At 63.9% G+C, this 56,342-nt stretch carries 49 protein-coding genes and 9 pseudogenes (2 of these 58 cut by a window edge); 39 read left to right on the forward strand and 19 right to left on the reverse strand.

The features are described 5' to 3' along the window. A pseudogene (locus ACF0H6_RS19705) lies at positions 1 to 693 on the forward strand (phosphatidate cytidylyltransferase) (it extends 232 nt beyond the left edge of the window). A gap of 21 nt (positions 694 to 714) precedes the next feature. Beyond that, positions 715 to 1,299, forward strand: a complete 585-nt coding sequence (locus tag ACF0H6_RS19710; protein WP_395251130.1) for a DivIVA domain-containing protein — start codon at positions 715 to 717, stop codon at positions 1,297 to 1,299. Positions 1,300 to 1,375: 76 nt separating this feature from the next. Here the strand turns inward: ACF0H6_RS19710 and ACF0H6_RS19715 are convergent, their stop codons facing one another. The 4 genes and pseudogenes from ACF0H6_RS19715 to ACF0H6_RS19730 all read right to left on the reverse strand — a co-directional run bounded on the left by ACF0H6_RS19715 (position 1,376) and on the right by ACF0H6_RS19730 (position 5,109). Then, positions 1,376 to 2,851, reverse strand: coding sequence for a cation acetate symporter (locus ACF0H6_RS19715; RefSeq protein WP_395251131.1), 1,476 nt, complete (start codon positions 2,849 to 2,851; stop codon positions 1,376 to 1,378). Beyond that, on the reverse strand, positions 2,848 to 3,210 hold the full coding sequence (locus ACF0H6_RS19720) for a hypothetical protein (RefSeq protein WP_395251132.1): 363 nt from the start codon (positions 3,208 to 3,210) through the stop codon (positions 2,848 to 2,850). Before ACF0H6_RS19720 ends, ACF0H6_RS19715 begins: the two co-directional genes overlap by 4 nt. Further along, complete coding sequence (locus ACF0H6_RS19725; RefSeq protein ID WP_395251133.1) at positions 3,207 to 3,926, reverse strand: LytR/AlgR family response regulator transcription factor; 720 nt, start codon at positions 3,924 to 3,926, stop codon at positions 3,207 to 3,209. The genes ACF0H6_RS19720 and ACF0H6_RS19725 overlap by 4 nt, the downstream gene beginning before the upstream one ends. Positions 3,927 to 3,941: 15 nt before the next feature. Then, positions 3,942 to 5,109: pseudogene (locus tag ACF0H6_RS19730) on the reverse strand (sensor histidine kinase). A 176-nt stretch (positions 5,110 to 5,285) separates the two neighbouring features. On the opposite strand from ACF0H6_RS19730, the gene ACF0H6_RS19735 reads away from it, so the two are divergent. Both ACF0H6_RS19735 and ACF0H6_RS19740 read left to right on the forward strand, forming a co-directional pair. After that, positions 5,286 to 5,663, forward strand: coding sequence for a DUF485 domain-containing protein (locus ACF0H6_RS19735; protein ID WP_395251134.1), 378 nt, complete (start codon positions 5,286 to 5,288; stop codon positions 5,661 to 5,663). Continuing rightward, a pseudogene (locus ACF0H6_RS19740) lies at positions 5,660 to 7,277 on the forward strand (cation acetate symporter). Before ACF0H6_RS19735 ends, ACF0H6_RS19740 begins: the two are co-directional and overlap by 4 nt. A gap of 119 nt (positions 7,278 to 7,396) precedes the next feature. On the opposite strand, the gene ACF0H6_RS19745 reads toward ACF0H6_RS19740, so the two are convergent. From ACF0H6_RS19745 to ACF0H6_RS19760, 4 genes are all read right to left on the reverse strand, one after another. Next, positions 7,397 to 7,960 carry a hypothetical protein gene (locus ACF0H6_RS19745; RefSeq protein ID WP_395251135.1) on the reverse strand — a complete coding sequence of 188 codons (564 nt, stop codon included), beginning with the start codon at positions 7,958 to 7,960 and terminating at the stop codon, positions 7,397 to 7,399. A 29-nt stretch (positions 7,961 to 7,989) separates the two neighbouring features. Beyond that, positions 7,990 to 8,403 (reverse strand): DUF4383 domain-containing protein, encoded by a 414-nt coding sequence (locus ACF0H6_RS19750; protein ID WP_395251136.1) that lies wholly within the window; start codon positions 8,401 to 8,403, stop codon positions 7,990 to 7,992. A gap of 129 nt (positions 8,404 to 8,532) precedes the next feature. After that, positions 8,533 to 8,979 carry a hypothetical protein gene (locus ACF0H6_RS19755; protein WP_395251137.1) on the reverse strand — a complete coding sequence of 149 codons (447 nt, stop codon included), beginning with the start codon at positions 8,977 to 8,979 and terminating at the stop codon, positions 8,533 to 8,535. Positions 8,980 to 9,318: 339 nt separating this feature from the next. Further along, positions 9,319 to 9,804 carry an Lrp/AsnC family transcriptional regulator gene (locus ACF0H6_RS19760; RefSeq protein WP_395251138.1) on the reverse strand — a complete coding sequence of 162 codons (486 nt, stop codon included), beginning with the start codon at positions 9,802 to 9,804 and terminating at the stop codon, positions 9,319 to 9,321. A gap of 195 nt (positions 9,805 to 9,999) precedes the next feature. Between ACF0H6_RS19760 and pdhA the strand changes: the two genes are divergently transcribed. Genes pdhA through ACF0H6_RS19775 form a run of 3 tightly spaced genes read left to right on the forward strand, consistent with a single transcriptional unit; the run spans position 10,000 to position 13,543 of the window. Further along, complete coding sequence (gene pdhA / locus ACF0H6_RS19765; RefSeq protein ID WP_395251139.1) at positions 10,000 to 11,166, forward strand: pyruvate dehydrogenase (acetyl-transferring) E1 component subunit alpha; 1,167 nt, start codon at positions 10,000 to 10,002, stop codon at positions 11,164 to 11,166. Beyond that, positions 11,166 to 12,176 carry an alpha-ketoacid dehydrogenase subunit beta gene (locus ACF0H6_RS19770; protein ID WP_395251140.1) on the forward strand — a complete coding sequence of 337 codons (1,011 nt, stop codon included), beginning with the start codon at positions 11,166 to 11,168 and terminating at the stop codon, positions 12,174 to 12,176. The genes pdhA and ACF0H6_RS19770 overlap by 1 nt, the downstream gene beginning before the upstream one ends. Next, complete coding sequence (locus ACF0H6_RS19775) at positions 12,173 to 13,543, forward strand: dihydrolipoamide acetyltransferase family protein (protein WP_395251141.1); 1,371 nt, start codon at positions 12,173 to 12,175, stop codon at positions 13,541 to 13,543. Before ACF0H6_RS19770 ends, ACF0H6_RS19775 begins: the two co-directional genes overlap by 4 nt. Positions 13,544 to 13,611: 68 nt before the next feature. Here the strand turns inward: ACF0H6_RS19775 and ACF0H6_RS19780 are convergent, their stop codons facing one another. Beyond that, positions 13,612 to 14,226, reverse strand: coding sequence for a TetR/AcrR family transcriptional regulator (locus tag ACF0H6_RS19780; protein WP_395251369.1), 615 nt, complete (start codon positions 14,224 to 14,226; stop codon positions 13,612 to 13,614). A 190-nt stretch (positions 14,227 to 14,416) separates the two neighbouring features. On the opposite strand from ACF0H6_RS19780, the gene ACF0H6_RS19785 reads away from it, so the two are divergent. The 7 genes from ACF0H6_RS19785 to ACF0H6_RS19815 are packed head-to-tail and all read left to right on the forward strand — an operon-like array spanning position 14,417 to position 22,277. Next, positions 14,417 to 16,033: a carboxyl transferase domain-containing protein gene (locus ACF0H6_RS19785; RefSeq protein ID WP_395251142.1), complete on the forward strand. Its 1,617-nt coding sequence runs from the start codon at positions 14,417 to 14,419 to the stop codon at positions 16,031 to 16,033. Between the two features lie 4 nt (positions 16,034 to 16,037). Continuing rightward, positions 16,038 to 18,191, forward strand: coding sequence for an acetyl/propionyl/methylcrotonyl-CoA carboxylase subunit alpha (locus ACF0H6_RS19790; protein WP_395251143.1), 2,154 nt, complete (start codon positions 16,038 to 16,040; stop codon positions 18,189 to 18,191). Positions 18,192 to 18,193: 2 nt separating this feature from the next. Next, positions 18,194 to 19,357, forward strand: coding sequence for an acyl-CoA dehydrogenase family protein (locus tag ACF0H6_RS19795; RefSeq protein ID WP_395251144.1), 1,164 nt, complete (start codon positions 18,194 to 18,196; stop codon positions 19,355 to 19,357). A 19-nt stretch (positions 19,358 to 19,376) separates the two neighbouring features. Further along, positions 19,377 to 20,144, forward strand: a complete 768-nt coding sequence (locus tag ACF0H6_RS19800) for a CoA transferase subunit A (RefSeq protein ID WP_395251145.1) — start codon at positions 19,377 to 19,379, stop codon at positions 20,142 to 20,144. A 2-nt stretch (positions 20,145 to 20,146) separates the two neighbouring features. Then, positions 20,147 to 20,899, forward strand: a complete 753-nt coding sequence (locus ACF0H6_RS19805; RefSeq protein WP_395251146.1) for a CoA transferase subunit B — start codon at positions 20,147 to 20,149, stop codon at positions 20,897 to 20,899. After that, positions 20,896 to 21,444, forward strand: a complete 549-nt coding sequence (locus ACF0H6_RS19810) for a MaoC family dehydratase (protein ID WP_395251147.1) — start codon at positions 20,896 to 20,898, stop codon at positions 21,442 to 21,444. Before ACF0H6_RS19805 ends, ACF0H6_RS19810 begins: the two co-directional genes overlap by 4 nt. After that, on the forward strand, positions 21,441 to 22,277 hold the full coding sequence (locus tag ACF0H6_RS19815) for an HpcH/HpaI aldolase/citrate lyase family protein (RefSeq protein ID WP_395251148.1): 837 nt from the start codon (positions 21,441 to 21,443) through the stop codon (positions 22,275 to 22,277). The genes ACF0H6_RS19810 and ACF0H6_RS19815 overlap by 4 nt, the downstream gene beginning before the upstream one ends. Before the next feature lie 95 nt (positions 22,278 to 22,372). Here ACF0H6_RS19815 and ACF0H6_RS19820 read toward each other — a convergent pair whose 3' ends face one another. Continuing rightward, positions 22,373 to 22,837, reverse strand: coding sequence for a hypothetical protein (locus tag ACF0H6_RS19820; RefSeq protein WP_395251149.1), 465 nt, complete (start codon positions 22,835 to 22,837; stop codon positions 22,373 to 22,375). Positions 22,838 to 22,952: 115 nt separating this feature from the next. Next, positions 22,953 to 24,426, reverse strand: a pseudogene (locus tag ACF0H6_RS19825) (lipase maturation factor family protein). A gap of 38 nt (positions 24,427 to 24,464) precedes the next feature. Here ACF0H6_RS19825 and dxr point away from each other — a divergent pair. The 5 genes from dxr to ACF0H6_RS19850 all read left to right on the forward strand — a co-directional run bounded on the left by dxr (position 24,465) and on the right by ACF0H6_RS19850 (position 29,439). Next, positions 24,465 to 25,649, forward strand: coding sequence for a 1-deoxy-D-xylulose-5-phosphate reductoisomerase (dxr, locus tag ACF0H6_RS19830; RefSeq protein ID WP_395251150.1), 1,185 nt, complete (start codon positions 24,465 to 24,467; stop codon positions 25,647 to 25,649). 17 nt (positions 25,650 to 25,666) lie between these two features. Continuing rightward, positions 25,667 to 26,998 carry a M50 family metallopeptidase gene (locus ACF0H6_RS19835; protein ID WP_395251151.1) on the forward strand — a complete coding sequence of 444 codons (1,332 nt, stop codon included), beginning with the start codon at positions 25,667 to 25,669 and terminating at the stop codon, positions 26,996 to 26,998. A gap of 59 nt (positions 26,999 to 27,057) precedes the next feature. Further along, a complete protein-coding gene (locus tag ACF0H6_RS19840) occupies positions 27,058 to 27,351 on the forward strand; it encodes a YciI family protein (protein ID WP_395251152.1) in 294 nt (97 codons plus the stop codon). A gap of 65 nt (positions 27,352 to 27,416) precedes the next feature. Further along, positions 27,417 to 28,583: a flavodoxin-dependent (E)-4-hydroxy-3-methylbut-2-enyl-diphosphate synthase gene (gene ispG, locus ACF0H6_RS19845; protein WP_395251153.1), complete on the forward strand. Its 1,167-nt coding sequence runs from the start codon at positions 27,417 to 27,419 to the stop codon at positions 28,581 to 28,583. Then, positions 28,546 to 29,439, forward strand: coding sequence for a GNAT family N-acetyltransferase (locus ACF0H6_RS19850; protein WP_395251370.1), 894 nt, complete (start codon positions 28,546 to 28,548; stop codon positions 29,437 to 29,439). The genes ispG and ACF0H6_RS19850 overlap by 38 nt, the downstream gene beginning before the upstream one ends. 6 nt (positions 29,440 to 29,445) lie before the next feature. Here ACF0H6_RS19850 and ACF0H6_RS19855 read toward each other — a convergent pair whose 3' ends face one another. After that, complete coding sequence (locus tag ACF0H6_RS19855) at positions 29,446 to 29,598, reverse strand: hypothetical protein (RefSeq protein ID WP_395251154.1); 153 nt, start codon at positions 29,596 to 29,598, stop codon at positions 29,446 to 29,448. Between the two features lie 56 nt (positions 29,599 to 29,654). Between ACF0H6_RS19855 and ACF0H6_RS19860 the strand changes: the two genes are divergently transcribed. Further along, positions 29,655 to 29,888 carry a hypothetical protein gene (locus ACF0H6_RS19860; RefSeq protein WP_395251155.1) on the forward strand — a complete coding sequence of 78 codons (234 nt, stop codon included), beginning with the start codon at positions 29,655 to 29,657 and terminating at the stop codon, positions 29,886 to 29,888. 26 nt (positions 29,889 to 29,914) lie between these two features. Here the strand turns inward: ACF0H6_RS19860 and ACF0H6_RS19865 are convergent. The 3 genes and pseudogenes from ACF0H6_RS19865 to ACF0H6_RS19875 form a co-directional block, all read right to left on the reverse strand. Beyond that, positions 29,915 to 30,055: pseudogene (locus ACF0H6_RS19865) on the reverse strand (helix-turn-helix domain-containing protein); the annotation flags it as partial. Continuing rightward, positions 30,052 to 30,795 carry an ABC transporter permease gene (locus tag ACF0H6_RS19870; RefSeq protein WP_395251371.1) on the reverse strand — a complete coding sequence of 248 codons (744 nt, stop codon included), beginning with the start codon at positions 30,793 to 30,795 and terminating at the stop codon, positions 30,052 to 30,054. The pseudogene ACF0H6_RS19865 and the gene ACF0H6_RS19870, both read right to left, overlap by 4 nt. Before the next feature lie 8 nt (positions 30,796 to 30,803). Beyond that, entirely contained in the window at positions 30,804 to 31,595 is a 792-nt protein-coding gene (locus tag ACF0H6_RS19875) for an ABC transporter ATP-binding protein (RefSeq protein WP_395251156.1), read from the reverse strand. Between the two features lie 476 nt (positions 31,596 to 32,071). On the opposite strand from ACF0H6_RS19875, the pseudogene ACF0H6_RS19880 reads away from it, so the two are divergent. The 3 genes and pseudogenes from ACF0H6_RS19880 to ACF0H6_RS19890 all read left to right on the forward strand — a co-directional run bounded on the left by ACF0H6_RS19880 (position 32,072) and on the right by ACF0H6_RS19890 (position 36,125). Continuing rightward, positions 32,072 to 33,882, forward strand: a pseudogene (locus ACF0H6_RS19880) (proline--tRNA ligase). After that, positions 33,879 to 34,676, forward strand: coding sequence for a sulfite exporter TauE/SafE family protein (locus ACF0H6_RS19885; RefSeq protein ID WP_395251157.1), 798 nt, complete (start codon positions 33,879 to 33,881; stop codon positions 34,674 to 34,676). Before ACF0H6_RS19880 ends, ACF0H6_RS19885 begins: the two are co-directional and overlap by 4 nt. Positions 34,677 to 34,733: 57 nt before the next feature. Next, the gene (locus tag ACF0H6_RS19890) at positions 34,734 to 36,125 is read left to right on the forward strand and encodes a pyridoxal phosphate-dependent decarboxylase family protein (RefSeq protein ID WP_395251158.1); all 1,392 of its coding nucleotides are present in this window, start codon (positions 34,734 to 34,736) and stop codon (positions 36,123 to 36,125) included. 48 nt (positions 36,126 to 36,173) lie between these two features. Here ACF0H6_RS19890 and ACF0H6_RS19895 read toward each other — a convergent pair. From ACF0H6_RS19895 to ACF0H6_RS19905, 3 genes and pseudogenes are all read right to left on the reverse strand, one after another. Beyond that, positions 36,174 to 37,197 (reverse strand): annotated as a pseudogene (locus ACF0H6_RS19895) (aminoglycoside phosphotransferase family protein). A gap of 35 nt (positions 37,198 to 37,232) precedes the next feature. Continuing rightward, on the reverse strand, positions 37,233 to 37,961 hold the full coding sequence (locus ACF0H6_RS19900) for a VIT family protein (protein ID WP_395251159.1): 729 nt from the start codon (positions 37,959 to 37,961) through the stop codon (positions 37,233 to 37,235). Between the two features lie 51 nt (positions 37,962 to 38,012). Beyond that, a complete protein-coding gene (locus ACF0H6_RS19905; protein WP_395251160.1) occupies positions 38,013 to 39,239 on the reverse strand; it encodes a DUF4439 domain-containing protein in 1,227 nt (408 codons plus the stop codon). Positions 39,240 to 39,363: 124 nt separating this feature from the next. Here ACF0H6_RS19905 and rimP point away from each other — a divergent pair, with 124 nt between their 5' ends. The 6 genes from rimP (at position 39,364) to ACF0H6_RS19935 (ending at position 45,667) form a co-directional block, all read left to right on the forward strand. Next, positions 39,364 to 39,987: a ribosome maturation factor RimP gene (gene rimP / locus ACF0H6_RS19910; RefSeq protein ID WP_395251161.1), complete on the forward strand. Its 624-nt coding sequence runs from the start codon at positions 39,364 to 39,366 to the stop codon at positions 39,985 to 39,987. Further along, positions 39,987 to 40,967: a transcription termination factor NusA gene (nusA, locus tag ACF0H6_RS19915; RefSeq protein ID WP_395251162.1), complete on the forward strand. Its 981-nt coding sequence runs from the start codon at positions 39,987 to 39,989 to the stop codon at positions 40,965 to 40,967. Before rimP ends, nusA begins: the two co-directional genes overlap by 1 nt. 272 nt (positions 40,968 to 41,239) lie before the next feature. Next, positions 41,240 to 41,458: a YlxR family protein gene (locus tag ACF0H6_RS19920; RefSeq protein WP_395251163.1), complete on the forward strand. Its 219-nt coding sequence runs from the start codon at positions 41,240 to 41,242 to the stop codon at positions 41,456 to 41,458. A 196-nt stretch (positions 41,459 to 41,654) separates the two neighbouring features. After that, positions 41,655 to 44,510: a translation initiation factor IF-2 gene (infB, locus tag ACF0H6_RS19925; protein ID WP_395251164.1), complete on the forward strand. Its 2,856-nt coding sequence runs from the start codon at positions 41,655 to 41,657 to the stop codon at positions 44,508 to 44,510. Positions 44,511 to 44,588: 78 nt separating this feature from the next. Then, positions 44,589 to 45,098 carry a 30S ribosome-binding factor RbfA gene (rbfA, locus tag ACF0H6_RS19930; protein ID WP_395251165.1) on the forward strand — a complete coding sequence of 170 codons (510 nt, stop codon included), beginning with the start codon at positions 44,589 to 44,591 and terminating at the stop codon, positions 45,096 to 45,098. Positions 45,099 to 45,184: 86 nt separating this feature from the next. Continuing rightward, positions 45,185 to 45,667, forward strand: a complete 483-nt coding sequence (locus ACF0H6_RS19935; protein ID WP_395251166.1) for a nucleoside deaminase — start codon at positions 45,185 to 45,187, stop codon at positions 45,665 to 45,667. A gap of 34 nt (positions 45,668 to 45,701) precedes the next feature. Here the strand turns inward: ACF0H6_RS19935 and ACF0H6_RS19940 are convergent, their stop codons facing one another. Continuing rightward, on the reverse strand, positions 45,702 to 46,856 hold the full coding sequence (locus tag ACF0H6_RS19940; protein ID WP_395251372.1) for a pyridoxal phosphate-dependent aminotransferase: 1,155 nt from the start codon (positions 46,854 to 46,856) through the stop codon (positions 45,702 to 45,704). A gap of 175 nt (positions 46,857 to 47,031) precedes the next feature. Between ACF0H6_RS19940 and ACF0H6_RS19945 the strand changes: the two genes are divergently transcribed. The 10 genes and pseudogenes from ACF0H6_RS19945 to ACF0H6_RS19990 form a co-directional block, all read left to right on the forward strand. Beyond that, complete coding sequence (locus ACF0H6_RS19945) at positions 47,032 to 47,184, forward strand: hypothetical protein (RefSeq protein WP_395251167.1); 153 nt, start codon at positions 47,032 to 47,034, stop codon at positions 47,182 to 47,184. A 78-nt stretch (positions 47,185 to 47,262) separates the two neighbouring features. Beyond that, positions 47,263 to 48,483 (forward strand): MFS transporter, encoded by a 1,221-nt coding sequence (locus ACF0H6_RS19950; protein ID WP_395251168.1) that lies wholly within the window; start codon positions 47,263 to 47,265, stop codon positions 48,481 to 48,483. A 253-nt stretch (positions 48,484 to 48,736) separates the two neighbouring features. Continuing rightward, positions 48,737 to 49,672: a tRNA pseudouridine(55) synthase TruB gene (gene truB, locus ACF0H6_RS19955; RefSeq protein ID WP_395251169.1), complete on the forward strand. Its 936-nt coding sequence runs from the start codon at positions 48,737 to 48,739 to the stop codon at positions 49,670 to 49,672. Positions 49,673 to 49,674: 2 nt separating this feature from the next. Then, a pseudogene (locus ACF0H6_RS19960) lies at positions 49,675 to 50,028 on the forward strand (hypothetical protein). Positions 50,029 to 50,030: 2 nt separating this feature from the next. Further along, the gene (locus ACF0H6_RS19965) at positions 50,031 to 50,480 is read left to right on the forward strand and encodes a hypothetical protein (RefSeq protein WP_395251170.1); all 450 of its coding nucleotides are present in this window, start codon (positions 50,031 to 50,033) and stop codon (positions 50,478 to 50,480) included. An 83-nt stretch (positions 50,481 to 50,563) separates the two neighbouring features. Then, positions 50,564 to 51,547 (forward strand): bifunctional riboflavin kinase/FAD synthetase, encoded by a 984-nt coding sequence (locus tag ACF0H6_RS19970; RefSeq protein WP_395251171.1) that lies wholly within the window; start codon positions 50,564 to 50,566, stop codon positions 51,545 to 51,547. 15 nt (positions 51,548 to 51,562) lie between these two features. Beyond that, positions 51,563 to 52,417, forward strand: coding sequence for a tryptophan 2,3-dioxygenase (kynA, locus tag ACF0H6_RS19975; RefSeq protein WP_395251172.1), 855 nt, complete (start codon positions 51,563 to 51,565; stop codon positions 52,415 to 52,417). A 186-nt stretch (positions 52,418 to 52,603) separates the two neighbouring features. Continuing rightward, complete coding sequence (gene rpsO, locus ACF0H6_RS19980) at positions 52,604 to 52,873, forward strand: 30S ribosomal protein S15 (RefSeq protein ID WP_269994582.1); 270 nt, start codon at positions 52,604 to 52,606, stop codon at positions 52,871 to 52,873. A 244-nt stretch (positions 52,874 to 53,117) separates the two neighbouring features. Next, positions 53,118 to 55,370 carry a polyribonucleotide nucleotidyltransferase gene (locus ACF0H6_RS19985; RefSeq protein WP_395251173.1) on the forward strand — a complete coding sequence of 751 codons (2,253 nt, stop codon included), beginning with the start codon at positions 53,118 to 53,120 and terminating at the stop codon, positions 55,368 to 55,370. A gap of 163 nt (positions 55,371 to 55,533) precedes the next feature. Continuing rightward, positions 55,534 to 56,342, forward strand: a pseudogene (locus ACF0H6_RS19990) (M16 family metallopeptidase) (it continues 536 nt past the right edge of the window).

Genomic DNA, 56,342 nt, shown 5'->3' on the forward strand with positions numbered 1-56,342 from the left:
GGGGAACCCGGATGCCGATTATTCCGGTACTGACAGGCACCGTGGCGATGCCGCTGGGAGCCTACTTCGGGGGGCTGGAAAGCCTGCTCTTCGCGCTGGTGCTGAGCAGCACCGCCGTTCTTCTCTGGCGCTCCCTCGAAAGCGCTGCCGGAGCTCCGCGCAGCGTCTTTGCCGGAATTTTCACCCTTGCGTGGGTGCCCTTCCTGATCAGCTTCGCCATCTTGCCCCTCCATGCCGTAGGGGGAGCGACGACGGCGGGTCCCTGGCCTGCCGGACAGGTGCCGGCGGGCGCGTGGCAGATTGCCGTCATGCTGTTGCTGGTGGTATCCAACGACACCTTTGGCTACCTCGTCGGGGCGCTGTTCGGCAAACATCCCATGGCTCCGAAAATCAGCCCCAAGAAGGCCGTGGGAAGGCTTCGGGGGTTCGGTTGCCGGTGCCATGGTCATCGGAATCCTGGCCAGCCTTTTTGTCCTTGACAAGCCATGGTGGGTCGGAGTCGTGCTTGCCGTCGGCATGGTGGCAGCGGCGACAGCGGGCGATCTTGCCGAATCCATGGTCAAGCGGGAGCTCGGGGTCAAGGACATGAGCAGTATTCTGCCAGGGCACGGAGGGATCATGGATCGTCTTGACTCGATCGTTTTCGCGGCCCCGGTGGCATTTATTCTTTTTGCGCTGTTGAGCGGCGCCTGACAACCACATAGAAGGAAAGCAGTGGCAGTGGACATTCGTCGCCAGATCCCCGCAGCATTTGAGCGGGTGGAGCGTAGCAAGTACGGCTACAACGCCAAGCAAGTTGACCAGTTCTTCCAGCGTGCCCGGGTGTCGTTTGAAAACAAGGCCGAGACATCGGAAAAGGTAGGCAGCAGCGATGTCCGCGCCGTTTCTTTCGATCCCGTCAAGGGCGGCTACGACGCCACCACTGTGGATGCCGCCCTGGACCGCCTCGAGGATGCTTTCGCGCGCCGGGAACGTGATCAGCTGATAGCGGCCGAAGGCGAGGACGCCTGGCTGCTGAAGATTGGCAAACTTTCAGGACTGTTGCGCGGCCGTTTGCACCGGCCCGACGGCGAACGCTTCCGTCGGCCCGAAAAGAAGCATGCCCGCAGTTATAACATCGCCGAGGTCGACGCCTTGTGCGTTTCCCTGATCGGTTACCTCGAGAACGACAAGCCGTTGAGCGTCGACGATGTCCGCCGCGCGGCTTTTTCCGAGGCCAAGGGGCACGACGGTTACGAAGAGACCCAGGTTGATGCGTTCCTGGACCGCGTTGTCGAACTCATGGCCGCCATCGACTAGAGACCTCGGCCAGTGCCGCCGACAGGCGGACAGTCCGGGGACCAGGCAAGGACCAGGCGGCCTGCAGGGACCCGCTTCAGCGGAGCTGCCGTTCCGCAGCCACTGGTCGTTCCGGGACATGCAGGCGAGTCATGAGCCTCGTCACGGTCCCAGGCACCCGGTGTTTTGTTGCTCGGGAGACGAGCACCATCACGCCAAACGCGGCCGGGACCGTCCACGCCGCAGGCTGGGCGAGCCATCCGGGCGCGGTGGAAGAACCCATGATGGTGCTAACGCCCAGCGCACCCCCACAGAGGACTGCTCCAGTCAGCAGCCCGGCAATCGCGCCGGCGTCGCTCAGCCCGCGCCACCAAATACCCAGCAGCAGGACGGGACAGATGGTGGAGGCTGTGAAAGCGAACACCAATCCGACGCTTCCGGCCAGTGCCGTCGAGTCGGTCGTAAAGGCAAACGCCAAGGGGACGACGGCGGCCAGCAGGGCGGCGACCCGGAATCCCCGGACGCTCCTGCCGAGGAGGTCTTGACTGATGACGCCGGCGAGCGAAACCACTAACCCGGACGTCGTTGAGAGGAACGCCGCAAACGCCCCGGCTACAACCAATGCCGACAGAAGATCGCCCGGGACCCCGCCCAGTAGCCTTCCGGGCAGCAGCAGGACCAAGGCGTCGGGCTGCCCGTTGCGCGCAAGCTCCGGTGCGAAGACCCGCCCCAGCAGGCCGGACGCCGTCGGGAACAAATAGAAAACGGACAGCAGGCCCAGCACGATGAGGGTTGTCCGCCGAGCCGATTGGCCATCAGGGTTCGTGTAGAAGCGGACCAGGACGTGGGGTAGTCCGAGCGTGCCGAAAAGTAGTGCCACTAGAAGCGAGATGGTCTGATAAAGGCTTGCCGCAGGAAGACCCGTGGGATTGCTGGATGCTTCCGCGGCCGCAAGTGCCTCGCCGCCCGTTTGGTGTAGCAAGAGAAACACCACCGGGACAGCCAACGCGGTCAACTTGAGCCAATACTGGAAAGCCTGGACGAAGGTGATGGAACGCATGCCGCCGGCCACAACGGTCACGCAGACCACCACCACCACCGCGAGCGAGCCCACCCACGAGGGCAATCCCGTGCTGATCCGGATGGTCAGCCCGGCACCGCGAAGCTGCGGAACAATGTAGAGCCAACCTACGGCGATCACCACCAGGCTTGTCACCCGCCGGACGGCTGTTGACTCAAGCCTTGCCTCCGTGAAATCCGGGATCGTATATGCGCCTGATCGGCGTAGGGGAGCTGCCACGAACAGCAACAGCATGAGGTAGCCGGCGGTGTAGCCTACGGGGAACCAGAGGGCATCCGTTCCAGTCAGCAGGATCAGTCCGGCAACGCCCAGGAAACTCGCCGCGGACAAGTATTCCCCACCGATTGCCGAAGCATTCCACCACGGCCTGACGGTTCGCGATGCGACGTAGAAGTCACTGGTGGTGCGGGAAAAGCGCAGCCCATAGAAGCCGATTGCCGCCGTCACTAGGGCCACCCCGACAAGGGCGGCGAGGCCGACGGCGGGATTCACCTTTCCTCCACAAGATCGCGATACCGCGCTTCATTCCTTGCGGCCAAGCGGTTGTACAGCCATGCGCTCAGCCCGATCACCGGATAGAGCGCCGCTCCAAGGATGATCCAATTCACCGGAATGTCGAGGATCCGCATTTGCGAGAGTTCCGGAACGAGCGCCACCATGAAGCCGTAGGCAGCGAGAACAAGCACGAAGCCGGAAGCCACCACAAGCGCCAGCCGCAATTGGGACCGGATGAGTGACCGGACGAAGACCTGCCCAATGTCCGAGTCCTCGGCGGCCTCCCGCGAATGGTACGGCCGCTTGGGCGCGATTTTGGCTGCCGGTTGCGGGGCGGTGACCCTGACCCTGGTCATACCTGCGGCCGGATCCGCGTGGCTTCGAGTTTGTCCCGCACGGACGGGAGATGCCTGCGGCTGATCGGCAACTCGGCGCCTGCCACTGTGACACTGGGGCGTGCCGCTGCCAGTTTCATGTGCCCGACGTGGTGGAGGGACATGAGGTAGGAACGGTGAATGCGGATGAACCCGGCTTCTGCCCATTGCTGTTCGAGGTCGTTGAGCGGAACTCGGATCAGGTAGCTCGCCTCGGCGGTGTGCAACCGGGCGTAGTCTCCTTGGGCCTGGACGTAGCTGACGTCTTCCCGCCGGATCATTCGTGTGGTTCCGCCTTGGTCCACCGTGATCATCTCCGGGACCTTGCTGCTGTCCTTCATGCGCTCGCTGATGCGGCTGATGGAGCGGGCCAGACGCTCCGCACGCACAGGCTTGAGCAGGTAGTCGACGGCGGCCAGTTCGAACGCCTCGAGCGCGCAGTCCTCGTCGGCGGTGACGAAGACGACGGCGGGCGGCCGCGAGCTGTGCGAGATGGCGCGGGCGATGTCCAAGCCGGAAACTGCGGGCATATGGATGTCGAGGAAGACGGCGTCGATGGATTCGGTTTCGAGCGCGCGGAGGGCGTCGGCGCCGGATGCCGCGCGGTGGACGGTACCGATACGCTCGTCCCCGCGCAGCAGGAAGGCGAGCTCTTCAACGGCCGGAAGCTCGTCGTCGGCGACGAGTACGTTGATCATGGTCCTACATTAGCCTCAGGCATCGTGGCGCGGCTGGGACTTTGGCACGCGCATGGTGATCAACGTGCCTTCGCCCGGCGCGGTTTCGATGACCAGACCGTGTTCGTCACCATCAGACCTGGCGCAGACGGACATCGACGTTTCGCAGTCCAACATGCTCGCCGTCGGCCTGACCAGCCAAGACCGAGCGAAGGTGTTCCGGATCGATGCCAACTCCGTCGTCCTCTACAGTGACCTCCGCGAAGGCGCCCGAGTCATTGGCGCAGATAGTGATGTGCCCTGGTCCTTCCTTCGCTTCCAGCCCGTGTCGCACGGCGTTTTCCACGAGCGGCTGCAGGCTCAGGAAGGGAATCACGGTGCTCAGGACTTCCGGCGCGATCCTGAGGCTCACCTGCACGCGATCCCCGAAGCGTGCCTTCTCCAACAACAGGTACCGGTCGATACTCCGAAGTTCCTCGGCCAAGGTGGTGAAGTCGCCGTGGCGGCGGAAAGAGTAACGGGTGAAGTCAGCGAATTCGATCACCAACTCCCGGGCCCTTGCAGGATCAGTGTTGATGAACGAGGCTATGGCGTTGAGCGAGTTGTAGATGAAGTGGGGGCTGATCTGTGCGCGCAGGGCGCGGACTTCAGCCTCCATCAGCATCGTGCGGGAGGAGTCGAGCTCGGCCAGTTCAACCTGGACGGCCACCCAGTCCGCCAGTTCGCTTGTCGCCCGGATCAACCCTGCGCCGGCTTGCGGCGCGAAGGCTGCAACAGCACCCACCACGCGGTTCCCGGCCCGGATGGGGGCAATCACGGCGCTAAGCTCACGGGATGCGGACACCACTGCAGCCCGCCCATCGGTAAGCACTCCCGAAGCGAGCTCCATCAACGCAGTTCTCAGCTCTTCCGCCACACCGTCCCAGGCGAGGACGGACTCAGCGTCCATGATGGCAAGGGCGTCGCAGCCCAGCAGGGAACGTAATTGCTTGCTCGCTTTGGCCGCACCCGCCGCGTGGAGCCCCGTCCGGAGGTGCTGGCCTGCGCGCGACGCGGCGTGCAGGGTTTGGTAGGTGGCCCGCTCGGCGTCGGTTCCGAGCTCCCGGAAGGAGCGGATGACCTTGAGGCCGACCCCGACGACGACCGCCACAGCGAGCACAATGACGGCAATCGCAGCAGCGGTCACGAGCGGAGAATCCGGCATGGAGCAACAGTATCGAATCCACCCAAGGGGGCTGCCGTTCGGCGCACCAACCTGTCCGCTGGGCGACGCCCGGGCCCGTGGATCTGGAAGTGATTGTTCAGCCCGGGGATAGTGATCTCAGTCACATCAGTCAGGAGCTTGAGGCTGATGCGCACACTCACAACCAGGAGGAAGCCATGGGTAACGAAGCCCAGATACCGGACGCTGCGGCGTCCGTGGATTTCCAGGAAGTCCAGCAATCGGCGCAGTTCCAGGAGCTCCGCAAGCGCCACCGCAGTTTTGTCTTTCCAATGGCCATCGCGTTCCTGCTTTGGTACTTCGCATATGTCCTGCTGGCTGACTACGCGGTGGGTTTCATGTCCACCAAGCTGTGGGGCAACATCAACGTCGGCCTTGTCATGGGCCTGCTGCAATTCGTTTCAACTTTCGGGATTACCGCCTGGTACGTCAGCTATTCCAACCGGAAGCTGGATCCCATTGCCACGGAAATGCGAAATGAGATTGAAGGCCATGAATTCGACAAGGGCAGCGCAATAAAGGGGACGGCGAAATGAGCGGCATGGTCCCGATGGTCAATGTTGCGGCGCTGAAGGACACCACTCTGCTGAACATGGGCATCTTCGCTTTGTTTGTCCTCGTCACCATGGTGATCGTCTTCAGAGCCAGCCGGAACAATAAAACAGCTGCGGACTACTACGCGGCAGGGCGCTCGTTCACCGGTTCACAGAACGGCACGGCGATTGCCGGCGACTACCTCTCGGCGGCTTCGTTCCTGGGGATCACCGGAGCCATTGCCATCAACGGTTACGACGGCTTCCTGTACTCAATCGGGTTCCTCGTGGCATGGCTTGTCGCGTTGCTGCTTGTCGCCGAACTGCTGCGCAACACCGGCAAGTTCACCATGGCGGATGTGCTTTCCTTCCGGCTGCGCCAGCGTCCGGTACGGATCGCCGCGGCCCTCTCCACTTTGGCCGTGTGCTTCTTCTACCTGCTGGCACAAATGGCTGGCGCGGGAAGCCTCATCTCCTTGCTCCTGGGCATCAGCGACTGGGGCGGGCAAGCCCTGGTGATCGTCGTCGTCGGCGCCCTCATGATCATGTACGTGCTGATCGGCGGAATGAAGGGCACCACCTGGGTCCAGATCATCAAGGCCGTGCTGCTCATCTGCGGCGCGGCAGTCATGACGCTCTGGGTGCTGTCCATCTACGGCTTCAACCTGTCGAACCTGTTGGGTGCTGCAGCGGATACCGCAAAGAATCCCAACCTGCTGAATCCCGGCCTGCAATACGGCAAGACCGAGACTTCCAAGCTCGACTTCCTGTCGCTCGGGATGGCCCTGGTCCATGGGCACAGCCGCCCTGCCGCACGTGCTGATGCGCTTCTATACCGTGCCCACCGCCAAGGAAGCCCGCAAATCGGTGGTCTGGTCCATCTGGCTGATTGGCCTGTTTTATCTGTTCACCCTGGTCCTCGGCTACGGCGCTGCGGCACTCGTTGGCGCCGACACCATCAAGTCGGCTCCGGGTGGCGTGAACTCGGCCGCACCGCTCCTCGCCTTCCACTTGGGCGGGCCGTTGCTGCTTGGCTTCATCTCCGCCGTCGCGTTCGCCACTATCCTCGCCGTGGTGGCCGGATTGACCATCACCGCGGCGGCCTCGTTCGCCCACGATATCTACGCCAACGTCATTTCCAAGGGCAAGGCCGATCCTGGCGCCGAGGTCAAAGTGGCCCGGCGGACCGTGGTGGTCATCGGGATCCTGGCCATTCTCGGCGGTATTTTTGCCAATGGCCAGAATGTCGCCTTCCTCGTGGCGCTCGCCTTCGCGGTTGCGGCCTCGGCGAACCTGCCGACAATTGTCTACTCGCTGTTCTGGAAGAAGTTCACTACCCAGGGAGCAACGTGGAGCATGTACGGCGGCCTCACCGCAGCAGTCGTCCTGATCGCGTTGTCTCCTGTGGTCTCGGGTGCGAAGACCTCGATGATCCCGGGTGCCAACTTCGCCGTCTTCCCGTTGAGCAACCCGGGGATCGTGTCCATTCCGCTCGCATTCCTGCTTGGCTGGCTCGGAACCGTGCTGGACAAGCGGCGTGAAGATGCAGCCAAGCAAGCCGAGATGGAGGTCCGCTCGCTGACCGGCGTTGGTGCAGAAAAAGCCGTGGACCACTAGGAGATTCCTACCCGGTTACCAACGGGAATCCCTCCGACACTGGTGTGGGAGGGATTCCTGGTGCCGCTTCGTTCAAAAGGGTCAGTGTTGTCCGAAAGGCTCAGTGTTGTCCGAAAGGATCAGTGGTTGTGGCCACCCGGCAGGGAATGCTGTCCGTGAGGTACAGCGTGCTGTCCGGCCACTGAGGCGGCGAGCCCCGGCGTCGTAACGGATGCGACGATGACGGCGGCGGCAAAGGCGGCCCCCAGAAGCGCACCGGTCCTCGGGGGAGCCGTTGCTGCTCTGCCGTCATCGTCGCGGTACCTGCGGGCGAGCCAGGCAGAAGATCCCAATGCCATGAGGATCAGGAAAAGCGCTGCCAGATTCCCGCCGTCGAGCACTCTTTGGGACATGCCCGCCACCAAAACCCCTACGTGGACCACCGTCGCCGCAATGAGAGCGATGGTGGTCGGCTTACGGAACCGGAGCCGTCCGCGCTGCAGGCTGGCGATCGAGCCAGCGAGCAGGGCCAATCCCCAGACAGCGGCGATACCGCCGGCCCACATGAGAGGTCCCCGGCTTGAGATGTTGCTTGAAGCGATGGAAAGCTCCACAAGGCCGGCCCCCATTCCCGCGAAGCACGAGAACAGGGTGACGGATGCCCCAGCGGTGGGTCCTACGGATGTCGCTGCTTGAGCTGACACGGACGGCTCCTTCCAGGTTTCGTGATGTTTTAGACGTGGGCCCTGGCGCTAGTGGCGGGAACCTTGTCCTGGGAGAGTCCGACGCCGAGCAGCACCACAGCGCTGGCGAGGTGCAGGACGTTGTCTGCGCCGTTAAGGGCAATGATATTCAGCGCTGAGCCCACGAGGAACAGGCCGAGGATGCCAACCAGCAGGTAGACCGCGCCGACAGTGGAGTTCACGGTCTTGGACAGTACGGTGCTGTTCATGCCCGAGTAGAGCAGTGCTGCGCCGATGGCGAGGTGAATGATGTTGTGCAGGGGGTTTACCGCAAAGATGATCAGGTTCGCACCCTCGGTAGCAAAGAATCCAATCCCCGAGGTGACGAAGAATCCAACGACACCCACGAGCAGGTAGACGGCTCCAAAGATGGTGGCGATCAGGCGGTTGGGCGAAGTGCGCATTGGTCCAAACCTTCCGGTATGGCCGGGTTGAGATCCGGCCGGCTTTCGAACCCCGGATGGGGCTCTCAACCAGAGATTCGGACCATGCGGTGTGATGGATGGGTGCCGGATGGGAATTTTTTTTCGACGCTATCCCTGAGGCTGGAGACGAATCGAGTTCATCTTGAAGTCATTGCCTTCGAAGCTGTACCGGAGCACAAAGCTTCTGCCTTGGCATTGCAGGGTTCCAACCACATTGGCCGTGCTGTTTCCGTTGACCGAATTCACATTCACGGAGTCGTAATGAGGCTTGCAACTGCTGTCCAATGCAAGGCCTGCGACGCCGGCAACGAAGTCCGCTTTCGTCAAGCCTTGGGTGAGGGAAGGGTGCATGTACTGGTCGTAGGCCCTGTCACTTTGGCCATTCACGATGAGGCTGGTGAAATCGTCGGAAATCGCCCGGGCCCGGTTCGGGGCACTGCCCACCACATTGACCAGCACCACCACCGCCACGATGATGAGCACGAGCGCTGCGCCTACCGCGCCGAGAATGATCCACAGGAGCTTCCGGTTTTTGGCGGGAGGCTTGACCGGCATCCCGTAGTGGGCCGGATTTTGGCCAGGGGCGGCGTATTGGTCAGGAATGGGGTACTGGCCGACAGCCGGGTACTGGCCCTGCGGGCCGTACTGTGCTGGTCCGGAAAGGGGCTGGGGAGGTGCGCCGTACTGGCCTGGCGGGACAGCCTGGGGATTCCTGGTCCGGTGGAGTGGGTCCTTGCGGGATGCTCATGGTGTTCCCTTTCCCAGCGGCCAGGCCTGCGCCGCGTACCGGACGGGAGCCGCCACCGGCCCCCGAGGCGTCCATCTGCATCAAAGCGCACATAGCTCTTCAGGGCAAGGGCATTCGAAAGTGACCTTGATGCCCGGGAAACCAGCTCAGCTTGGCCGGAGCGCCCTTTGGGTAGTCCGGTTTAACAACGGCTGCACGCGGAAGGGAATCAATTCACCCATGGACATGGCTGTATCCGTCCGTTCCACACCGTCGCAAGCGAGGATCTTGCCGTTGATCCGGAACAAGTCCTCGGCGTCGAGCGCTACCACTCGCAGGAGCAGGTCAGCCGATCCTGCCACGCCGTATCCCTCCAGGATTTCGGGGATTTCCGCAAGGTCCAGCGCCAACTGACCAAGCTTTTGCTGCTGCACGTGAACGGAGATGAACGCCATGAGTGGGTAGCCGAGGGCTGCGGGGTTGATGCGGCGTTCAAAGGAGAGGAAAGCATGCTTCTTCTCGAGTTGGGCCATCCGGGCCTGGACCGTGTTACGCGAAAGTCCCAGCTTCTGTGCCAGCGCCACTACTGTTCCGCGGGGGTCCTTGGCCATGGCCGAAAGCAGGCGGGTGTCTGTGCCATCCAAAGCTTGCATAATGCGCAACGTTAGCACGGTGGGCTCGGGCCACACAGTGCATAATGCGCAGTTTAATCAACGGTGGTTGTACCCAATGAGCATTGTGAGTAGGGTCACAATTAATTCGGGCGACGGCGCCCGGACGCTGGCCCGTGGCTGGATCACAAGTCCCGCCCGAGGCCTGCGAGCACAAGCTGAAAGGTGCGATCAACTGTGTTGACGGACGAAACCGGCCAGGACGCCTACAAGGCGTCGAATCCCGGAATCAGTGCAGTAAGCCCGCGTCGGACAGGCGGGGACCTGGTCCAACTGATTTCCCCCGCGGGGGAACGTATCAGCCACCCTGAGTTCGATCTCTGGGTCAGCGATGTCACGGACGAGCAGTTGTGCTCGCTGTATGAGGACATGGCAGTCATCCGCCGGATCGACGCCGAGGCCACCGCCTTGCAGCGTCAGGGCGAGTTGGCCCTGTGGCCGCCCCTGCTGGGCCAAGAAGCATCGCAGATCGGCTCGGGCCGCGCCCTCCGCGACGACGACTTCGTCTTCCCCAGCTACCGGGACAACGGCGTTGCGTACTGCCGCGGCGTGGAAGCAACGGACATGGTCCGCGCCTGGCGTGGCAATGCCTCGGCCGGCTGGGACCCATACCGCTACAACATTGCCACCCAGCAGATCATCATCGGCTCGCAATCGCTGCACGCCACCGGCTACGCCATGGGCATTCAGTACGACGGCGCCGACTCGGTGGCAGTCGGGTACTTCGGCGACGGCGCCACGAGCGAGGGCGATGTCAACGAGGCAATGGTCTTTGCGGCGAGCTTCCAAGTACCGGTGGTCTTTATTTGCCAGAACAACCACTGGGCCATTTCCGAGCCCGTCCGGCTTCAGTCCCACATCCAGATCGCCGACCGTGCCTCCGGCTTTGGAATCCCGAGCATCCGAGTCGATGGGAACGACGTCCTTGCCGTCCTGGCTGTCACGCGCATTGCGCTGGACCGCGCCCGCAAGGGTGGAGGACCTACCTTCATCGAAGCGGTCACCTATCGCATGGGCCCGCATACGACGGCGGATGACCCCACCCGCTACCGTGACGCCAATGAGCTCGAAGACTGGGCAGCCAAGGATCCGATCGCACGCCTCAAGGCACTCCTGCACACGAAGGGCCTCCTGACCGAAGAGGTCGAAGCCAGGGTCCAGGCCAAAGCGGACGAGGTCGCCAGGGATTTGCGGGCAGGGTGCATCAACATGCCCGACCCCGCGCCAATGGATCTTTTCAACCACGTTTACAGCACCCCCAACTCCGGAATTGAACGCCAGAAGGACCACTACAGCCGCTACCTGGAAAGCTTCAGCGGATCCACCCAGGAAGGTGCACTCTGATGAGCAAGCTGACATTCGCCCGCGCCATCAACGCCGGCCTGCGCAAGTCCCTCGAAAACGATCCGAAGGTAGTCCTCATGGGTGAGGACATCGGTGCGCTCGGCGGTGTTTTCCGGGTGACCGACGGCCTCCAGAAAGACTTCGGCAAACACCGCGTGGTCGACACCCCGTTGGCAGAATCCGCCATTATCGGCACCGCCGTCGGCCTGGCCTACCGCGGCTACCGTCCGGTCTGTGAGATCCAGTTTGATGGGTTCATCTACCCGGCGTTTGACCAGATCGTCAGCCAGGTTGCCAAGATGCACTATCGAACGCAGGGCCAGGTCAAGATGCCCATCACCATCCGCGTTCCGTTCGGAGGCGGGATCGGATCCCCTGAGCACCACTCGGAATCGCCCGAGGCCTATTTCACGCACACCTCGGGCCTGCGCGTCATCAGCGTCTCCAACCCGCAGGATGCCTACACCATGATCCAGCAGGCTATCGCCTCTGACGATCCGGTGCTGTACTTCGAGCCGAAGCGCCGCTACCACGACAAGGGCGAAGTGGATGAGACCGCGGATCTTTCCACGGCACTGTCCATGGAAAAGGCCAGGGTGGTCACTTCCGGCAGCGACGTCACGTTGGTGACGTACGGCCCGCTCGTGAAGACCGCCACCGACGCGGCCATGGCCGCCTCCGACGAGGGAGTCTCCGTGGAAGTCATCGACCTGCGCTCGCTGGCGCCGATCGACTTCCCTGCGGTGGAGGCCTCCGTCCGCAAGACCGGCAGGCTGGTGGTCACGCATGAGGCCGCACAGTCCGGCGGTCTGGGCGCGGAAATCGCCGCCAGCATCACCGAACGCTGCTTCAACTACCTTGAATCGGCACCGGTCCGGATCACGGGATTCGACATTCCGTACCCGTACTCAAAGCTTGAAATGCACCACCTCCCGGATCTGGACAGGATTCTCGACGGCGTGGACCGGGCACTCGGCCGCGGCAACTCCCTGAGCGGACTGGAAGGATGAGCGCCACCATGATCAAGGAATTCAGGCTTCCGGACCTCGGTGAAGGACTCACCGAGTCGGAAATCCTCAGTTGGAAAGTGGCCGTGGGGGACACCGTGACCCTCAACCAGGTCATCGCGGAGGTCGAGACGGCCAAGGCCGTGGTTGAGCTTCCTTCGCCCTTCGCCGGAATTGTGGCCGCCTTGCACGAACAGGCCGGCACGGTGGTGGAGGTCGGCAAGCCGATCGTCTCCTTCGAAGTCGACGACGCCGGAGCGTCGCCGTCGAGCGCGGCCCGTTCCGGTGCGGCGGTCTCCGAGGAGGCCACGGCGAAACGTGAGCCGAACCTGGTGGGCTACGGCGCCGTCGTCGAAAAGTCCGGACGTCCGGCCAGGCGCCAGCGGAGCTTCGCGGAGGAGTCCATTCCCGCCGTCGAACCCGTTCCCGCCGTCGAGCCGATCGTTCCGCACGATGTTCCAAGCGAGCCGACGGCGGAACAGGACCGTCCGCGGTCCACCCCGCCGGTCCGCAAGCTGGCAAGGGATCTTGGTGTCGACCTTCAGCTGGTCAAGGGAACCGGACCGTCGGGACTCATCACCCGGTCGGATGTCCAGGGCTTCGTGGCTGCGTCCGAGCCGCAAGGATCGGCGCAAACGGCGGCGCCAGCCGTCGTCGTCGGCGCCGCCGGACGCGAGACCCGCACGCCGATCAAGGGCGTGCGCAAGTTCACCGCCGCCGCCATGGTGCAGAGTGCCTTCACGGCGCCGCATGTGACGGAGTTCCTGACTATTGACGTCACTCCCACCATGGAGCTTTTGACGAGGCTCAAGGCCAGCCGTACCTTCGCGGGGTACAAGCTGACTCCGCTGACCATTGCAGCAAAAGCGGTGCTGATTGCTTTGCGCAGGAATCCGAGCCTGAACTCCCGCTGGGACGAGGCAGCGCAGGAGATCGTGCAGTTCAACTACGTGAACCTGGGTATCGCCGCAGCGACGCCCCGGGGTCTGACGGTGCCGAACATCAAGGACGCGGAGCAGATGACCCTGCTGGAATTGTCCACGGCGTTGTCCGAGCTGACGGACACGGCCCGTTCCGGTAAGACATCGCCGGCTGATCTGTCCGGGGGGACAATTTCGATCACTAACATCGGTGTGTTCGGAATCGACGCCGGAACGCCCATCCTGAATCCGGGTGAAGCGGCGATCGTGGCATTGGGGTCAGTGCGCAAGGCTCCGTGGGTTCATAACGACGAACTCGCAGTGCGCCAGGTCATGTCGCTGAGCCTGTCCTTCGACCACCGGCTGGTGGACGGGGAGCAGGGTTCAAAGTTCCTGGCCGATCTGGGCGCGATCCTGTCCGACCCGGCAACAGTCATGACCATGATCTAGTAGCCCTCAGCCCGCCTTGGGGGTGCCCGGCTGACTCGCAGTTGCACTGCGGGTCAGCCGGGTTGAGTTCAGTGGGCGTTCAGCGCAGCGAGCGCCATTTGTTCCAAGATGGGGCGTGCGGTCTTCACGGCCATGCGGCGGCCGTGGTGTCGCACCGAATGGGGTGTCGAGTTGATCAAGCCGAACGCCGCGTGCGCCCGGACCCTCAACTCGGCCGGGTCCGTGTCGGTGTGCAGCTCACCGAGGACGCCCACCCATAGCTCCACGTAATTGCGCTGCAGGGTACGCACTTCGGTTTGGTCGGCGTCGCTGAGATTGCTGAAGTCGCGGTCTTGAACCCGGATGACGTCGGGATTGCTGAGGGCGAAGTCAACCTGGAACTCCACCAGCCCGCGCAGTGCGGCCGCGGAGTCGGCGGCCTCGGAGACCACGGCGCGGCCGCCCCCCAGCAAATTGCGGCTCACGCTCAGCAGCAGCTCGCCCAGAACGGCCTGTTTCCCGGGGAAATGCCGGTACACGGCCGGCCCGCTGACTCCTGCCGCGGCTCCCAGGTCTTCCAGCGACACCCGGTTGAAGCCGTCCGCGGCGAATAGCCCGGCAGCGGCAGCCAGAAGCGCTTTGCGCCGGGTTTCCTTGGCTTGGCTTCTCTGGGTCTGGCTTTCTTGCTTGGGGTTCCGCGGGATTGGGCCGTCCGGCTTGGTGCTCCGCTGGAAGGTGACCACAATTCCTCCTTGTTGCAAGCGTCCAATTCGACGTCGATACCGAGCCGGCCCGGTGCCCACGTGATGGACAACACAGTTAAGAGAGACTAACCTAAATTCCAGTTATGCGGTACTAACTGAGATGGCCATTGGCCGGGATGGGACGCAGTCGATGGAGACACTCGCCAGCCAGCTGGACACCAGCAGCGATCAGTTCGCGGCCAACGCGGAAGCGCAACTGTCGCTGGTTCAGGAGCTGAAGAAGCGCCTTGCCGTGGCTGCCCTTGGCGGCCCGGAGAAGTCGCGCGAGCGGCATGTATCCCGGGGCAAGCTGTTGCCGCGGGAACGCATCAATCAACTGCTCGACGACGGCAGCCCGTTCCTGGAGATCGCTCCGTTGGCGGCCAACGGGATGTACAACGACGATTCGCCCGGCGCCGGGGTCATTGCGGGACTTGGCCTGGTGCACGGCCGGCAGGTGATGGTGGTTTCCAATGACGCCACGGTCAAGGGCGGGACTTATTACCCGATGACGGTGAAGAAACACCTCCGGGCCCAGGAAATCGCGCTCGAAAACAAACTGCCCTGCGTCTACCTGGTGGATTCCGGGGGAGCGTTCCTACCCAAGCAGGATGAGGTGTTCCCGGACAAGGAGCACTTTGGCCGGATTTTCTTCAACCAGGCGAAAATGTCGGCGGCGAAGATCCCGCAGATCGCCTCGGTCATGGGGTCCTGCACGGCGGGCGGCGCCTACGTTCCGGCCATGAGCGACGAGACGGTCATTGTCCGCAACCAAGGGACCATCTTCCTGGGCGGTCCCCCGCTCGTGAAAGCAGCCATCGGGGAGATCGTCACGGCTGAGGAACTCGGTGGCGGGGACGTGCACTCAAGGATCTCCGGCGTCACTGACCACCTGGCCGAGAACGATGAGCATGCGCTGCAGATCGTGCGGGACATCGTCGCCACCCTCCCCAGGCCAGCCGCCCCGACGTGGGACATCGATGAGCCAGACGCCGTCGTCGAACCCGTGGTGGACCCGGCCGAAATCTATGGTGCCGTTCCCACGGACGTGAATGCCCAGTACGACGTCCGCGAAGTGATCGCCCGGCTGGTGGATGGCTCCAGGTTCCATGAGTTCAAGAAGAACTACGGCACCACCCTGGTCACCGGGTTCGCGAAGCTGCACGGCCACCCCGTGGGCATCGTGGCGAACAACGGGGTCTTGTTCAGTGAGTCTGCGCTCAAGGGCGCGCACTTCATCGAACTGTGCGACCAGCGCGGCATCCCGCTGCTTTTCCTGCAGAACCTCTCGGGGTTCATGGTCGGCAAGGATTACGAACACGGCGGCATCGCCAAGAACGGCGCCAAGATGGTCACGGCTGTCGCCACCGCCCGCGTGCCCAAGCTGACTGTAGTGATCGGTGGTTCGTTCGGCGCCGGAAATTACTCGATGTGCGGCCGGGCCTACTCACCGCGCTTCCTGTGGATGTGGCCGGCATCCAGGATTTCGGTCATGGGCGGAAACCAGGCCTCCAGCGTGCTGGCCACCGTCAAACGGGACCAATACGAGGCCCGCGGCGAGGAATGGTCGGCAGAGGACGAGGAAGCCTTCAAAGCCCCGATCAAGCAGCAGTACGAGGACCAAGGCAGCCCTTATTACTCCACCGCCCGGCTCTGGGATGACGGCATTATCGACCCCGCAGATACCCGGCGAGTCCTGGGCATGGCCCTCGACACCGTCTCCCGCCAACCCCTGCCGGAAACCTCCTTCGGCCTCTTCCGGATGTGACCCCATGACAATCAATTCTTTCGACACCGTCCTCGTCGCCAACCGCGGCGAGATCGCCTGCCGCGTGATCCGCACCCTGAAGGCCATGGGCATCCGCTCGGTGGCGGTCTATTCAGACGCCGACGCCGGAGCCCGCCACGTGCGCGAAGCCGATAGTGCCGTCCGTATCGGCACAGCCGCGGCCGCGGACAGCTACTTGCGGATAGACGCCATCATCGAGGCTTGCCTGCAAAGCGGCGCCCAGGCCGTCCACCCTGGCTATGGATTCCTCGCCGAAAACGTGGAGTTCGCCAAGGCCCTGGACGCGGCCGGTATCGCGTTCATCGGCCCCGGCATTGAAGCCATTGAGATCATGGGCGACAAGATCCGTTCCAAGAACCACGTCATGTCCTACGGCGTGCCCTGCGTACCGGGCATCGCTGAGCCGGGTTTGAGCGACGAGGCACTGATCGAGGCCGCCCCCGGCGTCGGCTTCCCCTTGCTCATCAAGCCATCCGCCGGCGGTGGCGGCAAAGGGATGCACGTTGTGGAGCGGCTCGAGGATATGGCAGCCACGCTGGCCACTGCCCGGCGCGTGGCTGCGAGTGCGTTCGGTGACGACACCCTGTTCCTGGAGCGGCTCATCCAGACGCCGCGGCACATCGAGGTCCAGGTTCTCGCGGATAACCATGGCAACGTGATCCACCTCGGCGAGCGCGAATGTTCGCTGCAGCGCCGCCACCAGAAAGTGATCGAAGAAGCACCCTCGCCTTTGCTGGAGTCCCTGGCGAACGGGTCCGAGATCCGCGCCCGCATCGGCGAGGCTGCCTGCCAGGCTGCCCGAAGCGTCAACTACAGCGGCGCTGGCACGGTCGAGTTCCTCGTCTCGGACCAGGACCCGGAGCACTTCTTCTTCATGGAGATGAACACCCGCCTCCAAGTGGAGCACCCCGTCACGGAAATGGTCACGGGAATCGACCTCGTCGAATGGCAGCTCCGCATCGCCGCCGGCGAGAAACTCACCGTGAGCCAGTCCGACGTCGTGCTTGACGGCCACGCCGTGGAGGCGCGCGTCTACGCGGAAGTACCCGAACGCGGTTTCATGCCGTCCATCGGGGAGATCCTGGCGCTCCGGGAGCGGGCAAGCAATGATCCGCACCTGCGGGTCGACTCCGCCATGCTGCCCGGTCTCTCCATCACCGGCGACTACGATCCCATGCTCGCAAAGGTCATAGCGTGGGGCCCGGACCGCAAAGCCGCGCTCGACACTCTCGATCACGCGCTGGGGGAGTACACGCTGCTTGGCGTGCACACTAACGTCGAGTACCTGCGGCTCCTGATCAACGACGACGACGTCCGCGCCGGCCGCCTCGATACCGGGCTGATCGCGCGGAAGCTCGAGGGGATGGAGTTCCGTCAGGTGACGGACGTTGAGTTGATCGCAGCGGCAGCGGTGCTCAACCTGTCGGCCCCGGTCGAGGTGAAATCTCCTTGGCACGCCGCGGATGGCTGGCGCGTCGGCGCCTCCGCGCCGCGGAAGACCACTATCGGACGTCCCGACGGCGGCCTGGCTACGGTTGGCCTTACCGACAACGGAGCAAGCTTCACCGCTCGTGTGGACAACGGTGCCGAACACACTGCGGCCCTGCGGCCCGGCGCCGGGCATCCGGGAGATGGGGTACTGGTGCTCGACGGCGTCGAGCACCATTTCGCGCATGGCTCACCCTCTCCGGGGCGTGAGGCAAGCGGGCTGTGGCTCGGCAGCGATGGCTGGTCCTGCCGCCTGGAGATCCTGGACCGCGAGACCCGGCTCCAGCGCATCCTCGCGGGTATTCAACGCGAAGAAGGCGCCGCCGACCCGGAAGTGCGCTCGCCGATGCCGGGTACCGTCGTCTCGGTCTCGGTGCACAACGGCGAGCAGGTGGAAGCAGGCCAGGTCCTCCTTTCCGTGGAGGCAATGAAGATGGAACACGCGCTGGTGGCCTCGGTCTCCGGCACTGTGCACCTCAGCAGCAAAACCGGTGACCTTGTGAAGGCCGACCAAGTCCTCGCCACGATCCACGTGGCCGCGGATCCCAAGCCGGATCCCACGCCGGATCCCACGCCGGATCCCACGCCGGAGCCCACCCCCGAAACCACAGCGGAACCGACAGAAAACCAGAAAGACGAGGAAGTCTAGCCATGGCAAGTTTTGAACTCAGCGAGGAATACCAGGACCTGAGCGATTCCGTCCGGGAATTCGCCGACGAGGTAGTGGCTCCGGTGTCCACCAAGCACGACGAGGAACACAGCTTCCCGTACGAGGTGGTCAAGCAGATGGGCGAGATGGGCCTCTTCGGCTTGCCCTTCCCCGAGGAATTCGGCGGCATGGGCGGCGACTACTTCGCCCTCGCCCTCGCGCTGGAGCAGCTGGGCCGCGTGGATCAGTCGGTCGCCATCACGCTCGAAGCCGGGGTGTCCCTCGGCGCCATGCCGCTCTACCGCTTCGGCACGCAGGAACAAAAGGAACACTGGCTGCCGCCGCTGACCTCGGCTGAAGCGCTCGCGGGCTTCGGCCTGACCGAGCCGGAAGCCGGCTCGGACGCCGGCGGCACCAAGACGAACGCACACCTCGAGGACGGCCGCTGGGTCATCAACGGCAACAAGGAGTTCATCACCAACTCCGGGACCGACATCACCCGGCTGGTCACCGTCACTGCCGTCACCGGGCAGCACGAACGCACGGACGGGAGCATCAAGAAGGAAATTTCCACCATCCTTGTTCCCACCGACACGCCCGGTTTCACCGCGGAAAAGGCCTACAACAAGGTGGGCTGGAACGCGTCCGATACCCACCCGCTCACACTGAACAACGTCCGGGTGCCCGAAGAAAACCTGCTCGGCGTGCGGGGCCGTGGCTACGCGAACTTCCTGTCCATCCTTGACGAGGGCCGCATCGCCATCGCCGCCCTGGCCACCGGAGCCGCCCAGGGTTGCGTCGATTTGTCCGTGAAATACGCCAAGGAACGCATGGCTTTCGGGCAGAACATCGGCAAGTACCAGGCCATCCAGTTCAAGATTGCGCGCATGCAGGCCCGGGCCCATACTGCCCGTCTGGCCTACTACGACGCCGCGGCAAGGATGCTGGCCGGGAAGCCGTTCAAGACCGAAGCGGCCATCGCTAAGATGGTCGCAGGCGAGGCAGCCATGGACAATTCACGGGACGCCACCCAGGTGTTCGGCGGCTATGGCTTCATCAACGAATTCACGGTGGCACGGCACTACCGCGACTCCAAGATCCTGGAAGTCGGGGAAGGCACCACCGAAGTCCAGTTGATGCTCATCGCCCGCGAGCTGGGCCTTTAACCGTCAGGGAAGGTAAACGATGATCGACAAAGTTGTTGCCAGCGCCGCGGAAGCGGTGAAGGACATCCACGACGGAGCTTCCCTCGCCGTCGGCGGCTTCGGCTTGTGCGGTATCCCGGTGGCGCTGATCGATGCGCTGCACGATCAAGGCACCAAGGACCTTGAAACCGTCAGCAACAACTGCGGCGTGGACGACTGGGGGCTGGGCATCCTGCTCCGCGACGGGCGCATCCGCCGGACCATCAGCTCCTATGTCGGTGAGAACAAGGAGTTTGCCCGGCAGTTCCTGGCCGGTGAACTCGAGGTTGTTCTCACTCCGCAGGGCACCCTCGCGGAGAAGCTGCGCGCTGGCGGCGCGGGCATCCCGGCGTTCTACACCAAGGCCGGCGTCGGGACCCAGGCCTCGGAAGGCGGGCTACCGCAAAAGTACGACGCCGACGGCTCGGTTGCGATTGCATCCTCGCCCAAGGAGGTGCGCACTTTCAACGGGGAGGACTACGTGATGGAGGAATCACTGACGCCCGACTTCGGATTGGTCCATGCGTGGAAGGGCGACCGGCACGGCAACCTGGTCTTCCATGCGACGGCCATGAACTTCAACCCGCTGTGCGCCATGGCGGCCAAGATCACTATTGCCGAGGTGGAAGAACTGGTGGAGCCCGGCGAGCTGGATCCGCAAGGCATCCACACGCCGGGCATCTTCGTCCAACGGATCGTGGTTGCGCCGGACACCGAGAAGCGCATCGAAAAGCGGACCGTCGCATTAACCCAACAGGCAGGGGCCTAGCAATGGATTCCACCAGCACCCAGGACGTGCCACCGCGTCCCGAGGCAGTCAGGCACGAGTACCGCCGTACGGGGATCGATCATCATGAGGGCAAGGGCTGGACGCGGAACGAACTGGCAGCCCGCGTCGCCCGCGAGCTCAGCAACGGGCAATATGTCAATCTGGGAATCGGCATGCCCACCCTCATTCCCAACTACATTCCTGCCGGCGTCGAGGTGATCCTGCACTCCGAGAACGGCATCCTGGGCGTCGGTCCCTACCCGGCCGAGGACGCCGTCGATCCGGACCTGATCAATGCGGGCAAGGAAACCGTCACAGTCAACAAAGGCGCCGCGTTCTTCGACTCTGCAACCTCGTTCGGCATGATCCGCGGCGGTCACGTGGACGTTGCGGTGCTGGGCGCCATGGAGGTCGCGGCCAACGGGGACCTGGCCAACTGGATGATTCCGGGCAAGATGGTCAAAGGAATGGGCGGCGCCATGGACCTCGTTTTCGGGGCCAAACGGGTGATCGTGATGATGGAGCACGTGGACCGCAACGGTAAGCCCAAGATCGTCAAGGAATGCTCTTTGCCCGTCACAGGGAAGGGCTGCGTGGACAGGATCATTACTGACCTCGCCGTGATCGACGTCGTCTCCGACGGCGGGAAATCGAGGCTGGTCCTGCGGGAGCTGGCCCCCAATGTCTCAGCCGAAGACGTAGCGGCTGCCACCGGCGTCGAACTTTTCGAAGAGGACCAGGAACTGACTGTATGACTGAAAACGCCCAACCCCGCGTTACAGAACCCCGCGTTATAGAACCCCGCGTTATCGAACAGCGTGGACTCTACTTCGACGAGCTCGAGGAAGATGTTACGTACGCTCACCGGCCGGGCCGAACCGTGACGGAGACGGACAACGTCCTGTTCACCACGCTGACCATGAACACCCAGGCCCTGCACCTCGACGCGGCGTGGAGCGCCACCCAGCCCTTCGGCCAGCGGCTGATGAACTCCATGTTCACCCTGTCCACGATGGTGGGGCAGTCAGTGACACAGCTGACCCAGGGCACCATCATCGCCCAGCTGGGCCTCACGGATGTCTCGTTCCCGCACCCGCTGTACCACGGCGACACCCTGTACACGGAGACTGTCGTCACCTCGAAGCGGCCCTCGTCGTCGCGCCCTGGTCAGGGTGTCGTGACCATGCAGCACACCGGCCGGAACCAGGACGGCACGGTGGTGGCCCTGGCCACGCGGGCCTGCCTCATGTGGACGCGGACCGCGCATCTGGAGGCGCAACGGGGGACAATCAGTACATGACTTTCACCATGGGCCCCGCCCTGCTTTTCTGCCCCGCCGACCGCCCGGAACGGTACCAAAAGGCCGCCGAGCGCTCGGACGCGGTGATCCTGGATCTTGAAGACGCGGTCGCGCCTGCGGACAAGAAACGGGCCCGGGGCGCCATCATGGCTCAAATCGGCTCCGGGGGCGAGACCGCCGAGCTTGATCCCAGCCGCACCATTGTGCGCGTCAACCCGGTGGGCACCGACGACTTTGAGAAGGACCTTCACTGCCTGGCGCACACGCCGTACCGCACCGTCATGCTGGCCAAGGCCGAGACCGCAGAGCAGTTGAAAGCACTCGACGGTTACCACGTCATTGCCTTGTGTGAGACTGCCAAAGGAATCATCAACGCGAGCCAGATCGCCCAGGCCCCCAACGTCGTCGGGCTCATGTGGGGCGCGGAAGACCTGATCGCCTCCATGGGCGGCACCTCCAGCCGCGACAACGACGGCGGCTACCGCGCCGTCGCCACGCACTCCCGTTCCACTGTGCTGCTGGCCGCCAAGGCCGCGGGCAAGGAAGCCATCGACTCCGTCTACGTGGACATTCCCGATCTCGCCGGACTGGCCGTGGAATCCGCCGACGCCGTAGCCAGCGGATTCGGCGCCAAAGCCTGCATCCACCCGAACCAGGTGGCCGTAGTCCGCGAAGCGTACGCGCCGTCGTCGGACGCCGTTGCGCAGGCCCAGGAACTCCTTGACGCTGCCGCGGCGGCTGGTACCGGGGTGTTCCAATACAAGGGCAAGATGGTGGACGGCCCCATCCTGAAACACGCCGAATCCACGCTCCGCAGGGCCAGGGTTTCCTGAGTTGTCTGGCTACTAGAGTTCGCCAGGGGCCGCGTACCGGTAGAAGAAAGGTCCGTGCTCTCCGGCGAGTGCGCGTGTCAGCGGCGAGCTGTCTTCTAGGAGCCTGGCCCAGGGTCGAGGTCGCCGACGAAGACGGGGCCGTACCCGGCATCCCTGATGAGCCGTTCTGCGGTCTCGCGCGCCGCCGGCTCCGCCGCGAAGAAGTTGCTGAGTCGCGCCCGCTGCGCCGCGATCTGCTCGTACAGGGCAGCGAAATTGGTGGAGAAGGACTTCGCGGTGGGGCCGCCGATGGTTGCTTTGATCTGGTGGGAGAGGGACAGGAATCTCTCATCCCGCTGGGTGTATAGATTGCAGCAATCGATTGTGACCTGGCCTGCCAGCCCGGTAGTGCCCGCCAGCGCCTGCTCGATCAGTTGGCCCGGTACCGCAACCGCCACGACGTCGGCCCCGGACGCATCACCGCCGTCCCGACCCAATCCCGTCACCTGGTGCCCGGCAGCCCCCCAAAGCTGGGCCAGGCCTCCGCCGACTCGGCCCCGTCCGATGATGGTGATCTTCATGCTCTGCTCACTGGCCCTTCGCTGGTCGCTCGGCTTAGACGGCCGCTTGGCCGTGGATACAACTTTCCGCTTGGCCCGCGCTCACGGCAATAGTGAACCATGCAGGCGCCATGGCTCACTTTCCGTGCGGTCCTGATCGCGGCAGCGACAGCGGTGCAATCACTTCGTAGAGTTCCATCCGCAGCCAGCGTTGGCCGGTCTGCCGGAACTCGGACCTCGTCGCGAAGCGGTACAGGAAGCTGCGGGCTCGCACCCACCGTGGGCGCTCGCCGTCGAACGGGTCGTGGCGCAACAAGCGCAAGGTGGGGGGATCGGCGTCGAGCAGTTTGCCTAAGAACGCGTAAAACCAGGCCTCGTGCACCGTCCGCAAGGGCAGGAACCACATCAACCAATCCAAGCGCAGGTGGTACGGCGCCCACTGGCGGGGTAGCCGCCGGACATCGCCGGGCTTGCCCTTGAAGCCGTATTCGCGCCAATCGGCCTCCTCGACGGGAACGTCGGCCTGGGTACCTTCGACCACGATTTCCACGCGGTTCCGGGTCACCGTTCCGAAGGCGCCGTAGGTGTTCACCAACTGCCAGCGGTTGAAGCTGGCATTCATGAGTTGTCCCCGCGAGAGCAGGTTACGGAGAGGCCAGTAGCTCAGCACCAGGAGGAGCGCGGTCACGGCAAGTACGACGGCGAACCACCACACCGGGGTCTGCGGACCTGCCGCCGTGGCCACGTTTCTCGGCGGTTGCGGAATGATCGGCAGCACTGCATGGGCCACAGGGTCACTCACCGCAGCGAAAGCAAGCACAATCGCTGACCAGTTGAGCCACGCGAAATTCCCGCTCCCTACGAGCCAAAGCTGCGTGAAAACGACAATCCCGGCGGCAATGCTGGCGAGCGGTTGTGGAGCGAACAGGAAGAACGGCACCACCAGCTGGGCGAAGTGGTTCCCGAGCACCTCCAGCCGATGAAATGGCTTGGGCAGGAGATGCGCCTGGCGGCTCAGCGGGCCCGGCATGGGTTGGGTCTCGTGGTGGTAGTACAGGGCGGTTAAATCACGCCACTCGCTCCCGCCATGGATCTTGATCATGCCTGCGCCGAACTCCAGCCTGAACAGCAGCCAGACCAGCAGCACCAGGATGGTCCTGGGCGGGGGAGTCTGGTCCGAACCGAGGAACGCCACCGTGAAGCCCATTTCGAGCAGCAACATCTCCCAGCCGAAACCGTAGAAAGTCTGGCCGACGTTGACTATCGACATGTAGAGCAGCCAGAGCGCCAGGAAACGCGGCCATGGGGAGCCACGGCGGCCCCATCTGCGGCAGCCCGCCCACGAGCGTCAAGGAAATGACGAGCCCGGCGGCGCAGACCGCGCGAAGCAAAGTGTCCGAATACTTCCAGCGGAACAGGCTGGGCCTGCGCAAGACCCTGGGGCCGTCAACGTACCGCGGGACAGGAAGGAGGCCGTGTTCACCGAGGAGCGCAGGGAACTGGTTGAGGCTTGACAGGAACGCGATGAAATAGAGCGCGGCAGTGCCACGTTGGAGTACCTGCCGGGCGAATTCATAGTCCGGCGCCTCGAACCACGGGACCCAGTCCACAAACCAACGCTACGCCTGGGGTGCGGGATACTTAAGGCATGCAGCCGCGCAAGATCATTCTCCTCGGGTCCACTGGTTCCATCGGCACACAGGCAATTGACGTCGTTGACGCCGCTCCCCACCTTTTCGAGGTCGTGGCACTGAGCGCAGGCGGCGGCAACCTGGAACTCATCGCGCAGCAGGCTGTCCACACTATGGCCCAGGCAATAGGCATCGCCCGGGGTGATGCGCACGAACTCCAGATCCTCATCGATGCGGCCGCATCCGCCGTCGGCCTCCGGAACTACCGCCCGGAGATCATCACGGGTCCGGACGCCTCGACGAAGATTGCCGCGATCGAAGCCGACGTGGTGCTCAACGGCATCACCGGTTCGATCGGCTTAGCCCCCACGCTGGCAGCCCTCAAGTCCGGCGCTACCTTGGCGCTGGCGAACAAGGAATCCCTGATCGTGGGCGGTGCGCTCGTGAAGGCTGCGGCCGCCGTCGGCCAGATCGTTCCCGTCGATTCCGAGCACTCGGCCATTGCCCAATGCCTCCGCGCGGGAGCCGAGAACGAGGTCGAAAAGCTCATCCTGACGGCTTCCGGCGGTCCGTTCCGGGGCCGCAGCCGGGAGCAGCTCCGCGACGTCACTCCGGCCGAAGCCCTTGCCCACCCCACATGGGACATGGGCCCGATGGTCACCACCAATTCGGCCAGCCTGGTCAACAAGGGCCTCGAGGTAATCGAAGCGCACCTGCTCTTCGACGTCCCTTTGGACAGGATCGACGTCGTGGTCCACCCTCAATCCGTGGTGCATTCCATGGTGGAATTCGTGGACGGCTCCATCATTGCCCAGGCCTCCCCGCCGGACATGCGGCTGCCGATCGCCCTTGGACTCGGGTGGCCGGACCGAGTACCGCGCGCCGCCCAAGCCTGCGACTGGACCCAGGCCACCAGTTGGACCTTCGAACCCCTTGACTCGGTAGCCTTTCCTGCCGTGGAGCTGGCCAAAGACGCGGCGAAGCAGGGGAGTACCTTCCCGGCCGTCTTCAACGCGGCCAACGAGGAAGCCGTTGAAGCTTTCCATGCCGGAAGGATCCGGTTTACGGACATTGTGGACACAGTGGAGTCCGTCCTCAGCGAACATTCAGGCTCTTTGGAGCTGACGGTGGACTCGGTATTGGATGCTGAGAGATGGGCACGTACGCGCACCCACGATCGTTTAGCCAACAGCACCCTTTAGGAAGCAGCACTTAAGGCATGAATCCCGTCATTCTGTTCATTCTCGGAGTCGTCTTCGTCGCGATCGGCGTGGCCATTTCCATTGCGCTGCACGAGGTGGGCCACCTTGTGCCCGCCAAGCTGTTCAAGGTGCGCGTCACGAAATACATGATCGGTTTCGGCCCCACCCTCTGGTCCAAGCGGAAAGGCGAGACCGAATACGGTTTCAAGGCCATCCCGCTGGGCGGCTACGTCTCGATGATCGGAATGTATCCGCCGAACAAGGAAGACGGCAGTGTCAGGCCGTCCAGCACAGGCATGTTCCAGACCCTGGCCACCGAGGCCCGGTCCGCGGCACATGAAGAATTGGGCGCGGGCGATGAGAACCGGGTCTTTTACAGGCTTCCGGTCTGGAAGAAAATCATCATCATGCTGGGCGGGCCGGCCATGAACCTGCTCATCGGGCTGGTGCTGACGGCGGTGCTGCTCATGGGCTTCGGCGTGGCCACGGCCACCACCACCATTGCCGATGTCTCCAAGTGCCAGGTCCTAGCGGGAGAAACCGTTGACCCCAATTCGTCCAATTGCCAGCTGACGCCGGCTGCTGTTGCCAAGCTTCAGCCGAACGACGTCGTCACGAGCTTCGACGGCAAGGCTGTCACCAGCTGGGCCGAAATGACCGGTTGGATCCGGGCTTCAGCCGGCAAAGCGGTCCAGATGACGGTGCTGCGCAACGGCCAGAGCGTCACCACCGAGGTAACCCCGGTCCTCTCCTCCCGCCCTGTGATCGGCGACAACGGCCAGCAGGCCAAGGGCGCGGATGGCAAGCTTCTGTACGAACAAGTCGGGTTCCTCGGCATCGGTGCCCAGACCGCCATGGTGCCCCAACCGGCGTCGACCGTTCTCCCGATGGCTGGCGAAAATATCAAGCAAATAGCCGGAGTCATCTTCAACCTGCCTGCCAAGGTGGTCGGCGTGGCACAAGCGGCCTTCAGCTCCGAGCCGCGCGATCCGAACGGCCCCATCAGCGTGGTGGGCGTCGGCCGGGTGGCCGGCGAAGTCGCCGCGATGGAACAGGTTCCGCTGCAATCGCGAATCGGCGCCTTGGTGGGGCTCCTCGCGGGCCTGAACTTCGCGCTCGCCGTCTTCAACCTGATTCCGCTCTTGCCGCTCGACGGCGGCCACGTCGCGGGGGCACTTTACGAGGGTGCCCGGCGTCGGATCGCCAAGCTGTTCCACAAGCCGGATCCAGGCGCTTTCGACATCGCCAAGCTCCTGCCGTTGACCTACGTGGTGGGCAGCGTGCTGCTGGCAATGAGCGCCTTGCTGATCTACGCGGACATCGTCAAACCCGTCAACCTCTTCGGCTGATGTTGCCGATTCAGGACTACATGAGGAAGCGGATTGGGCTTGGGGGATAGGCTATCCGTATGACTGTTTTCGCTGTTGAGTACGTGTACGACGTCGAGTCCGCCGGGGTGCGGGACGCTAACCGCCCTGCCCACCGTGCCTGGCTCGCGGGCCTTGCCGAACAGGGAACCCTCCTCGCAAGCGGCCCTTACACCGACGGCGCGGGGGCTTTGCTGCTGCTCAAGGCCGCCGATGAGTCCGAGCTGAACGCCACGCTCAAGGAGGATCCGTTCGCCGCAGCCCAGGGGATTGCAGGCATCCGGACCTCCGAGTGGAACCCCATTATTGGAGTACTCGCCGCCCACGCTTCCTAGCAGCATGACCGCCGGGACCATTACCCCGGCTAGAAGATCCACCCAATTCAATCCAAGGAGTCCACGTGACCTCGGTCAGCCTGGGAATGCCATCCGCCCCACCCCCCGTTCTCGCGCCCCGCCGCAAGACCCGCCAGATCAAGGTGGGTTCGGTAGGCGTCGGCTCCGATTCACCCATCAGCGTGCAATCGATGACCACCACTCCCACCACGGACATCAACGCCACGCTGCAGCAGATTGCGGAGCTCACGGCCTCGGGCTGTGACATCGTGCGTGTCGCTTGCCCTTCCGCGGACGACGCCGAGGCGCTGCCGATCATCGCCCGAAAGTCCCAGATCCCTGTGATCGCGGACATCCACTTCCAGCCGAAGTACGTCTTCGCGGCGATCGAGGCAGGTTGCGCCGCAGTGCGCGTCAACCCGGGCAACATCCGCAAGTTCGATGACCAGGTCAAGGAAATCGCCGCGGCAGCGCGGGACCACGGAACCTCCATCCGGATCGGCATCAACGCCGGATCACTGGAGCCCGGCATCCTCAAGAAGTATGGCAAGGCCACCCCGGAAGCGCTCGTGGAATCGGCTGTATGGGAAGCTTCGCTGTTCGAAGAACACGGCTTCCACGATTTCAAGATCTCGGTCAAGCACAACGACCCCGTCATTATGGTGGCGGCCTATGAGATGCTCGCCGAAAAGGGCGACTGGCCCCTGCACCTCGGCGTAACCGAGGCCGGACCTGCGTTCCAGGGCACCATCAAGTCCGCCACAGCCTTCGGTGCACTTCTGTCCCGGGGAATCGGCGACACCATCCGAGTGTCCCTTTCCGCGCCGCCTGTCGAGGAAATCAAGGTCGGCAACCAGATCCTGCAGTCCCTCAACCTGCGCCCGCGGAAGCTTGAAATCGTCTCCTGCCCATCCTGTGGACGCGCCCAGGTGGACGTCTACACGCTCGCCGAGCAGGTCACCGCCGGACTTGAAGGGATGGAGATTCCGCTGCGCGTTGCCGTCATGGGTTGCGTGGTGAACGGCCCCGGTGAGGCTCGCGAAGCTGATCTCGGGGTTGCATCGGGAAACGGCAAGGGACAGATCTTCGTGAAGGGGGAAGTCATCAAGACTGTTCCCGAGAGCCAGATTGTTGAGACACTGATCGAAGAGGCCATGCGTATCGCGGAAGAGATGGGGGAGGCCGATGGCGAAGATGCTGTCAAGGGTAGCCCCGTGGTTAGCGTCTCGTAGTAAAGACGGAACCGGACCGGACGCTGTCACCGTCCGGGTGCTCAGCTCTGCCGACACCCGGGCCCTCCGGGCGCTCGCGATGGAGGACGCGGTAGCGAACGTCTTCATTCTGGCTCACCTTGATTCAACGGGGAGCGCCGCGCCCACCTCCGGCGGGGCGAGCGTGTATGGAGTGTTCGACGGCGACACGTTGGTGGGTGCGTGCTGGGCCGGCGCTAACCTGGTTCCCGTGCAGCTGGACCCGGAGCTGGCTTCCCGCGTGGCCGCTGCCGCACACCGGGCGGGGCGCCGCTATGCCTCGATCTTCGGACCCGCGGAGTCCGTGCTGGCGCTCCACGCATGCCTGGAACAACTTGGCCACTTCGCTCACGAAGTTCGGGCCGACCAGCCGCTGCTGGCCATCGAGGGACCGCCCGCCGTCCAAGTCAATCCGCAGCTCGGCTTCGGCGAGCTGGCGGACTTTGACCGGATCCTGCCCGCCTGCGCAGCCATGTTCGAAGAAGAAGTGGGTTACTCACCCTTCCTCGGGAGCGAGGACTTCTATAGCCGCCGCGTGGCCGGACTGATCCGGCAAGGCCATTCCTTGGTGCACATCGACGCGGGCGGGACTGTCATGTTCAAGGCCGAGCTTGGTGCCGTCACTGCAGAAGCCACGCAGGTGCAAGGTGTCTGGATGAACCCTGAATTCCGGGGCCAAGGACTCAGTGCGGGATACATGGCCGGGGTGGTTGCCCTGGCCCAGCGGTTCGCTCCCGTCACCAGCCTCTACGTCAACGAATACAACGCCCGGGCTCGCGCCACCTACGAGCGCGTCGGTTTCCAACGCCGCGGAACCTTCGCCACAGTTCTCTACTGACCCACGCTACGTGAGTTCGCCCGTGAGGTAGTGCTGTACGTTCGGAGCCAGGAGGCGCACCACTTCGTCCTGGGACGCCGAAGCCAGGGGTTCGAGCCGGACCACGTAGCGCAGCAGCATGAGCCCCACCATCTGCGTAGCAACAAGGTTTCCGCGCATCTTTGCTTCCTCCGGGGACCCGGGAAGCCCTGCTGTGATCCTGGACAGGATGGTCCATGGAAACCATCTCCCGCAACAGCGCCGTCTTCGCCTTGGACCCGATGGTTCCCCTGATGAACGCCACGAGTCCGTGTTGTGCCGGGCCTTCCCATAGGCGAAGCACTGCAAGGACGATTGCTTCCGAGCGCTGCGCCGGATCCAGCGATTCGACGCCGGCCAGCACCTGCGCCGGATCGGCCGGGAGCTCCACGCTTTGGGCGAAGAGCTCGTCCTTGCCTTTGAAGAAGTGATGGACCATGGCCGGGTCTACCTCGGCTTCGCGGGCCACTTGCCGGAGGCTGGTGCCGTCGAAGCCATGCTCGGCGAACAGCCGACGGGCTGTCGCCAGGATCAGCTCGCGCGAGTCAGTCCCGCCGCTCCGGCGCCCCCGCCGCACGGGAGGCAGGGCGCCGCTCATGAGGTCCGCCGTCGGAGGGTGAACGACGCCAGGACCAAAACGCCCACCACGATCGCGGCGATGATGCCCGCGTCTTGCCACATGGCCTGCGTCGCCTCGGCATTGTTGGCGATCTCCTTGAGGGCGTCAACGGAGAACGTCAGCGGCAGCACGTTGGAGATACTTTCCAGGACGCCATTCATGTGTTTCGTATCGACGAAGAGCCCGCACAGCAGGATCTGCGGCACCACCACTACCGGCATGAACTGAACAGCCTGGAATTCGGTCCGGGCGAAGGCCGAGCACAGCAGGCCCAGGGCGACTCCGAGCACGGCGTTGATGACGGCGATCAGCACCACGTAGCCAGGGGCACCCTTGATGTCGAGGTTGAAGATCCAATAGGCCACGGCCGTTGCTACCAGCGATTGCAGCGCCGCCATAATGGAGAACGCCAGCGCATAGCCGAACAGGAGATCGGCTTTGTGGATCGGCGTCGTCAGGAGCCGCTCCGACGTCCCGGAGGTCCGTTCCCGCAACATCGTGATCGACGTTACAAGGAACATCACCACAAACGGGAAGATGGCCAGCATCATGAGGCCCACACGGTCGAAGGTCCGAGGGACTCCGGGCGGCAGGGTCTCGTTCTCGTAAAGGTAGTACACGGCCGCCAGCAGCAGCGCTGGCACCACCAGGATCAACGCGATGCTTCGACGGTCGTGGCGTAGTTGCTCCAAAACCCGTCTGGTGGTCGCCAACATCATCCGCGGGTTCATGACGCCACCTGGCTTTCACTGGCTCCCCGGTGGTCCGGAGAGGCGTTCGATTCCTGGATGATGCGCAGGAAGGCCTTTTCAAGGTCTTGGCTTTGGCCACGTTCGCTCAGTTCCGCCGGACTGAGTTGAGCCAGTAGCAAACCATCGCGGAGCAGAAGCAAGGAGGAACAATGCGAGGCCTCCTCCATCACATGGCTCGACACCAAGAGCGTGGTTCCCGCTGCGGCCATCGCAGCGAACCGTTCCCACAATTCGGCACGCAGGACCGGGTCCAAGCCAACCGTCGGCTCGTCGAGGACCAGCAATCGTGGATGCGAGACCAGCGCACACGCCAGCGAGACCCGGCTGAATTCGCCGCCGGAAAGGTCGGCAGTCTTCCGCCGCGCCAATGATTCGAGCCCGACGGCGGCAATCGCCTCCGCAGTGTCCGCTGCGGTGACGCCGTGCATCGCACCGAAGAACCTGACGTTCGCTTCGACGCTGAGGTCGGTGTAAACGCTCGGCGCCTGGGTGACGTATCCGACGTCGTGCCGCAGTGACGGCGTGCCTGCCGGGTTGCCCAGAACCTCGAGAGTGCCGGCCGTGAGGCGTTGCACGCCCACGATGCAGCGCATGAGGGTCGTCTTGCCACTGCCGGACGGTCCCAGTAGGCCCGTGATCCGCCCGGGCTCCATGTCGAAGTCCAAGCCGCGGAGGATCTTCTTATGGCCGCGGGTGACGTGCAGTCCAACTGCCGTGACTGCCGGGGGAATGCCCGGAGTGATACTTCTTGATGCGCTGTGGAACATCGTCGCCTCCGCGGATACTTTTATTCATCAGGTGATGAATAAAAGGTAGGCCCGGCAGCGGCTGGCGTCAACAAATATTCATAAGTCCAACCCCTTGAAAAATGTGTCACCCATCACATAAATTCAGAACCAGCCGTGTCGCTGGGGCGCGGACGGTTTCAGAGAGGAAACACACATCAAATGGCTGTAAGCGTTGATCTTTCAGAGGCATTCGACAAGTCTGACTAAGCCTCCAAGACAGCGCCCGCGGCCGAGGGGCCGCTGAGCCACGCCATGGCAGGATGACCAGCCGCCCAGCGGCCAGGGGCTTCCTCGCACCATGGCGTGGCTCATCTTCGTTGGGGGAGGTGCCGGCTTTGGGGAAGATCCCGGGGGACGGGCCCAGGGCAGCTCGGGGCGAGCGGCTTGGCCGGGAGCCGGTAGATTGGTACCCAGTAGATATTGCCAGCTCTTGCCATAGAAACGGATTCTGACCCGTGGTCCTTCGCCTCTCCCAGTTATTCCTGCGCACTCTGCGTGAAGATCCCGTCGACGCCGAAGTCGCCAGCCACAAACTCCTGGTCCGCGCCGGCTACATCCGCCGTGCCGCACCGGGCATCTACACGTGGCTGCCGTTGGGATTGAGCGTCCTGCGCAAGGTCGAGGAGATCATTCGCCAGGAGATGGCCGCCATCGGCGCCCAGGAAGTCCACTTCCCTGCGCTGCTGCCGCGGGAACCCTATGAGGCCACTAACCGCTGGACCGAATACGGCGAGGGGTTGTTCCGCCTCCAGGACCGTAAGGGCGCCGACTACCTGCTCGCCCCCACCCACGAGGAAATGTTCACCCTCCTGGTCAAGGACTTGTACTCCTCGTACAAGGACCTGCCGTTGAGCCTGTACCAGATCCAGAACAAGTACCGCGACGAGGCACGTCCCCGGGCAGGCCTCCTCCGCGGCCGTGAATTCATCATGAAGGACTCCTACTCTTTCGACGTCGACGACGCCGGCCTGGATGCCAGCTACGCGGCCCACCGCGCGGCGTACCTGAAGATTTTCGAGCGCCTTGGGCTGGAAGTCATTCCGGTTGCCGCTACGGCCGGCGCCATGGGCGGATCCAAGAGCGAGGAATTCCTGCACCCCACCGAGATCGGTGAGGACACTTTCGTGCGCTCGGCCGGCGGCTATGCGGCCAACGTCGAGGCCGTCACCACCGTTGTCCCCGCCGAAATCGACTTCAGCAACGCTCCGGCGGCGCGTGTCCTGGACACCCCGGACACGCCCACCATCGAAACCCTCGTGACGGCCGCCAACCAGCTTGCGCCCCGCAGCGATGCCGACGGCGGTCAGTGGACTGCCGCGGATACGCTCAAGAACGTGGTCCTCGCTGTCACACTGCCGACGGGTGAGCGTCAGATCGTAGTCATCGGCGTTCCTGGGGACCGCGCCGTTGACCTCAAACGCGTCGAGGCCAACATCGGTTCCTTCCTGCCTATCGCTGGTGAGATCGGTCTCGAGGCGGCCAACGAGGACGACCTCAAGAAGAACCCTTCCCTCGTCAAGGGCTACATCGGCCTGGCCTGGCGCTCGACGAAGCCGTGCTCGGGCTCGAAGGCACGTCCAAGTTGCTCTTCCTTGTTGATCCGCGGGTTGTCTCCGGCACCAGCTGGGTGACCGGGGCGAACCAAAGCGGCAAGCATGTCTTCGGTCTGGTCGCCGGCCGCGATTTCGCTTGTGACGGCGTCATCGAATGCACCGACGTCCGTTCGGGTGACGAAGCCCCCGATGGCTCCGGCCTGCTGGAGATCGCGCGCGGCATCGAAATGGGACACATCTTCCAGCTGGGGCGCAAGTACGCCGAGGCCCTGGACCTGAAGGTTCTCGACCAGAACGGCAAGCAGGTCGTCGTCACCATGGGCTCCTACGGCGTCGGTGTGACCCGCGCCGTGGCGGCCCTGGCCGAGGCCAACAATGACGAGCGCGGACTGATGTGGCCGCGCTCCGTGGCCCCGGCCGACGTCCACGTGGTCGCCGTCGGCCGCGGCGACGAGATCTTCGCGGCAGCAGAGAAGCTGTCGAGCGAACTTGAGGCCGCCGGCCTCGACGTGATCTACGACGACCGCCCCAAGGTTTCCCCGGGCGTGAAGTTCGGTGACGCTGAACTCGTGGGCGTTCCCACCATCGTGGCAGTCGGACGCGGCTTGGTGGACGGCGTCGTGGAGATCAAAGACCGCCGTACGGGCGAGGCCGAGAACGTGGCGGTCGAGAAGGCTGCCGATTACGTGGTCAACGCCGTACGCCAGAAGTGATCTCCGGCTTCGAATCGATCCAACTCACCACTCTCATCATGATTGTGGTGGCCGGATTCGCAGCCGGTTGGATAGACGCAGTAGTGGGCGGCGGGGGACTGATCCAGCTCCCCGCCTTGCTCCTGGTTCCGGGGATCACCCCAGTCCAAGCGCTGGCCACCAACAAAATGGGCTCCATCTTCGGTACAGCAACCAGCGCCACCACCTACTATCGGCGCGTTGGTCCTGACCTTAAGACAGCCATACCCATGGCGGTGATTGCTCTCGCGGGCAGCTTCGGCGGAGCCGTCCTCGCCACCAACCTTCCCTCCAGCGTCTTCAAACCCATCATCGTGGTGGCGCTGATCGCCGTCGCGCTCTTCACAGCGCTGCGACCCAACGCCGGGGAGTTGACCGCCCTGCGGCATGAAGGCCACAGGCACTACGTGGTGGCCTGCGCGATCGGTGGCGTGATTGGGTTCTACGATGGTCTGATAGGTCCTGGAACAGGCTCGTTCCTGGTAATTGCCCTGGTCTCGGCCATGGGCTATGCCTTCCTCGAAGCCAGCGCCAAGGCGAAGATCGTCAACATGGCCACGAATGCCGGGGCGCTCTTGTTCTTCGTGCCGCACGGATCGCTGCTGTGGGGCGTCGGCGCCGTGCTGGGGCTGTCCAATATGGCGGGCGGGTATCTCGGTGCACGGACTGCCGTGAAGCAGGGCAGCGGCTTCGTGCGCCTAGTGTTCCTGGTGGTGGTGGGCGCGCTGATCATCAAGCTCAGCGTCGACGTCTGGCAGGACTACTCCGCCAAGTAGGCGTTCCGGTACCCTCGGGCGATGGCCCGGCGGAAGGTGCGGGCGTAGCATGCACTCATGTGGGTCGATTCCAGCGACTATGAGCAGGCTCTCGAACGTGCTTGGGAGCATACCCGCGAGTGGTTGAGAACCTTGCCTGGACGGCCCGTACGGCCAAGCAACACAGCCGACGACATCACGGAGATCTTCGGTGGACCGCTTCCGGACGGTGGACTGGATGCGGCCGCAGTGATCGATTTCCTCGCCAAACATGCCGAGCCGGGACTGATGGCCATACAGTCTGGACGCTTCTTCGGATGGGTCATGGGTGGCACCATACCGGCGGCCATGGCCGCGGACTGGATGGTTTCGGCGTGGGACCAGAACACAGGACTGCGCTTCGCCACCCCGGCTACCGCAGGGATCGAAGAGGCTGCCGGGCAATGGCTTCTTGGCCTGCTCGGACTTCCGGGAGAGTCCGACGTCGGGTTCGCCACGGGCGCCAGCATGGCCAACTTCACGGCCCTTGCCGCGGCGCGATGGCGCCAGTTGACCAGCGCGGGTTGGGACGTGAACGCCGGGGGACTCCAAGGCGCGCCTAGGCTGCGCGTCCTGGTGGGTGCTGAGCGGCACGAGAGCCTGGATATGGCCTTGCGTTTTCTCGGGTTGGGCGCGCCTGACGTTGTCCCGAGCGATAACCAAGGAAGGATTGATCCGGCCGCACTGCGGAGGGCGCTGGAGGAAGGTTCCGGACCTCGGCCGACCATTGTGTGCCTTCAGGCCGGGAACCTGCATTCAGGAGCCTTCGACCCGTTCCCGGAGGCTATCTCCGCCGCCAAGGAGCACGACGCGTGGGTCCACGTAGACGGGGCGTTCGGCCTCTGGGCAGCCGCAGTCCCGGAACTACGGCACCTGACTGACGGGGTGGAGTTGGCGGATTCGTGGGGAACCGACGCCCACAAGACCCTCAATGTGCCTTACGACGCCGGAATCGTTGCGGTCCGGGACGTCGCCGCCCTGCGGTCCGCCATCGGCATGCACGCCGAATACCTCATGCACGACGATCACGGTCCCGGTGACCCCATGGAGAAAGTGCCCGAATTGTCCCGCCGCGCGAGGGGCGTGCCCGTCTGGGCGGCGCTTCGGTCCTTGGGCCGCGACGGCGTGCGGCAGCTCGTCGCGGGACGTGCGGGGTGTGCCGCGGAGCTTGCCCGGCGGCTTGCCGAAGTGCCGGGCGTGGAGGTCCTCAATGATGTGGTGTTCACCCAGTTGTCCCTGGCTTTCGGCACAGACGGGAGGACCCGTGCCGTGACGGATTACATCATGGCCGACGGGAGGGTCTGGATGTCCGGTTCCCGCTGGCAAGGGAGGGATATTCTGCGCGTCTCGGTGACAAACTGGTCCACGGATTCGGACGATCTGGATATTGCCGTGCAAGCAATCAAGGATGCATTGCGGGCCACGGTTTGAGCCGGCGGTGGGCTTAGCTGAACACCTTTGCTGAACCCTTTGCTGAACCTAGGTGGACGCTGCGTGGCCGGGCTCGGGCAGTTCGTGCGCGGCGGGAAGTCCTTCTAGAGTCCGTCCCGCCAGGGTGCTGGCCACCCACAGCGAGCGGGCAAGATCGCCGTCATGCCCTGGTTTGCCGGCGTACCACAGCGCGTTTTCCACCTCGCGGACCAAGCTCCATTGCCGGGCAGCTTCGCCGTCCAGGCCGGCCGCCCTGCTGAAATCGGCGCACCGTTCCAGGAAGCGCAAGTTCCGGAGCCGTCCGGGGAAGATCGCGGATACGGTTCCACAAAATCGGGGCGACGGCGAATTCCGCCTCGCCGATCATTGGCTGCGGATCAATCGCCACATACGCGCGTTTTCTGATCGTTTGGCCGCCGTTGAGGTGCGGCAGGATGTTCATGAAATGCAGATCGCAATGCACCAGGACATCCTTGCCTTCGCGGCGTCCAACAGCACCCCGGGTCTGGCATACCTCCAAGGCGGCTTCGAGCAGCCACCGGGGGAAGGGTTGGCCAAGGTCTTCCCAGCCCGCAGGCAATTCATCGCTCCAGCGCTCAGCCTGGGCCGCTATGTGTTCAAATTCTTTCCACCCGGCCCGCTGGTCCGGCTCGATGCTGAGTGCCCTCACAAGGGTGCCCCAAACATCGCGGGCTTCGTCCATCGGAGCGCTGTGCAGCCAGTGCGCGGCGTCGAGCCGCTCCAGCAACATCGCGCAGGAGGCGGCATCGGCGTCGAGCATCCGTACCGCTCCGGTGCCGCCCCATAGTTCCAGAGCGTGCCGCTCGACGAGCGCCTCCGCGTGCGGGAACGCTACCTTGAGCACCGAGCGGGCGCCGTGATGGAGGACCGGAATGACGATCCCGCCGTGGCCGTTCCATGGTTCCATCCCTGGTTCCAGGTCAACGGACAACTGCCAGCGTTCAAGGCTGCTGTTGATAAGTCCGGGCAGCCCTGAGAGCCATGCGCGCCCTTCCGCTGTGCGGGAGTAGCGTGCCTGGAGGTCGCCAGGAATCGAAACGAAGGTAGTCATCACGGTCAGCCTACCCAAGGTGGTGCGGGAGTGGTTCAGACCACTCCGGAGGAACCCAGGAGGCTTCCGATCAAGTACGTCGCGGCGAGGGCCAGGGCGCCGCCGATGACAACGCGCACGGCGGCGCGGGTCTTCGAACTGCCGCCAATCCATGCGCCGAGGGCTCCCGTGATTGCCAGCGCGACCAGCACGGAAATGAAGGTCAGCGGCACGCGGAGTCCGAGCGGCGGCAGCAGGATCGCGAGCAAGGGGAGCACCGCTCCCAGAGTGAAGGCAATCGCGGAGGCAAACGCCGCATGCCACGGACTGACGATGTCGTCTTCGTCGATATTCAATTCCGCGGAGAGATGAGCGGCCAAGGCATCGTGCTCCGTCAATTCGACGGCCACTTTCCGCGCGGTTTCAGGCTGCAGGCCCTTGGCCTCGTAGATCGCAGTAAGCTCGGCCAGTTCCTCGTCGGGTTGTTCGGCCAGCTCCCGGCGTTCCTTCTCGATGAGGGCCTTCTGGCTGTCGCTTTGGCTGCTGACAGAGACGTATTCGCCTAGCGCCATGGACACCGCGCCGCCCACGAGTCCGGCCGCGCCGGCTGCGAGGATCGCTCCGGAGTTCGTGGTGGCGCTGGCGACGCCCACCACAATGGCGGCAACGGAGACAATTCCGTCATTGGCGCCAAGGACGCCGGCCCGAAGCCAGTTGAGCCGGTGGGCGAGGTCGTTGGCGTGTGGTTCGTTTTCGTGCAGAGCTGCAGTTTCGATGGAAGCCATGGTACAAGCCAAACACTTGGGGCCGAAGGCCGCCAGCAAAGAAAGGCTTTCCTATGGAGTCGGAGTCGGAGTCGGAGTCGGAGTCGGCGTGGCGGACGGGAACGGGGGCAGCGCCGCGGTGTCGATCAAGAGTCCGGGAAACGGACCAACTGGAGCGCCCCATGCCTGGCTGCGCTTGGCTGCGTCGACGAGGCCGTCGATGGCCCACTGGCGCGTTTCGCCTTCGGACAACCCCACGAGGTCGGCATAGGCTGCCAGCGAGCTGGATTCCATGCTTCCCAGCGCTGTCCCCGGCTTCGCAGCGAAGCTTGCCGGCAACCGGTAGCCGGCTTCCCGCGGCGGTGTAGCGATGCAGTGCAACCGGCCCTGTGCTTCCGCTCCGCGGAGCAGCTCCTGATGCCGGGCCAGCCAGGTGGCCGCCGTTGCCGAACCCTTCGGGTCCAGCTTCGTTACGGCCACCTGGTAGGCGTAGATCGCCTCTTGTTCTGAGCTCACCACGCTGGCAAGGGCGCCGGGGAGATCGGCCGCGGCCGTGGCCGCCCCGGAGGGGGATGCCGCCGTCGGGGACGTCGTAGGCAGGGTGGGGCAGCTTGAGGGAGTCGCGCCGGAGGGAGTTGCGCCGGAGGGAGTTGCGCCGGAGGGAGTTGCGCCGGCGGAAGCTGCCTCGGACGGAGTTGCCGGTACCGGCAGGCCCCAGAGGGTGGCCAGCCTCGAGGCCTCGATCAGCTGGGAGGTCCCGACGGCGGCGAGCAGTCGGGCGATGCCGCCGTCGGCCTTCGCAGCGTCCGCCAAGCGACGGGAAGCACTGGAGGAGAGAGCGGAGACGAAGCTGGCACGCGTTGGGCTGCCAGTAGCGGCACCGGGGTTTGAGGACACAGGGCTTGGGGACGCAGGGCTTGGGGACGCAGGGCTTTCGGACGCATGGGCCACGGTGCTGCGCGACGACGACGCCGATGGTCCGGAAGGCGACAGCAAGGCCCGGCCCTGGCTTGTAAGCAAAATCACAGTGTCCGATAGGCCGCTGTCGCCGGAGGTTTCGCTGCCGGACGCACCGCCCGACGTCGTGCCCGCCAAAAGCGAGGCGGTGCCCCGGAGTGACTCCGCGGAGGCGAGGGCTTCGGAACGCGCAGTTTCGGAAAACGGCGCGGGGGTTGGTTTTCCGGCGTCGCGGGGTACCAGCACGGTTCCGATCCCCACGACGATGACTGCGAGCAAAGCCAGGAGAAGGGCTCTCGCCCAACGGTGGCTCCGTGGTTTTTCAGCAGTCTCGTGGTTCACAACAGACTATGGTGTCACGCCCGGGGGTCCATCGCCGCCATCCAAACAAACCCCGTGCACCACGGCGCCGCAAATGTCGTTAAGCTAGTAGTCACAACATCATCTATCGGGAGGCGGCTGGCCAGTGAGTCATTCGGAAGCCACGACTTCAACAGACCAGGTTGGAACGGAACCCACGAATCCAACACGACACGAGGTCCGCAACCCCGAGGAGAGCAGGCTGAAGGCCCTTCTGGAGCCTGCCGTCCTGGCAAGCCGGCTCTACCTTGAGGATGTTGCCATCCAGGTTGCTGGTTCGCACCGGGTAGTCCACGTGGTCATCGACCTGCCCCAGGAGGAAACCGGCGGCGTCAGCCTGGACGTCATCGCGGACATCTCCAGGGCGCTTTCGGACATCCTGGACAACGACCCCCGGGCTGACGGACGTCCGTACGACCTCGAGGTATCTTCGCCCGGAGTTGGCCGTCCACTCACGGAGCCGCGCCACTGGCACAGGGCCCGCGGACGCATGGTCAAGGTCAACGTTATCCAGGGCGAGAACCTGACAGGCCGGATCCAGTCCGTTGATGACGACGGCGTCACACTGGTTCCCGAGCAAGCGGTCAAGAAGGGGATGAAGCCCAAGCAGGGTGAGCCCGTGAAGATTCCTTTCGACAGGATCCGCCAAGGAAAAGTCGAGATAGAGTTCAGCCACCTCCACGAGGCCGGGCTGGAAGACGAGTACAACGGACCTTCCGAGGAGGCCTAATGGATATTGACATGAGTGCGCTGAGACTCCTGGAGCGTGAGCGTGAAATCCCGCTGGACCTCCTGATCCCCACCATCGAGCAGGCGCTCTTGGTGGCCTACCACAAGACGCCTGGCGCTTTCGAAAAAGCCCGCGCGGAACTGGACCGCAAGAGCGGACACGTGACCATTTGGGCCACGGAAATCGACGACGACGGCCAAGCCGTCGGCGAGTTCGAGGACACTCCTGCGGGCTTCGGCCGCATCGCAGCCAGCACCGCGCGGCAGATCATCCTGCAGCGCTTGCGCGACGTTGAGGATGACAACGTCCTGGGCGAATTCAAGGGCCGTGAAGGCGAACTTGTCGCCGGCCTGATCCAGCAGGGCAACAACCCGCACATGATTCAGGTGAACCTCGGCTCCGTGGAAGCGTTGCTCCCGCCGCCCGAGCAGGTACCAGGCGAGAAGTACACCCACGGAAACCGTCTTCGCGCTTTTGTCGTAGATGTCCACCGCGGGACCAAGGGCCCGTCCATCACGCTGTCGCGTTCGCACCCGGGCCTCGTCCGCAAACTTTTCGAGCTGGAAGTTCCCGAAATCGCGGATCGCTCGGTCGAGATCGTGGCACTGGCACGCGAGGCCGGGCACCGCACCAAGATGGCGGTCAAGGCCAACACCCCAGGCATCAACGCCAAGGGTGCATGCATCGGCGAAATGGGCTCGCGCGTGCGCGCCGTCATGACCGAGCTCAATGACGAGAAGATCGACATTGTCGACTTCAGCGAGGATCCAGCGACTTTCATCGCCAACTCCCTCTCGCCGTCGCGCGTGAATTCGGTCACCATCACGGACGAGGCCACGCGGTCCGCCCGGGTGGTTGTTCCTGACTATCAGCTCTCCCTCGCGATCGGTAAGGAAGGCCAGAACGCCCGCCTTGCGGCGAAGCTGACCGGCTGGCGCATCGACATCGTCTCCGACGCCGCTCCGGCGAAGAGCAACTAAACCAGCCCAAGGAAGCCCGGCCCCGAATCCGCGCACTCAGCGGATTCGGTGGCCGGGCCTTCGGGGGCTTAGAATGGGTGGAACCGGGCCTATGCCCGGTATCCGTGCGCTTTGGCATGCCTGTGACTTTGCAGGTGCCAAGGAAAGCAGAACCGCAGAGGCAGGAAAAGACACTGAGGCAGGTTGATACACCCAGTGGTGAACTGCTTCATGTCAGGCACCAGCCTGTCCGCACCTGCATCGGATGCCGGAAACAAGGCAAGCGGAGCGAGTTGATCCGGCTTGTCGCCGAAGGCGGCGGGTCACCCGTCGTCCTGGTGGATGAACGACGCCGGATGACTGGCCGGGGTGCGTGGCTGCACTCCAGCAACACATGCCTGACGCTGGCAGTAAAACGGCGTGCTTTCGCAAGGGCCCTCGCGGGCGCGAGTGAAGTCACCGCCGTCGAACGCTACATGGCGGCAGTCATGCCACCTGCGGACACTCCGTGAAAGCAGGAAACCGTCCAAACCTGAAAGCGGGTCAGAAAACTGATGGAAACCCGATGAGTTCCCAGCGATGAGTGCGCAACGATGACAACTTTGTTGCGCTCTGTACAGGGCCTATCCGCCGCATTCGCGGCTGGGGCCCGCAGTAAGAAGTAGACGGTTCGTCGCCTGGCTCGGTGCGGACCGAGACAGGAGAAATGTGGCCAAGGTCCGCGTACATGAGCTCGCCAAAGAGCTCGGTATTACTTCCAAAGATGCAGTGACAAAACTGCAGGAATTGGGCGAATTCGTTCGCTCCGCCTCGTCAACTATTGAGGCCCCCGTCGTGAAGAAGCTTCGCGACGCCTACCCGGGCGCCAGCGCCGCAAGGGCTACTGCCCCTGCGGCAGCTCCCGTTGCGGCCCCGAGGGCACCAGCCGCGCCCGCAGCATCCCGCCCGGCGCCGGGCCCCGCAGCCCCTAAGGCTCCGGCTCCGGCTCCCAAGGCTGAAACCCCTGCCCCGGCAGCGCCTGCTGCAGCAGCACCTGTTTCTGCAGCGCCTGCAAGCCCGTTCTCGGCCAAGCCGGGTGCCCGTCCGGCACCCAAGGCCGAAACTCCCGCACCGGCACGTCAGGGCGGCCAGGCTCCGCGCCCCGGCGGCCCCCGTCCGGGCAACAACCCGTTCGCAACGTCGCAGGGCATGCCCCGCGGCCGTGGCGGCGACGGCGAGCGTCCTCCCCGTCCGGGCAACAACCCCTTTGCACCCTCGCAGGGCATGCCGCGCTCCGGTGGCGGCCGCAATGAAGGCGAACGCCCCGGCGGTCCGCGTCCCGCGGCCGGTGCCGGTGGCCCCCGCCCCGCAGCCGGTGCTGGTGGACCCCGTCCGGGCGCGCCGCGTCCCGGTGCTCCCCGTCCGGGCGCTCCGCGCCCCGCCGGTGGCCCTGCTGGCAACCGTCCTACTCCGGGCATGATGCCCAACCGCACTGAGCGTCCGGCTCCCGGTGGCGCAGGCCGTCCGGGTGGCGCTGGCCGTCCCGGTGGCGGCCCCGGCCGTCCGGGTGGCGCTCCTGGCGCCGGCACCGGTGGCGGAGCTCCCGCCGGCGGTGGCTTCGGCAAGGGTGGCCGCGGACGCGGTGGCACCCAGGGTGCCTTCGGCAAGGGTGGCGCAGGACGTGGCAAGCAGCGCAAGTCGAAGCGTGCAAAGCGTCAGGAACTGGAGCAGATGAGTGCTCCGTCGCTGGGTGGCGTATCCGTACCCCGCGGCGACGGCAACACCGTGGTCCGGCTTCGTCGTGGCTCGTCCATCACGGACTTCGCCGACAAGATCGAGGCGAACCCCGCCGCACTGGTAACTGTGCTGTTCCACCTTGGTGAAATGGCAACGGCCACGCAGTCGCTGGACGAAGACACCTTCGGCCTGCTCGGCGCTGAACTCGGCTACAAGGTCCAGGTTGTCTCTCCGGAAGACGAAGAGCGCGAGCTCCTCGACTCCTTCGACATCGATCTCGATGCCGAACTGGAAGCCGAAGGCGACGACGTCCTCGAACCTCGTCCCCCGGTTGTCACCGTCATGGGTCACGTTGACCACGGTAAGACCCGACTGCTCGACGCCATCCGGAAGACCAACGTGGTTGCCGGCGAACATGGCGGCATCACGCAGCACATCGGTGCCTACCAGATCAGCCACGTCCACGAGGGAACTGCCCGCGACATCACCTTCATTGACACCCCCGGTCACGAGGCGTTCACCGCCATGCGTGCCCGTGGTGCCAAGGTCACCGACATCGCCATCCTGGTTGTCGCAGCCGACGACGGCGTCATGCCGCAGACGGTGGAAGCGCTCAACCACGCCCAGGCGGCCAACGTGCCGATCGTCGTCGCGGTCAACAAGATCGACAAGGACGGCGCAAACCCGGACAAGGTCAAGGGTCAGCTCACCGAGTACGGCTTGGTTCCCGAAGAATACGGTGGAGACACCATGTTCGTTGAGGTCTCTGCCCGCCAGAACATCAACATCGACGAACTGATCGATGCCGTCCTGCTCACCGCAGACGCCGCTCTGGACCTGCGCGCCAACCCGGACAAGGATGCTCGAGGCATTGCCATCGAAGCGAACCTGAACAAGGGCCGCGGTTCCGTGGCCACCGTCCTGGTCCAGTCCGGTACCTTGGCCGTCGGCGACACGATCGTGGCCGGCACGGCTCACGGCCGCGTCCGTGCGATGTTCGATGAGGACGGCAACGCCCTCGACGTCGCGCTCCCGTCCCGTCCGGTACAGGTCTTGGGTCTGTCCAACGTGCCGCGTGCAGGTGACACCTTCCTGGTGACCTCCGACGAGCGTACGGCCCGCCAGATCGCTGAAAAGCGTGAAGCAGCCGACCGCAACGCGGCCCTGGCCAAGCGTCGCAAGCGCATCAGCCTCGAAGACTTCGACAAGGCTGTGGCCGAAGGCAAGATCGACACCCTCAACCTCATCCTCAAGGGTGACGTTTCCGGTGCTGTTGAAGCCCTCGAAGACGCCCTGCTCAAGATCGACGTCGGCGACGACGACGTTCAGCTGCGCGTCATCCACCGCGGTGTGGGTGCCATCACGCAGAACGACGTCAACCTCGCCACGGTGGACAACGCCATCATCATCGGCTTCAACGTCAAACCCGCCGAGCGCGTGGCTGACCTTGCCGATCGTGAAGGCGTGGACATGCGCTTCTACTCCGTGATCTACGCGGCAATCGATGACATCGAGCTGGCCCTCAAGGGCATGCTCAAGCCAGAGTACGAGGAAGTCCAGCTCGGTACCGCCGAGGTCCGCGAAGTGTTCCGTTCTTCCAAGTTCGGTAACATCGCCGGTTCCATCGTCCGCTCGGGCATCATCCGCCGTAACACCAAGGCACGCGTTAGCCGCGATGGCAAGGTCATCGGCGACAACCTCACAGTTGAGACGCTCAAGCGCTTCAAGGACGACGCCACTGAGGTCCGCACGGACTTCGAGTGTGGTATCGGTCTTGGCTCGTACAACGACATCAACGAAGGCGACATCATCGAGACCTTCGAGATGCGCGAGAAGCCGCGCGTCTAAGGCGTAGCGATAGGAGGGTCGGGGCCGTTGGATTTTCCGGCGGCCCCGCCCCTTTCCACCGAAATTTTAGGAGTAGAAATGGCTGATCCGGCACGCGCTGCCAAGTTGGCGCAGCGGATTAAGGTTGTTGTTGCTGAGGCCCTTGGCCGGCGGATCAAGGATCCTCGGGTTGAAGGCATCACCATCACCGATGCCCGCGTCACCAACGATCTTCAGCACGCCACCGTATATTACACCGTCTTCGGTGACGAGGTTGCCCACGCCGACGCCGCCAGGGCGTTGGAGAAGGCGAAGGGGGTCCTTCGTCAGGAAGTGGGCCGCAACATCACTGTGCGCCTGACTCCTACCTTGGAGTTCGTTCCTGACCTCATTCCGGTCAACGCGTCAAACCTCGAGGAGCTGCTGCGTACCGCCAAGGAGCGCGACGCCGAGGTGGCCGCACTGGCTGCGGGCGCCAAGCACGCGGGCGATGCAGATCCCTACAAGAGCGACGCACCGCAGGATGCGGACATCGACGAAGACGATTTTGACGAAGAAGACATCGACCTCCGCGCCGATGAAGATATCGACGAAGACGGCGGCAAGTAAGCTTCCGATTTCCGGGAAAAGGCCGGCTCCAAGTATGGAGACGGCCTTTTCTGCCTTCCGGCGCTCCCGGTGGCTATGATCGGAGCATGGCGGCGCACGATGCTCAGCAACTTGGGAAATACCTCGACCATGCGATCCGGCTCGCCGTACAAAACGTGGCCGACGGCGGTGGGCCTTTCGGCGCCGTCGTGGTCACCCCGGATGGCCGGCTCCATGACGGCGTGAACCGGGTCACCCGGGACAACGACCCCACGGCGCACGCCGAAGTGGTCGCGATCAGGCGGGCTGCATCTGAACTTGGAAGCTTCGATCTCAGCGGCTCCGTGCTCTACTCAAGCTGTGAACCGTGCCCTTTGTGCCTCTCAGCCGCGCTCTGGGCCAGGATCGGGCAGGTCTACTTCGCGGCGGACCGGCATGGCGCCGCCCGTGCCGGCTTCGACGACGCCGTGTTCTACGAATACTTCGACGGCGTCCGGCCTGAACTGCTGCCGGTCCAGCACGCGGACGTTCCGGCGTCGGACGCCCCGTTCGATGCTTGGCGCGGGCACAAAAACCGGACGGTCTACTGAGGCTCGACGTGGCTGGAAGCCACGCTGCCGGGGCTCAAACCCGCCCGGGAAGGCGGCTGACGCCGTCGAGTAGCTGCTGGTGATCCCCGCACAAGGCGATCCTGATCCACCCCTCGCCGATGGAACCGAACGCAGTACCCGGCGCCACGGCAACTCCGGATTCCGCGAGGAATTGGCGTACCCAGGCGCGCACGTTGCCGCCGCTTACATGCGAGACGTCCGCCCAAAGATAGAAAGCCCCTTGGGCATCCAGGAAGGGAATGCCCTTTTCGGCCAGCAGTGTCGAGGCTGCGTCCCGGTTGGCGCGGTAGTGCTTCCGGGCGGTGTCCACATAGTCCTGCGGGCCAGTCAGCGCCGCGACCGCGGAGTACTGCGAAGGCGAAGCCACGCAGGAAACGATAGCCTCCATGACGTTGTTCATCTTCCGCTCCAAGCCGGGAGGGCAAATGAGCGCGCCGATCCGCAGCCCGGTCAGTCCGTAGGTTTTGGACAAGGTCAGGGACGTGAAGACCCGGGCCTCGCCGGGAACTGCACTGTCGAAGCGGGCCGGGCTTGTGTGCTCAACATCGAACGTGAAGGCTTCGTAGCATTCATCCGAAATGATCCAGAGATCGTGCTTGACCGCCAGTTCCACGAGTCGGCGCATCAGTCCCTCGCCGATCACCGCACCCAGGGGGTTTGACGGCGAATTCAGGACCAACACCTTGGTGGCCGGCGTGATCAGCGACTCGATGTCCTCGATGCGGGGCTGGAAATCGTGCTCGGGGTAGAGCGGATACTCCACGGGGACGGCGTGCAGCAAGTGGCTTGTCATGGCAAAAGTGGGATAGCCCGGATTCGGAATCAGGATTTCGTCGCCGGGGGAGAGAAGCAGGCTCATGGCGAAATGCAGCCCCTGTTGGGCCCCGTCCACGACGTACACACGCTCGGCGCCGATGTCCACCTTGTTGTGGGCGCGAAAGCGCGCGGCAAAAGCTTCCCTGAGGGCCGGGATCCCGGCATTCGGGGTGTAGTTGGTCTCGTCCCTGTCCAGGCATGCGATCCCCGCCTCAAGGATGTGCCGGGGCAGCGCGAAACCGGGCTCGCCGATGCTGAGGACAATCGCCCCGGGCGTCGCCCAGGCGGCCTCGGTGATCTCGCGGATCTGGTTCACGGGCACTTCGCGGACGTGCGTGGCAAGCTCTGGCATGGGAGCCATCTTAGCTGCGGTGCGCTCCTTGTCGTGGAGTGCGGCTACAGCGGTGCCCGAACCCACTAAGGAAGACTACCCCGATGGAATCACACATTTTGGTTTGAAATTTTTCCAACACAAATGGCCTTCGACCGGCACAAGAATTACATGAGGGTCCAAACAGCGTGCGTCGATGGTCGTGATCCCGGCGGGTGTCATCCATGACATTGTGAATGACGGGGAATATCCATTGACCGCGATTGGTTTCTTCGCCAACGGAGTAATAAGCAGCGTCTTCGAGGAAGCGCTCATGCCCTCCAACACGAGCAAACATTCACTTCCCTGAAATCTAGGCAGCATATACAAGATATACAAGCAGTGTCGTTTGGGGGTCATTGTGGCAGCACGGAGCATACGGACAGCAGTGTCCCTCTACATCGATGTGATACGGAGGCCCGGCGCCGCTATCCCGATCATCGGGACAACCATTGCGACACTGCCGATCGGAATGCTCGGATTGTCGATTATTTTGACTATTCAACAAAATGGGAACGGCTTCTCGAATGCCGGCATCATTGTCGGAATGATGGGACTCGGCACCGGCGTCGGGATGGCCGCCCAGGGTCGCCTCATCGACATCTTCGGACAACCAAGAGTGTTGATACCCGTTGCGTCAATGCAAATGTCCTTCCTTATTCTGCTCGTAGTCGGTGTGAGCGGCGGATGGGCCATCTGGGTCATAGGACTCTTAGCATTTGGAGCGGGTTCCTGCCAGCCGCAGGTAGGGGCATGTCTTCGTTCATTGTGGGCGGTACTCGTGGAACCTGACCAGCGCCACGTTGCCACAGCCCTGTCCTCGATCCTGTTTGAGGCACCGATCATCATGGCCCCCATTCTGCTCACCGCCCTATTGCTGATCGCCAGTCCGGCGGCGGCGGTACTAACGGCAGCGGCGTTCTACACAATCGGGGCATATATGCTCGCCGCCAGCAGGGCATCCCGGACCTGGCAGCCAGACGCCAGGAGGCATGGAAACGTACTGGGAGCTCTGGCTTCGCCTGGAGTCCGCACTATTCTTCTGGTAGGATTTGGTCAAGGAATCCTCACCGCCATGGTGCAAGTCCCCTCGGCAGCCTTTGCGGAAAGATCCGGCGTCCCGAACGTCGCCCCCCTCTTGTACGGGGCACTTTCGATGGGCAGCCTCATGGGCACCGTGATCTACGGGGCACGACGCTGGGCCGTGTCCGCCTGGGTCCGGCTGACAGTTCTCCTCGGTGGCGCCGCAATCGCACTCCTCCTCTGCGCCTTGACGGCGGACCTCTTCGTACTTGCGGCGTCAGTCTTCCTTGTCGGTGCCTCAATCGGTCCGGTAGCGGTCTGCTACTTCGGCCTACTGGATGAGCTCGCTCCTCGAGGCACACGGACTGAGGCCTTCACCGTAGTATCGGCCGCAGCGCTGAGCTCCTTCGCCGCCGCGGCGGCCGGCGCTGGGGCTATTATCGATCGGTTCGGGGTGCCATGGGCATTCGGAATTGGCTGTGTCTCGATGGCCGTCACCGCCGTGACCGTCCTGGGAAGACGCAACACACTCAGGACCGACACCCTTGAGCGCCCGCCTCACGAAACCTCAGAACGGGTTGACTGATCGCGGGAACAAGGCCCCATCGATGCGGATCCGCTCCCCAATAAAAGCAGAGGTGTCCAAGGCCTTTGCGGTATCCGCCAGATCTAGTCCGCTTGACAACTGCGGCAGCAGAATGTGCCCACTCCTGCCATCCCGAAGCTGAAGATGGATGGACGTTTGTCGATGCCCGCCGTGGTGCGCTGCTTGTCGTGGAGCCAGCCAACGGAGCCATGGGCCGCAAGATCCATGCCCCGGCGCGGATATACTGGGAGGCGTGCTTTCTGGACTGGTAATCGTTGACAAGCCGCAAGGATGGACCAGCCACGATGTGGTTGGACGGATGCGGCGGCTTGCCGGTACCCGGAAAGTGGGCCACGCAGGAACCCTGGACCCTATGGCCACCGGCGTTCTGGTGCTCGGGATCAACAAAGCCACGCGGCTGTTGACCTACATCGTGGGCACCTCCAAGACATACTCAGCCACCATCCGGCTCGGTGAATCCACTATTACGGACGACGCCGAAGGCGACATCACAGCGAGCCGCAGCGCCGCCGGGGTCACCGAGGAAGCCATCCGCGCCGGCGTCGTCGAGCTCAGCGGGGAGATCCAGCAGGTCCCCAGCAGCGTCAGCGCCATCAAGGTCAACGGCGAACGGTCCTACGCACGTGTCCGTTCGGGCGAAGAGGTCAAGCTCGCCGCACGTCCCGTGACCATCCACCGTTTTGAGATCCATGCCATCAGGAGGATCGACGGCGGCAAGGTAGTGGACGTCGATGTCACCGTGGAGTGTTCGTCCGGCACGTACATCCGTGCGCTGGCGCGCGACCTCGGTGAGGCTCTCGGCGTCGGCGGTCACCTCACAGCTTTGCGGCGCACCCAGGTGGGACCGTACTCCCTGGAGCAGGCCCGCACCCTCGAGCAACTTGCCGAGGAACTGGAAGTTCTGGAAATGTCGGCCGCCGCCCGCGCGCTGATGCCCAACCGGGAGCTAAGCGAGGCCGAAACCACCGAAATCTCCTTTGGCCGCAGGATCGCGGCCGGGCCCGCTGCCGGCACGGCCGAGGCAGCCACTGCCGAGAACCCCACTGCCGCGTTCTCCCCGTCAGGGGAACTGGTGGCCCTGCTTTCCGATGCGGGGAGTTTCGCCAAGCCCGTGCTGGTGTTCACGCCCGATAACGAGAAGCAGCAGAACGAAAAGCAGGCACTCTAGCGATGGACGGATACTTTTACGCTGTTCCTGGTGGTGGGCTTGCTGTCCACCATCATCTGCGTCGTGGCGGGCCTGATGAAAAAGGCCCCCAACGACGTCACCATCCTGTCCGTCGCCGCCGTCGAGCTCGTCCTGCTGGTCTATCTCGTCGGATCTATCATCCGTGTGGCGACGGGTGAAAAGATCGCGGGAGAGCCTGGGAATTCTGGGGCTACATCATCACGGCGCTCATCCTTCCCATCGTGGCCGTGTATTCGTCCATCCTGGAACGGACCCGTTGGAGCAATTTCGTCATGGGCGCCGTGGGCGTCACCGCATTGGTCATGGCGGCCCGCATGAACCAGATCTGGTACTGACATTGGAAGAAGCACACGAAGTGACTGTTGAGACCCCCGAAAAGAAGAACCGGGACACCCGCAACACCGGTCCCGGGCGGCTGCTGATTGCCGTTTACGCGGTTTTTGCGATCTCGGCCACGGCCCGCGCCGGGTACCAGATCCTGACCAAGTTCTCAGATGCCCCCTTGGCCCACATCCTCTCGGCCTTCGCGGCCGTGGTGTACGTCGTGGCCACGGTCTCCCTCGCCAAGCCGGGCCGCACCTGGTTCAAGGTGTCCCTGGTGGCGGTCCTCGTGGAAATGGTGGGGGTCCTCGTGGTGGGTGCCCTCAGCCTTTTCGACCCTGTGGCCTTCCCGCACGACACCGTCTGGTCCCTGTTCGGCCGTGGATACGGCTTTGTGCCGTTGATCCTGCCGGTTCTGGGCTTGCTCTGGCTTTACCGCCGGCGCCCGGCACGGCTTCCGGAGTAACCCCGGGCGGGTAACCTTAGAGAAATCCGGCGCCGGAACACGCCGCCGGGCATAGCGAACACCAGCAGTAAAAGGCGAGGTTGATGGTCCACATCTGGAACGATCCCACCGAGGTCCCCGAGGATTTTGGTCCCAGCGTCGTTACCATCGGCAACTTCGACGGCGTCCATCGCGGACACCAGCAAGTGCTGTCGCAGCTTCTGCGCACGGCGGAGCAGCGCGGTGCCCGGTCCGTCGTCGTGACATTCGATCCCCACCCGGCCCTGGTTCACCGGCCCGAGTCCGCACCGGAGCTCCTCATGGGGCTGCAGGACAAACTCGATGCCTTGGCCGGCACGGGCGTCGACGCTGTCCTCGTCATGAAGTACAACCTCACGCTTGCGGCCATGACGCCGGAGGAATTCGTCGTCAAGGTCCTGCTGGACGGGCTTCACGCGGCACACGTCGTGGTGGGCCACGATCTCCGTTTCGGGGTCGGCAATTCGGGCGACGTCAGTACCATGCAGGAATTGGGCCAGGCCCTGGGCTTCGGCGTCCACGTGGTCAATGAGTTCGGCGCTGAGGGCTTTCCAGTCCACGACGACGGCGGTACGGACCGCCGCTGTTCCTCCACCTGGGTGCGCGAGGCACTCGCCGAGGGCGACGTCGAGACCGCCGCGGCCGTCCTCGGGCGCCCGCATCGGATGCGCGGCGAGGTAGTCCACGGCGCCGCCCGCGGACGTGCGCTGGGCTTCCCCACTGCAAACCTTGACCATGGCGCTACCGGATATGTCCCCGCGGACGGAATCTACGCCGGCTGGCTGGTGGACCAATCCGGAACCCGCTGGCCCGCCGCGATTTCCGTGGGTTCCAACCCCACGTTCGACGGCGTGAGCCGCCAGGTGGAAGCCCACGTGATCGACCGCCCCGAAGAATCAGTGGAGGACTTCAACCTGTACGGACAGACTGTCGTCGTGGAGTTCACGGCCCGGCTGCGCGGCATGGTGGCCTACCGCGGACCTGAGGCCCTCGTTGACCAGATGCGCCTCGACGTTATTCAGGCCCGCGATCTCCTGATCAACAAGTAGCAGGGGGGACGAGCCGTGAGCGTAGAGAAGAACACCCGGCCGCTCGACGAAGGCATCGTCAAGGATTTCCGCTCACGTATGAGCTACGGTTCCTACCTTCAGCTTCCGTTGCTGCTCAGCGCCCAGCAACCGGTCAGCCAACCCGAGCACCACGATGAGCTCTTGTTCATCATCCAGCACCAGACCACGGAGCTGTGGCTGAAGCTGGTCCTGCACGAGCTCCGCAGTGCCGCTGCATGGTTGCGTGAGGACGATCTTGGCTCGGCTTTGAAGGCGATCGCCCGGGTGAAACACATCCAGACGACGCTCACCGAGCAATGGTCTGTACTGGCGACGCTGACGCCCACGGAGTATTCCCAGTTCCGCGGCTTCCTGGGGAACGCGTCGGGATTCCAGTCGGCCCAGTACCGCGCCGTCGAGTTCATTCTCGGCAACAAGAACGCGAAGATACTGCCGGTGTTTGACGCGGACCCAGAGTCGAGGGCCGTGCTGGAGTTGCTGCTCCACGCGCCCAGCATCTACGACGAATTCCTGGCCTACCTGCACCGTCATGGCTACGAGGTTCCGGCTTCCGTCCTGGACCGTGATGTCACGCGAGCACACCAGTTCGCCCCTGAGCTGGTGCCACTCTTCAAGCACATCTACGAACATGCCGCAGAAAACTGGGCTGCTTATGAGGCCTGCGAGGAACTGGTGGACCTTGAGGACAACTTCCAACTGTGGCGCTTCAGGCACTTGCGCACTGTGCAACGGACTATCGGCATGAAGACGGGAACCGGAGGTTCGAGCGGCGTTTCATTCCTTCAGAAGGCACTCGAACTCACGTTTTTCCCGGAGCTGTTCGCCGTCCGCACCGAGATCGGGCAGTGACCGGGTTTTCCCTTTGATAAGGGTCACACGGCAGCTTTCGACAAGTTCGCCGGGCTGCCGGTAAACTGGGGGATGGATCCGGCTGCAGTCCGTGGCGGCTGGACCTGTTTTGTGTGCTTCATCGGCACAAACAACCCGGCAGCGAGGCGCTGAATCGGGACGCACGGCACAACTCTAGGAGTTCATGTGGCACTTGAAGCCGCTGTTAAGCAGTCCATCATCGAGGCATACGCAACGTCCAAGGGCGACACTGGTTCGCCGGAGGTCCAGATTGCAGTCCTGACTCAGCGGATCAAGGATCTGACTGAGCACATGAAGGAGCACAAGCACGACTTCCACACCCAGCGCGGTCTGCTGGGCATGGTGGGTCGTCGCAAGCGCATGCTGGGCTACCTCAAGAAGACTGACATCGCCCGCTACCGTGCGCTCATCGAGCGCCTCGGCCTGCGCCGCTAGTTTGACTTCGGGCGGCCCGATCCACCACGGACCGGGCCGCCCTCTTCAAAACAACTACATTAGGAAGATCGACCGCATCGCGCATTCGCGGTCCTCGGTAGTGATCCCCGGGAGCAGCCTTCTGTGATGAAGGCACAGCCCGAGGGTCTCGATCGATGACCGGGTGTCGTACAGGCCAGGAAAAGACGCTGGCGTGGGTCGATGCGGACGGACTTCCGCTACCAAGAAACGGAGGTGACTCTCAATGGAGGGTCCCGAAATCCAGTTCTCAGAAGCCATCATCGACAATGGCCGTTTCGGCAAGCGTGTTATCCGCTTCGAAACCGGCCGCCTTGCCAAGCAGGCAGCCGGCGCAGCGATGGTCTACATCGACGAAGACACTGCCCTGCTGTCAGCAACCACCGCGGGCAAGTCCCCGCGTGAAGGCTTCGACTTCTTCCCGCTGACCGTCGACGTCGAAGAGCGCATGTACGCCGCCGGCCGCATCCCGGGCTCGTTCTTCCGCCGTGAAGGCCGTCCGTCAACCGAAGCCATCCTCGCTTGCCGCCTGATGGACCGCCCGCTGCGTCCCGCCTTCGTCAAGGGCCTGCGCAACGAAGTCCAGATCGTCGTCACCGTCCTGGCGATCAACCCGGACGAGCTCTACGACGTCGTTGCCATCAACGCTTCGTCCATGTCCACCCAGCTCTCCGGACTGCCGTTCTCCGGCCCGATCGGTGGCGTCCGCGTTGCCCTCATCGCCGACGAACAGGGCTCTGAATGGGTTGCTTTCCCGAAGCACTCCCAGCTCGAGAACGCCGTCTTCAACATGGTTGTTGCCGGCCGCATCGCGGGTGACGACGTCGCCATCATGATGGTGGAAGCCGAAGCCACGGACAACTCCTGGAACCTCATCAAGGAACAGGGCGCTACCGCTCCCACCGAAGAGGTTGTTTCCGAGGGTCTTGAGGCTGCCAAGCCGTTCATCAAGGCCCTGTGCGAGGCTCAGGCCGACCTGGCTGCCCGCGCCGCCAAGCCGACCGTTGAGTTCCCGGTCTTCCTGGACTACCAGGACGACGTTTACGCCGCTGTTGAGTCCGCCGCCGCTGACAAGCTGGCTGCCGTCTTCCAGATCGCAGACAAGCAGGACCGCGACAACGCTTCCGACGAGCTCAAGGACGAGGTCCTTGGCGCCCTCGCCGGCCAGTTCGACGGCCGCGAAAAGGAACTCTCCGCAGCCTTCCGCTCGCTGACCAAGCAGGTTGTGCGCCAGCGCATCCTCAAGGACCAGGTCCGCATCGACGGCCGTGGCCTGACGGACATCCGCCAGCTCACCGCCGAGGTAGAGGTTCTGCCCCGCGTTCACGGTTCGGCAATCTTCGAGCGCGGCGAAACCCAGATCATGGGTGTCACCACGCTGAACATGCTCAAGATGGAACAGCAGATCGACTCGTTGTCGCCGGTAACGCGCAAGCGCTACATGCACAACTACAACTTCCCGCCGTACTCCACCGGCGAGACCGGCCGAGTCGGTTCCCCGAAGCGCCGCGAAATCGGCCACGGTGCATTGGCAGAGCGCGCCATCATGCCGGTGCTGCCGTCCCGCGAGGAATTCCCCTACGCGATCCGCCAGGTGTCTGAGGCTCTCAGCTCCAACGGTTCGACGTCGATGGGTTCCGTTTGCGCCTCCACGCTGTCCCTGCTCAACGCAGGTGTGCCGCTGAAGGCAGCCGTCGCCGGAATCGCCATGGGCCTGGCTTCCGACCAGGTTGATGGTCAGACCCGCTACGCAGCCCTGACCGACATCCTCGGCGCCGAAGACGCTTTCGGCGACATGGACTTCAAGGTTGCCGGTACCTCTGAGTTCGTCACGGCCATCCAGCTGGACACCAAGCTTGACGGTATCCCGGCGTCGGTCCTGGCAGCAGCCCTGAAGCAGGCACGCGAAGCTCGCCTGCACATCCTGGACGTCATCAACGCCGCCATCGACACCCCGGACGAGCTCTCCGAGTTCGCACCGCGCGTGATCGCCGTCAACATCCCCGTTGACAAGATCGGTGAGGTCATCGGCCCCAAGGGCAAGATGATCAACCAGATCCAGGAAGACACCGGCGCCGACATCTCCATCGAGGACGACGGCACTGTCTACATCGGCGCCACCAACGGTCCGTCTGCAGAAGCAGCACGCGCCGCCATCAACGCCATTGCGAACCCGCAGATCCCGGAAATCGGTGAGCGTTACCTGGGTACGGTTGTCAAGACCACCACCTTCGGTGCCTTCGTTTCGCTGACCCCGGGCAAGGACGGCCTGCTGCACATCTCCGAGCTGCGCAAGATTGCAGGCGGCAAGCGCGTGGACAACGTCGACGACGTCGTCTCGGTAGGCCAGAAGATCCAGGTCGAGATCACCAAGATCGATGACCGCGGCAAGCTCTCCCTTTCCCCGGTCGTGGCCGAGGAAGAAGGCGCAGCCTCCGAGGAAGCTTTCGCTGAAGAGGCCGAAGTATCCGCAGAGTAGCCTGACCTGCAACACTCGGCAGGACCGGTGGACATGTCCACCGGTCCTGCCGGGTTAACACCAAACTTTGACAACAGAATCCCGCCCCAAGGGCGATGCGCCCGCTGGTACGATTGCAGCCAGCTTTGGCACTCTTGATTTCCCGCAGAACTGAAAGGTCTTGATGACTGTCGTACCCCTCCCTCTGGCGCAGACCGTGCCCGGCGGCGAACTGATCCATGGTGCCGAAGGTGGCTCCGTTGTCCGGCGTTCAGTGCTTCCGGGGGGCGTTCGCGTGCTCACTGAGGCCATGCCGGGGCAGCGTTCGGCGACCATCGGCTTCTGGGTGGGCGTTGGCTCCCGCGACGAGGCGGCGGGCCAACACGGTTCCACCCACTTCCTGGAAGCACCTGTTGTTCAAAGGGACCCGACGTCGGACCGCCCTGGAAATCGCTTCTGCTTTCGATGAAGTGGGCGGCGAGTCCAATGCAGCCACCGCCAAGGAAAGCACCTGCTATTTTGCTCGCGTGCTGGACACGGACCTGCCCATGGCCATCGACGTCATTGCGGACATGATTACCGGCGCGGTCCTGGATCCCGCCGAGCTTGAGCAGGAACGCGATGTGATCCTCGAGGAAATCGCCATGGACAGCGATGACCCCACCGACGTCGCGCACGAAAAGTTCGTGGCCGCGGTACTCGGCGTCCACCCCCTGGGACGCCCGATCGGCGGCACCCCGGCAGCCATCAAGGCCGTGTCCCGCGATTCCGTGTGGGAGCATTACCAGCGCTACTACCGGCCTGAGGAAGTCGTCATCACCGCTGCCGGTGGATTGGATCACGACGTCGTTTGCAACCTGGTGCTCGAGGCCTTGCGGACAGCCGGCTGGGAGCTGAAAGGCGACGCGGCCCCGGTGGATCGCCGTTCCACCGATCGTGCGGAAATCACAGGCACAGCCGGTCTACATGTGGTCAAGCGTCCCGTGGAGCAAG

Source organism: Arthrobacter sp. NA-172, assembly GCF_043952055.1.
Lineage (GTDB): Bacteria > Actinomycetota > Actinomycetes > Actinomycetales > Micrococcaceae > Arthrobacter.

Coding starts and splice junctions, on each gene's coding strand:
- ACF0H6_RS19900 (WP_395251159.1), bottom strand. CDS start 37,961: ATGGCTTCCATCGAAACTGCAGCTCTGCACGAAAACGAACCACACGCC.
- ACF0H6_RS19815 (WP_395251148.1), top strand. CDS start 21,441: ATGACTTTCACCATGGGCCCCGCCCTGCTTTTCTGCCCCGCCGACCGC.
- ACF0H6_RS19890 (WP_395251158.1), top strand. CDS start 34,734: ATGTGGGTCGATTCCAGCGACTATGAGCAGGCTCTCGAACGTGCTTGG.
- ACF0H6_RS19935 (WP_395251166.1), top strand. CDS start 45,185: ATGGCGGCGCACGATGCTCAGCAACTTGGGAAATACCTCGACCATGCG.
- ACF0H6_RS19800 (WP_395251145.1), top strand. CDS start 19,377: ATGATCGACAAAGTTGTTGCCAGCGCCGCGGAAGCGGTGAAGGACATC.
- ACF0H6_RS19875 (WP_395251156.1), bottom strand. CDS start 31,595: ATGTTCCACAGCGCATCAAGAAGTATCACTCCGGGCATTCCCCCGGCA.
- ACF0H6_RS19770 (WP_395251140.1), top strand. CDS start 11,166: ATGAGCAAGCTGACATTCGCCCGCGCCATCAACGCCGGCCTGCGCAAG.
- ACF0H6_RS19985 (WP_395251173.1), top strand. CDS start 53,118: ATGGAGGGTCCCGAAATCCAGTTCTCAGAAGCCATCATCGACAATGGC.
- ACF0H6_RS19750 (WP_395251136.1), bottom strand. CDS start 8,403: ATGCGCACTTCGCCCAACCGCCTGATCGCCACCATCTTTGGAGCCGTC.
- dxr (WP_395251150.1), top strand. CDS start 24,465: ATGCAGCCGCGCAAGATCATTCTCCTCGGGTCCACTGGTTCCATCGGC.
- ACF0H6_RS19775 (WP_395251141.1), top strand. CDS start 12,173: ATGAGCGCCACCATGATCAAGGAATTCAGGCTTCCGGACCTCGGTGAA.
- ACF0H6_RS19755 (WP_395251137.1), bottom strand. CDS start 8,979: ATGCCGGTCAAGCCTCCCGCCAAAAACCGGAAGCTCCTGTGGATCATT.
- ACF0H6_RS19735 (WP_395251134.1), top strand. CDS start 5,286: ATGGGTAACGAAGCCCAGATACCGGACGCTGCGGCGTCCGTGGATTTC.
- ACF0H6_RS19810 (WP_395251147.1), top strand. CDS start 20,896: ATGACTGAAAACGCCCAACCCCGCGTTACAGAACCCCGCGTTATAGAA.
- ACF0H6_RS19785 (WP_395251142.1), top strand. CDS start 14,417: ATGGAGACACTCGCCAGCCAGCTGGACACCAGCAGCGATCAGTTCGCG.
- ACF0H6_RS19945 (WP_395251167.1), top strand. CDS start 47,032: ATGGTCGTGATCCCGGCGGGTGTCATCCATGACATTGTGAATGACGGG.
- ACF0H6_RS19860 (WP_395251155.1), top strand. CDS start 29,655: ATGGAAACCATCTCCCGCAACAGCGCCGTCTTCGCCTTGGACCCGATG.
- ACF0H6_RS19855 (WP_395251154.1), bottom strand. CDS start 29,598: ATGCGCGGAAACCTTGTTGCTACGCAGATGGTGGGGCTCATGCTGCTG.
- ACF0H6_RS19790 (WP_395251143.1), top strand. CDS start 16,038: ATGACAATCAATTCTTTCGACACCGTCCTCGTCGCCAACCGCGGCGAG.
- ACF0H6_RS19850 (WP_395251370.1), top strand. CDS start 28,546: ATGCTGTCAAGGGTAGCCCCGTGGTTAGCGTCTCGTAGTAAAGACGGA.
- ACF0H6_RS19835 (WP_395251151.1), top strand. CDS start 25,667: ATGAATCCCGTCATTCTGTTCATTCTCGGAGTCGTCTTCGTCGCGATC.
- ACF0H6_RS19760 (WP_395251138.1), bottom strand. CDS start 9,804: ATGCAAGCTTTGGATGGCACAGACACCCGCCTGCTTTCGGCCATGGCC.
- rbfA (WP_395251165.1), top strand. CDS start 44,589: ATGGCTGATCCGGCACGCGCTGCCAAGTTGGCGCAGCGGATTAAGGTT.
- ACF0H6_RS19725 (WP_395251133.1), bottom strand. CDS start 3,926: ATGATCAACGTACTCGTCGCCGACGACGAGCTTCCGGCCGTTGAAGAG.
- ACF0H6_RS19840 (WP_395251152.1), top strand. CDS start 27,058: ATGACTGTTTTCGCTGTTGAGTACGTGTACGACGTCGAGTCCGCCGGG.
- ACF0H6_RS19820 (WP_395251149.1), bottom strand. CDS start 22,837: ATGAAGATCACCATCATCGGACGGGGCCGAGTCGGCGGAGGCCTGGCC.
- ACF0H6_RS19805 (WP_395251146.1), top strand. CDS start 20,147: ATGGATTCCACCAGCACCCAGGACGTGCCACCGCGTCCCGAGGCAGTC.
- nusA (WP_395251162.1), top strand. CDS start 39,987: ATGGATATTGACATGAGTGCGCTGAGACTCCTGGAGCGTGAGCGTGAA.
- ACF0H6_RS19940 (WP_395251372.1), bottom strand. CDS start 46,856: ATGCCAGAGCTTGCCACGCACGTCCGCGAAGTGCCCGTGAACCAGATC.
- ACF0H6_RS19795 (WP_395251144.1), top strand. CDS start 18,194: ATGGCAAGTTTTGAACTCAGCGAGGAATACCAGGACCTGAGCGATTCC.
- ACF0H6_RS19870 (WP_395251371.1), bottom strand. CDS start 30,795: ATGATGTTGGCGACCACCAGACGGGTTTTGGAGCAACTACGCCACGAC.
- ACF0H6_RS19720 (WP_395251132.1), bottom strand. CDS start 3,210: ATGACCAGGGTCAGGGTCACCGCCCCGCAACCGGCAGCCAAAATCGCG.
- ACF0H6_RS19970 (WP_395251171.1), top strand. CDS start 50,564: ATGGTCCACATCTGGAACGATCCCACCGAGGTCCCCGAGGATTTTGGT.